We start from the raw sequence: 44,182 nt of genomic DNA on the forward strand, positions 1-44,182 counted from the left end.
GAACAAGCCGCAATCCACGCTATTGATGATCGCCCATATCGGCGACGAGATCCGCTCCCGCGGCCACGCATATCGTTGCGACATGGTGCTGTTGCAGCGCGAGACCGCATCGGTCACGGTGTCGAACGCATTGGGGCTGGCGCCGGGCGCTTCGGTGTTTCATGTGGTCTGCGTGCATCGCGAGAACGGCCTGCCGGTGCAGCTCGAAGATCGCTATGTGAATCCGGCCGTCGCGCCGGATTTTCTGCAGCACGATTTTTCGGCGCTGAAGCCGTCCGAGTATCTACTGACGGCCGTGCCGATGCACGATCTCGAACACGTCGTGGACGCGGCGCTGCCGACGCCCGCCGAAGCCGAGCTGCTCGAAATTCACGCCGAGGAACCTTGCTTGACGCTGACGCGCCGCACTTGGACGAGCGGCGTCGCGGTGACGTTCGCGCGTTTCGTGCATCCGGGTTCGCGCTACCGGCTCGGCTGCCGCTTTTCGCCGAATACGTCGCAGCGCCAGGGCTAAAGCGCGCTTCTTGAACCGCCTTACACGGTCCCCGCCAGGTGAAACCGCGACGCCGGATGCCATAGCCGCACCGAGGTCGCGACGTTTTCGCCGACCCACGTGCGCCGCCACAGCAGCAGACACGGCTCGCCGATATCCATCATCAGATGACGCCGCACATAGGCGTCGGGCTTTTGCGCATAGATGCGAAACTCGGCGCGCTGCACGGGCGCGAGCCGCACCATGTAGTGATTCGGCGTTTCGACCGAGAAATCCTGTTGCAGATATTCGGGGAACACGTTCGGATTGACGAAGCGGTCCTCGTACTGGATCGGCTCGCCCTCCTCGCTGTGCACGATGCACGAATGAAACGCGGGACCGCTCGCGAGACCGAGCGCTTCGAGCGCATCGGCGTCGTCGCTCGGTTCGAGCGTCAGCACGCGCGCCGAATGACGATGACCGCGCGCGGCGATTTCATCGGCGATATTGCGGATCTCCAGCACCGTCGATTCATATCGCTGCGGCGCGACGAAGGTGCCCGAGCCTTGCACGCGCGTGAGCACGCGCTCGGCGGTCAGCTCGCGCAGCGCGCGCGACACCGTCATGCGCGCGACGCCGAACTCCTTGACCAGCTCCGTTTCGGAAGGAATCAGTCCGCCCGGCTTCCATGCGCCTTCGCTAATGCGCTTGAGCACGTAGCGTTTGATCTGCTCGTAGGCGGGCATCGCCTTGACCGGCGTGTCACGGTTGCGATCGGCGCCGTCCTGGTTCTGCTCGGCCTGTGCGGCGGGCGCGATGCGCGCCTGTGTAGTTGTTTTCACTCCAAACCTCATCGGTGATTCGCCGGTGTTACATCAGGTACACCGTGGCCGGTTCTCCGGCGGCCGGGAGCCATCTTACCCGCTTCGACGGCGGCGAGACCACCTGGACGCGCTACCAGATAAACGGCACGAAACGGTAACGCACACGTTCCATGTACGCCGTGTAGCCGTCGAGTTGCTCGGCTAGCAGCCGCTCCTCGCGCACCGCGCGCCAGCCCATGCCGTACGCCATCACGGGCAGCGCCACGAGCCCCCACCACGAGCCGAGCATCAAGGGCGTGCCGACGAAGAACACCAGCGCGGCCGCGTACATCGGATGACGGACGTACGCGTAAGGCCCGGTGTCGGCGACCTTGTGCCCGCGGCTCGCCTGAACCTTGACCACCGGCGCGGCGTAGCTGTTCGCGCGAAACACGAAGCGGCACATGAAGATGCACAGGAACACGCATAGCGCGCCGAAGCCCATCAGCCACAACGGCAGCGGCCCGGACCAGCGAAACCGCATCGCGTCGAAGCCCATCAGGACCAGCCAGCCGCACCACGCGGCTCCAATCGCGACCATGAACACACGATCCCAACGGCTCTGCTGCGCCTGCACGAACGGCGCGAGCCGCTCCGCGAGCAGCGCGGGATCATGACGCGCGAGCCACAAGCCGACCCACAGGCTCAACACCACCAGCTCCAGCAGATACCACCACGCGGCCGTCCACGCGAGCGTGCCGGCCGCGCCGAACAGCAGCACGCCCATGAACGCCAGCCAGGCCAGCGATTGCAGGATCAGACGTGCGACCATCGCGACTCCCTCATGGGCTGGTGTTATGCGGACGCATCACGCGTGCGCACGCGCTCGAACACGTCGGCGATATCGATGTCCTCCAGGTTCAAGCCGAAGCGCTCGCGCAGGCAGTCGGCGAGTTCGGCGGCACTCGCGAGGCGCCGTTCGCTGACGATCTGCCCTTGCGCGTCGCGCTCGTTCAACTGATCGTTGAATAGCGCGAGGCGCAGTTCGGGTAGCACGCGGCACGCCAGCAGGTTATTCACGAACTTCGAATCGGGCGACGTCGACGTGTACCAGTTCGAGATTTCATAGTCGACCCACTCCACTGCGCGCAGATCGACGTGATAGACGCGCGACCAGCTCTCGTCCGGCGCCAGCACCTCGAGATAGACGGTGTCGTGCCCCGCGTTGGCGAGACGGAACGTGCCGAGCGGAATCGGTTGTGCAAGGCCGGCGGTCAGGCGCAGCGGCGCGGTCAGCGTGACGCCGCCGAAGCCGACGTCGGCGATCCATTCGTCGCCGTCGATATCGACACGCAGCACCATGTGCGTACGCGGCGAGATCGTGCCGGGCTCGCGGCCCCAGATGACGCGCGCAAGCATCGGCGTGACCTTGAAGCCGAGTTGCATCAGCACGTTCGCGAACAGAATGTTCTGCTCGAAGCAGTAGCCACCGCGCTTTTGGGTCACGAGCTTGCGTTCGATCGCTTCGAGCTCGAGCCTGACCGGCTGGCGAGTCAGCGGGTTCAGGTTCTCGAACGGGATCGCGGCGGGATGGAGCAGGTGAATCGCCCGGAGCACTTCGAGCGTGGCGGCGCGCGGGCCCTGATAGCCGATGCGGGCGAAGTAGTTTTCCAGATTGACGGAGTGGGACATCGGCGGAATTCCAGTTGAGTAGCGGGTTCGACGCGATCATAGCGCTTTCGCGTTGAATCAATCGCGCGAGGCGAAGCGAAACGCGCCTACATGCCCTTCAACGCCGACGTCGCGATCGACGGCACCGTAATACCGTGGCTCGACGCGAACTGCACGGCCGAGCTCAGCGTCGACATCAGCGACTGCAACTGCCCCGGCGCCGACTGCGCGATATACGAAGCGCTTTGCGCGGTCTGCGGATTGAGGCCCGATTGCAGCAGCGACGACGGACTCATCTGACCAAGGCTGCCAAGCCCCGACTGCAAGCTCGAATACTGGCTCACTCCCTTGCCGAGCGACGACAGCCCCTGGGTGAACGCTTCCTTGTTGACCGGCGTCGCCGACGCGCCGCCACTTGCATGATTTGCGAACGCATCGGTGAGCTTCTGCGACAGCGACTGCTGTGTGCTGCCGACCTGCGTCAACTGACTGAGCGACGGCGTGCCACCGCTGAGCAGCCCCGCCGCCTGCTGCGCCTGGCCGGCCGCACTCGTCATGCCCATCGCCGACGCGAGGCTCGACTGCCCGCTCAGCACCTGCTGGTTCGCGCCAACATAGCTCTGCAGCAGCTGCGACACGCCGCCCGACGACGCCCCGGCACCGGCCGAGCTGTCACCGCCCCCGCCGATACCGAACTGCTTCAGATTCAACTGCGCGTGCGCGGCGCCGCCCAACAACAGACCGCCACTCGCCAGCAACGAAACCAGAAGAATGCGCTTGCTCATTTCGACCTCCTCACTTTGACTTTCGGGGTTACTCGTGCACTTCGACACCTCACCCTGTCGCGCGTTCGGTCTGACCACATCAATACTGTTTCATTACGCTTGTGTTACTACAGCATTACACCTTCATGCGCTTTACGAGCAGTCCGTAAATCCCGGGTTTACATGCCAGTAATATTGATGCGAATCGTTCTCATTTGTGTTGACTCTCGCAAATGGCCTGCGTACGATCTCGCCATCAGCTGCTTCCGCATCGGACGAAACAACACCAATAAGGATTTCGATGAAGTTCGCCCAACTCAATGGACTGCGCGCCAACGCGCGTCCCTTTTGCGACGCTTCGGCACGTACCGGCGCAATTCATCGTACGCGTTTGCCTTCGATGCGGCGCGTCGCACTGTGCACGGCCTTCGCGTGGGCCTCGTTGAGCGGCCACGCGGCGCTGGCCGAAGCCAATCCCGATGCGAACCCGCAAGCGCCCGAAGCCGACCTGAACATTCAGGCGACGCAGACCAGCCAGTGGACCGGTTTCTGGAATCGTCAGCAGATGCTCGGCGACATGGGCGGCCTGCGTCCGTGGCTCGGCAAGTACGGCATGACCTTCACGCTGACCGAAACCAGCGAAGTGCTGGCCAATCTGCGCGGCGGTCTCGCGCGCGGCGCCGACTACGACGGCCTGACCACCGCCACCTTGCAGATGGATACGCAAAAGGCGTTCGGCCTGCCGGGCGGCCTCTTCAACGTCAGCGCGCTGCAGATTCACGGCTCGAACCTGAGCGCGAACAAGCTCGGCACGTTGAACACAGCGAGCGGCATCGAGGCCGACAACGCGACGCGTCTGTGGGAGCTCTGGTATCAGCAGTCGTTCCTCAACAAACGCGTCGACGTGAAGATCGGTCAGCAGAGTCTCGACCAGGAATTCATCACGAGCACGTATGCGGCGCTGTTCCTCAACACCATGTTCGGCTGGCCCGCGCTGCCCTCGTACGACCTGCCGTCGGGCGGTCCCGCCTATCCGCTCGCGGGTCTGGGTGTGCGCGTGCGCGGCCAGATCAGCCCTTCGTTGACCGCGCTGGCCGGTGTGTATTCGGGCGACCCGCTCGGCAACAACCCGAACAACATGAGCGGCACGAACTTCAACCTGCATAACGGCGCGTTGTGGATCGGCGAGCTGCAGTACGCGATCAACCAGCCGTCCGACGGCGAAATGGTCGGCACCGGCGGCGGCGGTCTGCCGGGCACCTACAAGCTCGGCGTCTGGTACAACACCAACAAATTCGCCGATCAGCGTTTCGACAACATGGGACTGTCGCTCGCCAATCCTGCGTCGACCGGCATCGCCGCGCATCACAGCGGCAACTACAGCTTCTATGCGGTCGCCGACCAGATGGCGTGGCGCCCCGACCCCGACGAACCGCGCAGTCTCGGCGTGTTCGCGCGCGTGATGGGCGCGCCGGGCGATCGCAATCTCGTGCAAGTCGCGGCCAATCTCGGCGTCGTGCTGAAGGCGCCGTTCAAGGGCCGTGACAACGACAGCGCCGGCCTCGCGCTGACCTACATCAAGGTCGGCAGTCACGTGAACGGACTCGACGAGGACTTCCTGGCATTCAACGGCAGCCCGTACGGCGTGCGCACCAGCGAAACCACGCTCGAGGCGACGTACCAGTACCAGATCAATCCGTGGTGGCAAGTGCAGGCCGACGCGCAATACACGTTCAACGCCGGTGCGGGCCAGAACCCGAACGACCCGACGCAGCCGCTGCGCAATACGTTCGTCGTCGGCGTGCGGACCAATATCAACTTCTGATGCCGCCCGCCGCGCGCTTTCATCCACACAAGCACATGCCACCGCACGCAACCGGACCAGCACTTTCCATGCTTTCGACCGTCACCGCCACTCCCGCTTTGTGCGCCCGCACGGAGGCCCAATCGTGAACCCAGTCACGCGCAAGTTTGCGCCGCGCGCCGCGCGCGCCCTACTCGCCGCGATGGCCGGCGCTGTCGCCCTCACGATGGCTGCGCCCGCGCAGGCCGAGCCGCAAGGCTTCCTTGAAACGATCAAGCATCACACGACGCTGATCAACACCGTCCCCGACAACGGCGACCAGAACCCGTACGCGATCGTGGTCGCGCCGGTCAGCACGGGCACCGTGATGCAAGGCGACGTGCTGGTCGGCAACTTCAACAACTCGACGAACCTGCAGGGCACCGGCAGCACGATCATCGACTATCACCCGGACACCAGACAGATGACGGTGTTCGCGACCGTGCCGCGCGATCTGAAGGAATGTCCGGGCGGCATCGGCCTCTCGACCGCGATGACGATGCTGAAGTCAGGCTGGGTGATCGTCGGCAGCACGCCGAGCAACGACGGTACGACCGGCACCAAAGGCGCCGGCTGCCTGATCGTGATCGACCCGCAAGGCAAGATCGCCTCGACGATCTCGACGCCGAACATCAACGACCCATGGGGCAACATGGCGGTCGTCGATCACGGCGCGAGCGCGACGCTGTTCGTCAGCAACGCGGGCTTCGGCGTCGGCGGCGCGCAAGGCAATCCGCCCGTGTTCAAGCAGGCCACCGTGCTGCGCATCGACCTCGACGTACCGCAAGGCAAGCCGCCCGTCGTGAAGAAGGAAACCGTGATCGGCAGCGGCTTCGGCGCGCAGGCCGACAAGGGCGTGTTCCTCGTCGGGCCGACCGGGCTCGCGCTGTCGGCCGATCAGAAACTGCTGTACGTGTCCGACGCAATCGGCAACCGCATCACCGAGATCGACGATCCGCTCACGCGCGACACCAGCGCGGGCGTCGGCCGCCAGCTGAGCGCCGACGGCCTGCTGCATCGTCCGCTCGCGATGGCCACCGCGCCCAACGGCCACCTGCTCGTGACCAACGCGCTGAACGGCCAGGTCGTCGAAATCGACCCGGCGACCGGCAAGCAGCTATACGCACGCTGGATCGATACCGACAAGGCGCAATCGCCCCCCGGCAACGGCGACCTGTTCGGTATCGCGATGACGCCCGAAGGCGACGGTTTCTACTACGTCGAAGACGACGTGAACACGCTGGTGCTCGCGAAGTAAGCGGCACCCACGCAGGCTGCAGGAAGGTGAAGTGACCATGACAAACGATCAACCCCCACGGCCGTCACGACGCGGCTTTCTCAAAGCGGGTGGCGCGGCGGTCGCCGCCGGTGCATCGCTGGGCGCCGGCCTCGCGAGCTCGCCGAACGCGCTCGCGACGGCGCCCGCGCATAGCGCGCGGAACGCCGATCCGCAGCTCGCGGTCGAGCCGTTCTACGGTCCGCATCAAGGCGGCATCGTCACGCCGCAGCAGAGCCACACCTACGTCGCCGCGCTCGATCTGAGCACCGACAAGCGCGACGACGTGATCGCACTGCTATGCACATGGACCGAAGCAGCCGCGCGCCTGACGCAAGGCGGCACGGCCTTCGCGATGCCCGCCGGCGACGACCAGCCCGCCCCCGATTCCGGCGACGTGCTCGGCCTCGGCCCGAACGGTCTGACCATCACGTTCGGCTTCGGCCCCGGCCTCTTCACGAAGGACGGCAAGGACCGCTATGGGCTCGCGTCGCGCCGCCCCGCCGCGCTCGTCGATCTGCCGCGCTTCAACGGCGATCAGTTGATCAAGGAGAAGACCGGCGGCGACCTGTTCATCCAGGCATGCGCGAACGACGCGCAGGTCGCGTTTCACGCGGTGCGCCAATTGTCGCGCCGGGCCTACGGCGTCGCAGCGATGCGCTGGGGCCAGGCCGGTTTCCTGTCCGGTCCGCGCGGCCAGACGCCGCGCAATCTGATGGGCTTCAAGGACGGCACCAACAATCCGTCGACCGCGAAACCCGAGCTGATGAACCAGTTCGTGTGGGCCCGCGCCACCAACGACGCGCCGTGGATGGAAGGCGGCACCTACACGGTCGTGCGCCGCATCCGCATCACGCTCGAACACTGGGACAACACCGAGCTCGGCTTCCAGGAACAGGTGTTCGGCCGCCACAAGTACAGCGGCGCGCCGATCGGCAGCAAGAACGAGTTCGACGCGGTGGACCTGAAAGCCGAGGACAAGGACGGCGATCCGGTGATCCCGGAGAACTCGCACGTGCGTCTGTCGAATCAGGCGAGCAACAACGGCGCGCAGATTCTGCGGCGCTCGTATTCGTACAACGAAGGCACGAACTTCTATATCGAGCGCTGGCCGCCGTGGCGTCAGGAAACCGAGTACGACGCGGGGCTGATTTTCATTGCGCATCAGAGCGACCCGCGCACCGGCTTCATCCCGATCAACGACCGTCTCGCGAAGTTCGACATGATGAACCAGTTCACGACCCACGTGGGCAGCGCGATCTTCGTCGTGCCGCCCGGGGCGAAGCAGGGTTCGTATGTCGGCGCGGGGCTGTTCGAAGCGTGATGAAGCACATGAAGCACGCCGGGCGCGCAGCGCCTCTCTCACTAAACACAATCTGAACGGACTTCTGCAACATGGCTCATTCCTGGTTTGCCTCCCGCCTGCGCGCACTCGGCAGCGTGGCCGCGCTGTCGCTCACCGCACTCGCGACGATGCCGTCGGCGGCCCATGCGGCATCGATCACGCTGTACAACGCGCAGCACGAGCAGGTCGTCAATCTGCTCGCGAAGGACTTCGAAAAGCAGTCGGGCATCTCGGTGAAAATCCGCAACGGCGAAGGCCCGGCGCTCGCCGCGCAGATCGTCGCGGAAGGCGCGGCCTCGCCCGCCGACGTGTACTTCACCGAGAACTCGCCGGAGCTGATGCTGCTGGAGGAAAAGGGTCTGCTCGCGAACGTCGACGCAGCGACGCTCGGCGCGGTGCCGGCGCGCTTCAATTCGCCGAGCGGCGTATGGGTCGCCGTGACCGCGCGCGAGAGCGTGCTCGCATACAACACGGCGAAGCTGCAACCGTCGCAACTGCCGCAATCGGTGTTCGACCTCGCGAAGCCTGAATGGAAAGGCAAGGTCGGCATCGCGCCGAGCGACGCCGACTTCCTGCCGCTCGTGAGCGCGGTGCTGGCACTGAAGGGCGAAGAGCAGACGCTCGCATGGCTGAAGGGCCTGAAAGCCAACTCGCAGATCTTCGACGACGACGAAGGCCTGGTCGCCGCGGTCAATCGCGGCGCGGTCGCGACTGGTCTGATCAACAACTACTACTGGTCGCGTCTGCATGCGGAAATCGGCGATGCGAAAACCCGCAGCGCGATCTACCACTTCAGCCACGGCGACGCCGGCGCGCTCGTCAACGTCTCGGGCGCGGGCGTGCTGAAGTCCGCGCACAACCCGGACGGCGCACAGAAGTTTCTCGCGTACCTGGTCAGCGAACGCGCGCAGCAGTTGATGGCCAATAGCCACGTGATGTTCGAGTACCCGCTGCATGCGGGTGTCGCGCCTGACCCGGTCCTCAAACCGTTTGCCGAACTGACTCCGCCCACGCTGACGATCCAGCAGCTCGGCGACGATAGCCAGGCGGGCAAACTGCTGCGTCGGGCAGGCCTGCTGTAAATGAGCGAAGCCCTGTCAGCCGGTCCACCGGCTGTACCCCCTGGCCCGGCGCGTGCACGCACGCGCGCGCCGCGCGGCCTGCTTGCGGCGGCGGCACTCAGCGCTTTGCTGGTGCTGCTGCCGATTGCGTTTACGTTCTGGCGCGCGGCGAGCTTCGGCATCGGCGACGCGCTCGATCTGATCTGGCGGCCGCTCGTCGGCGAGCTGCTCGTCAATACGGTGTTGATCGCCGTCACCACTACTCTCGTTTGCGCGGTGATCGGCACGGCCGCCGCATGGTTCGTCGAGCGCACGCATCTGCCGGGGCGGCGCGCGTGGGCCGTGCTGTGCGCCGCGCCGCTCGCGATGCCGGCTTTCATTTCGAGCTACGCGTGGGTGTCGTTGAGCGAGGACTTGCAGGATTTCAACGGCGCGCTGCTCGTCTTGACCTGCGCGTATTTTCCGCTCGTCTATCTGCCGGTCGCCGCCGCGCTGCGCGGCATGGACCCGGCACTCGAGGAAAGCGCCCGCGCGCTCGGCTGCAACCGCTGGACCAGCTTCGTGCGCGTCGTGCTGCCGCAACTGCGGCCGGCGCTGCTCGGCGGCATGCTGCTGGTCGCGCTCGGCGTGCTGTCGGAGTTCGGCGCGTTCACGCTGCTGCGTTTTCATACCTTCACCACGCAGATCTACGCGGAATTCCGCACCAGCTTCGACGCCGGCGGCGCATCGCTGCTCGCGTGTCTGCTGATCGTGATCTGCCTCGTCGTGCTTGCATTCGAGTTTCGCGTGCGCGGCGCGGCGCGCTACGAGCGCGTCGATCGCGGCACGCGCCGCGCGGTGTTGCGCTACGAGCTCGGTGGGTGGCGCTGGCTCGTCGTCGCAGGCTTTGCGCTGCTGACGCTCGCGACGCTCGGCGTGCCGCTCGGCATGATCGGCTTCTGGCTCACGCAGCCGGGCGCGGCCGCGGTGACGCCCGCCGATGTCTCGCCCGAATTGCTGTGGAACGCGACGATGTCTTCGCTCGGTTTCGGCCTCGCCGCCGCCGTGCTGACCACGTTGCTCGTGGTGCCGCTCGCATTTCTGCTGGTGCGTTACCCGACCCGTTTCGCGACGCTGTTCGAGCGCACCGTTTTTCTCGCGCAAGGCGTGCCGGGGCTCGTGATTGCGCTCGCGATCGTGTCGCTCGCGGTGCATGCGCTGCGGCCGCTTTATCAAAGCGCTACGCTGCTGATCGTCGCCTATGCGATTCTGTTCATGCCGGTCGCGCTGGTCAGCGTGCGCGCGGCGTTCGTGCAGGCGCAGCCGCGCCTCGAGGAAACCGCGCGCGCGCTCGGCCTGAACTGGACGCAGACGCTCGTGCGCGTCGTGCTCCCGCTCGCGGGCCCCGGGCTCGGCGCGGCCGCCGCGATGGTGTTCATCTCGGTCGTCACCGAGCTGAACGCGACGCTACTGCTGTCGCCGCTCGACACACAAACGCTCGCGACCCAGGTGTGGGCCGATACGTCGACGATGGCGTTCGCCGCCGCCGCGCCGTATGCGGCGCTGCTGACCGGCATCTCGCTGTGCGCGTCGGGGCTGCTGTTCGCGCTGCTCGGCCGCTCGGCGCTGCTCGGCGAGCGCGGCTGACCCGACACGCGTCGGCTTTTTCATCGCTGCTTTTTGTTCGACCTTCTTCGGGATTCCATGAGCGAACTTCGTATCCGCGGACTGCAGAAATCGTTCGACGGTCATCCCGTGCTGCACGGCATCGATCTTTCGGTCGAGCCCGGCACGCTGCTCGCGTTGCTGGGGCCCTCGGGCAGCGGCAAGACCACGCTGCTGCGGCTCTTGTGCGGCTTCGAGCGCGCGGACGGCGGCAGTGTCGAGATCGACGGCCGACGTGTCGTCGGCGACAACCTGCACGTGCCGTCGGAACAACGCCGCATCGGCTATGTGCCGCAGGAAGGCGCGCTGTTTCCGCATCTGTCGGTCGCGGACAACATCGTGTTCGGCCTGTCGCGCACGCAGCGTCGCGCGCGCCATCGGGTGGCCGAGTTGCTGGAGCTGGTGGGCCTGCCCGCGCATTTCGGCGAACGCGCGCCGCAGCAGTTGTCGGGCGGTCAGCAGCAGCGTGTTGCGCTCGCCCGCGCACTCGCACCCGCGCCGACGCTGGTCATGCTCGACGAGCCGTTCTCGTCGCTCGACGCCGCGTTGCGCGTCGAGACGCGCCTGGCGGTCGCGAATGCGCTGGCCGCGGCTGGCGCGACTGCCGTGCTGGTCACGCACGATCAGTCCGAGGCGTTGTCGCTCGGGCATGAGGTCGCGGTGCTGTGGAACGGAAGGCTGATCCAGACCGCGACGCCCGAAGCGCTGTACCGCCGTCCGGTGACGCGCGAGCTTGCGTCGTTCATCGGCGAGGCGGTGTTGTTGCCGGGCGTCGCGCATCAGGATCGCGCGAGCTGCGAGCTCGGCGAACTAGCACTGGCCGCGCCCGTCGGCAACGGCGCGGTCGACGTGATGCTGCGTCCCGAGCAGATCCGTCTGCTGCGCGCCGACGAAACCGCGCGCACGGGTGCCGCGCACGATGCGCTTGTCACCGATGTGATCTTCCAGGGGCAGGACGCGAGCGTCGCGCTGCAATTGCAGTCCGCCACGCGGACGATGGTGCGCGCACGCGTGCCCGGTTATCTGTGCCCGCGTCCGGGCGAGCGCGTGCGGCTAGCGGTCGAGGGTGAAGTGACCGCCTATACGCGGGCTTGAAGGGCGACCAGGGTTGGCAAGCTCGGCTACCGCAACGACAGATCCTGCACCATCTGCTGCGCCAGATAATCGCAGGTCGGCCGATCCGATTTCGCGCTGCGTGCGACGACAATTTCGAGCGGCGCGATTTTCGGCAGGCCTTGCGCGTCGCCGAGAATCGCGAGCCGCGGCGGCACGCTGCAACGCGTCAGCGCGATCACCGACAAACCGGCATCGACGGTCGCGACGAGTCCCATCAGGCTCGCGCTGCTGAACGCCGCGCGATAGCGGATGCGCGCGCCATCCAGCGCGGCGAGCGTATGCTGACGCGCGACGCAGCCAGGCTCGTACAACCCCACCGGCAACGGCGACGCCTTCAACACCGGCGTATCGACCGACGCCCCGACCCACACCATCGGCTCGCTGCGCACGAATTCGCCGCGCAGCTTGCGGTCGCGCGTGACGAATGCGAGGTCGATCTTGTTGTCGGCGAGCATCGGCGCAAGCGCCGTGCTCTGCGCGCAGACGATCTCGATCTCGACGCGCGGGTACAGCGTCGCGAAACGCCGCAACACCGGCGACAGCAGCGACGACACATAGTCGTCCGGCGCGCCGAGCACTACGCGCCCGGTCACCTCGGGCCGCACGATCGCCGACCACGCCTCCTCCTGCAACGCAAGCGCCCGCCGCGCGTATTCGAGCAGCGTGTTGCCGGGCCGTGTCAGTGACAGGTTGCGCGTGTTGCGGGCGAACAGCGTCGTGCCGAGCATCGTTTCGAGCCGCTTGATCTGCATGCTGACCGCCGCCTGCGAGCGATGCACGCTCGCCGCCGCCTTCGTGAAGCTGCCCGCCTCCACGACCGCGACGAAGCTGCGCAACAGATCGACGTCGAATTCAGGGTTCACGATTTATCAACCGGGCTTATGGAATTGCTCAATTTAATTCGTTTGTGATAAGCCCGCAAGCAGCGCAATACTCGCAGGCATGATCTAACGGAGTCGTTGCGCATGTCCCTCACCTCACGTCAACAAGGCGCGATCACGCTGGCGAGCGGCGGGCTGCTGATGGGCACGATCGGCGTTTTCGTCGAGGAGGCGCGGCTCGATGCGCTGACGCTCGTGTTCTTCCGCTGCCTGTTCGGCTTTCTGTCGCTCGCCGCCTATTGCGCGTGGAAGGGCTTTTTCACGCGCGCGCAGTTCACGCGCCGCACGCTCGCGCTCGCGCTGATTTCCGGCGTGCTGATGGTTACGCAATGGGTCGGCTTTTTCGACGCGATTCATCGCACCAGCATCGCGGTCGCGACCGTCGTGTTTCATGTGCAGCCGTTCTGGGTCGTGCTGATCGGTGCGGCGCTCTTTAACGAACGGCTCGGCGCGGACCGGCTCGGCTGGATCGCGACGGCGTTCGTCGGGCTCGTGCTCGCGTCGGGCGTCATCGCGGCCGGCAATCTGCAGGGCCACACCAGCTACCTGATCGGCTTGAGCGAAGCGCTGCTCGGCTCGCTGCTGTACGCGAGCGTCACGCTGATCGCGAAAAGCCTCGGCGACATGCGCCCGCATCTGCTGACGCTCATGCAATGCGCGGTCGGCGTGATCTGCCTGCCGCTGATCGCGCCGTTCATCGCGCCTTTGACGCTCACACATATCGGGCCGATGCAGTGGTTCTGGCTGATTGGCATGGGCGCGCTGCACACGGGATTGTCGTACGTGCTGATTTACGGCGCGCTGCCGAAGCTCAGCACGCCGGTGATCGCGGTGCTGCTGTTCGTTTATCCGCTGACCGCGATCGTCGTGGATGCGCTCGTGTATGGCCGGGCGCTGTCGCTGGCGCAACTGGCCGGCATGGCGCTGATCGTCGCCGCGAGTCTCGGCGTCAATCTCGGCTGGCCGTTGCTCACGCTGCTGCATCCGGCCGGGCGGGCGCGCAGTCACGCGCGCAGTCACGCGAAATAACGCGCGCCGCCCGCCTGGTGCTCACTGCGGCAGCGTCTCGCCCTTCGTCTCCGGCGCGAACGAAATCACGAACAGGCCGAGCACGAAGGCCAGCGCGGTCAACGCGACCGGCACACCGAGCGTCTGCATATGCAGCACCGCCGCGCCGAGCAGAAAGTTGACGCCCGCGCCGACGAAGCGTCCAAACGACGTGCAGAACGCAAACGCGGTCGCGCGTACGCGGGTTTCGAACTGCTCGGGCAGCCACAGGCTGAACAACGCGAAGTTGCCGCCGAAAAAGCCCAGCACGAACAGCCACGCGATGAACGGCGCGAGCCCGTTCGGCAGATAGAACGCCCAGCCGAAGCTCGCCGCGATCGACACCGCCATCCCCGCGAAGTACACCGCCAACGTCATCTTGCGGCCGATGCGCTCGGCCATCGGCGGCAGCGCGAGACAGCCGAGGATCGTGCCGATCGATAGCAAGCCAGTCGCGAGCGACGCCGTGCGAATCGAATCGCCCTTCGACATGCCGGCGCGCGCCGCGAGCTGGATCACCGCCGACGGCTCGTAGACCGCACCCGCCCACAGTCCGATGATCGCGATGGTGAGCAGAATGCACGCGACCCATGTGCGACGCCGGTAAGCCGGCCCCATGATCTCGCGCAGCGGCTTCACGCGCACTGTCTTGGCGTCGGCCTTCTGCCACTTCTCCGGCTCCTTCACGCGCAGCAGAATCAGAATCGCGACGACGACCGGCACCGCGCCTGTCAGGAACATCGCGCGCCAGCCGAAATGCACGCCGATCGTGTAATTGAGCGCGGCCGCGAGAAAGAAGCCCGCGTAGTAGCCGGTCTGCAGATAACCGGCGCCCATCTTGCGGCGATCCTCGGGCCACGCCTCGGCCACGTAGGTGCCCGCAAGCGCCCATTCCCCACCGATGCCGACGCCCGCGATGAAGCGATAAATACCGAGCTGCCACACATTGGTCGAGGTCGCGGCAAGCCCGGTGAAAATTGCGAACGTGAAGATCGTCGCGGCGAGCACCTTGGTGCGGCCGAAGCGATCGGCGAGCGGTCCCCAAATGAACGACAGCCCCCAACCGACCAGGAACAGCGCAAACAGGATCGATCCCGCAAGGCCGACATTCGACGGCGTGGCCGCGAAGCCCGAACGCGGCAGCAATTCGGTTAGCGCTGGCGTGAGCACCAGCGCGTAAATGAACGAGTCCATGCCGTCGAGCGTCCAGCCGGCCCACGCGCCCCAAAACCCTGCGATCTGCGAACGATTGAGCGGTGTGCGCTGACGCGCGACCGCTCGTCGGTCGGTCACTGTATTCATCTTGCTCCTCCAGCCTACGATGGTTGAACGTAACGAAAAACGACGGGCGCGCTTGGGGTTGGATCGACGACGTTGATTGATCGGCGATGTCCTCGTACAACTGATTCAGAGGACGGCGCGGGGAAATTGCCGGGATTGTGGGTGAAGACCCGTCCGGGTTTGCCCGCGCTGAAATACGCGTCTTTTTATATATAATATTTGATACTATGACCGACGCAACTGAAGGTTTTCCCCTGGACGCGCCCGTGCCCGGCTCGTTTCTTCCGGCCGCGGCACCCCGCGAAAGCACCTCGCACATGATTGCGGAGGCGCTGCGCGCGGCGATCGTCGACGGCACGCTCGCGCCCGGCGCACCATTGCGCCAGGACGCGATCGCCCGGCATTTCTCCGTCAGCGCGATTCCCGTGCGCGAGGCGCTGCGCCAGCTGGAAAGCGAGGGCTGGGCGCGCGCGGCGGTCCATAAAGGCGCGACCGTCGCGCCGCTGTCCGCCAACGAAGCGCGCGAGATCTACGAGATCCGCTCGGCGCTCGAAAGTCTCGCGCTCGGCCTCGCGATTCCGAATCACACCGCGGCGACGCTGCGCGAAGCCGCGCAGTTGTGCAGCGCCGCCGAGCGCGAAGAGGACCCGTCGCTATACGTGAAGCGCAATGCCGCGTTCCATATGTGTCTCTACGCGCCCGCCGGCCGGCCGCAGTTGCAGGACATGATCGGCTTGCTGCACCGGCGCGGCGAACGCTATCTGCGGTTGAAGTTCGGCTTGCCGTCGTACAAGGGCGAGTCCGACAGTGAGCACGCCGCGCTACTCGAAGCCATCGAGCGCCGCGATATCCCGACCGCGCAGTCGCTGGTGGTCGCGCATCTGCTCGGCACCGGCGAGCTTCTGCATCGTTTCCTGACCGAGCGCGCGCGCGAAGAAGCGCTGGCGCATCAACCGAAGCCGCGCGGCCGACGCCCGCGCGTCCACACCGGGAGCTGACTGAACCGATGAATGAGCCGATGACCGAGCCGATGAACCACCCCGCCGAAGCCGCCGCATCGCGGTCCACTGCCCGCTCGTGGACGACCCGACGCGACGAGAAGAACCGCCGCCTCGCGGCCATCGCGCCGTGGCTCGAAGACGGCGTGCTGCCCACGCACCGCATAATCGATGCGCTCGAAACGCTGATCCAGCCCGGCGAGCGCGTCGCGCTCGAAGGCGACAACCAGAAACAGGCCGACTTCCTGTCGCGCTCGCTCGCGAAGGTCGATCCGCAAAAGCTGCACGACGTGCATCTGCTGATTTCGAGCATCAGTCGTCCTGAACACTTGACGCTGTTCGAGCGCGGCATCGCGCACAAGGTCGATTTCTCGTTCGCGGGGCCGCAGAGTCTGCGCGTCGCGCAACTGCTCGAAGACGGCCAGCTGGAAATCGGCGCGATTTATACGTATGTCGAGCTGTACGCGCGCATGTTCGTCGACCTGACGCCGCACGTCGCGCTGCTGTGCGCGGACAAGGCCGACCGTCACGGCAATCTGTACACCGGCCCGAACACCGAGGATACGCCGACCATCGCCGAAGCCGCCGCGTTCCGTCACGGCATCGTGATCGTGCAGGTCAACGAGATCGTCGATGAGTTGCCGCGCGTCGACATTCCGGGTTCGTGGGTCGACGTGGTCGTGCAGGCGGACCGGCCGTTCGCGGTCGAGCCGCTGTTCACGCGCGATCCCCGTCATATCGGCGACTTGCAGGTGCTGACCGCGATGATGGTGATACGCGGGATCTACGAGCCGTATGGCGTCACGTCGCTCAATCACGGCATCGGCTTCGATACCGCCGCGATCGAACTGCTGCTGCCCACCTACGGCGAAGCGCTCGGCCTCAAAGGCAAGATCTGCCGCAACTGGACGCTCAACCCGCACCCTACGATGATCCCCGCGATCGAATCGGGCTGGGTCGACAGCATCCATTGCTTCGGCAGCGAGGTCGGTATGGAGGCGTATATCGAGGCGCGCCCCGATGTGTTCTTCACCGGCAACGACGGCAGCCTGCGCTCGAACCGCGTGCTGTGTCAGTTGGCCGGCCAATACGGCGTCGATCTGTTCATCGGTTCGACGCTGCAGATCGACGCGGACGCGAATTCGTCGACGGTCACGCGCGGACGGCTCGCCGGTTTCGGCGGAGCGCCGAACATGGGCCACGATCCGCGCGGCCGGCGTCATGCGAGCGAGGCGTGGCTGAAGCTGTTGAAGGGCGACGGCGCGGTGTCGCGCGGTCAGAAGCTCGTCGTGCAACTCGCGGAAACGTACAAGAAAGGCGGCGAGCCGACCTTCGTCGATGAACTCGACGCGATCGCCGTCGGCGCGAAAAACGGCATGCCGATCGCGCCGGTGATGATCTACGGCGACGACGTGAGCCATGTGGTCACCGAGGAAGGCATCGCGCATCTGCACAAGGCCGAAGGCATCGACGAGCGGCGCGCGGCGATCGCGGCGGTGGCCGGTGTCACGCCGATCGGCCTGCGCGCGAAGCCCGAGAAAACCGCCGAGTTGCGCCGGCGCGGCATCGTCGCGTATCCGGAAGATCTCAGCATCCGGCGCGGCGAAGCGAAGCGTTCGCTGCTCGCGGCGCGCAGCATCGACGATCTGGTCACGTGGTCGGGCGGACTGTACGCGCCGCCCGCGCGCTTCAGGAGCTGGTGACGATGGCGTCCGCTGCTGCTGTTCTCGAACGGTTGGACGCGCTATTTGCTCCAGTCCTGCGCAATGATGCGCGCGACACTTCACCGATCGCGCCGTTTTCCGACGCGCAACTCGCGCGCGACGCGATCACCGCGCTGATCGACGAGGCCGAGCTCACGCCGAAGCCCGCGCTCGTCGACCAGCGCGGCAGCGGCGCGCATCGCGACCTCGATCTGACGATCATGCGGCGCTCCGCGCACGCGCTCGAACCGACGTTCGCGGCGCTCGCGCGCACCGCGCGCCGTCGCGGCGAACCGTCGGCGCTGCTGCGCGCCGAACTCGCGCAGATCGGCCGCGCGGGCGAACAGGACATGATGCAGGCGACCGGCGGTTGCAACGCGCATCGCGGCGCGATCTGGATCATCGGCTTGCTCGTTGCGGGCGTCGCGCTCGAAACGTCTTCGAGCGCCTCGATGCGTACGCACGGACCTGGCGCGCCGAACCCTCTGGATACCTCGCGCGTGTGCACTTTGGCCGCGCAGATCGCCTGCTTCCCGGACCGCTTCGCCGCTTCGTCCGATAGCCACGGCGAACGCGCGCGTCGACGCTATCAGGTCGGCGGCGCGCGGCGCGAAGCGCAGGACGGCTTCCCGCACGCGCTCGACGTCGGCCTGCCCGCATTGCACGCGGCGCGCGCACGCGGCATCGACGAAAACACCGCGCGCATCGACGCCTTGCTCGCGATCATGAGCACGCTCGACGACACCTGCCTGCTGCATCGCGCGGGCCTCGCCGGCTTGCATGCGGGGCAGCGCGGCGCACGACGCGTGCTCGACGCGGGCGGCAGTTCGACAGCCGCGGGCCGCGTCGCGCTCGACGCGCTCGAACGCGAACTGCTGGCGCTGAACGCATCGCCTGGCGGCGCGGCCGATCTGCTCGCCGCCACCCTCTTTCTCGACATGCTGGCGCATCGCGACGCCAGCCGGAGCTGAGCCTCATGGAACATCTGACCTTCGACTATCCGGCGCGACGCGCCGTCACGACCCGCGCGCACGTCGGCGTAGTCGGCTCGGGCGATCTGGAAGTGCTGCTGTCGCCCGCCGCCGATGCAGGCGGCTCGGCGCTTGCTGCGCACGTGGTCGTGCGCACCAGCGTCGACGGCTACAGCCACATCTGGAAGAGCGTGCTCGACCGCTTCTTCACGCGCTACGACGGCGCTGCGAACATCGAGATCAACGACTTCGGCGCGACGCCGGGCGTGGTCGCGCTGCGGCTCGCGGAAGCGGTCGAAGCGGCCGAGGAAGGAGACAGCGTATGAGCACGCGCACCAGCATTCACCGCGCACCGCTGCTGCACGAGAGCTTCATCGAACTGCCCGCCCGCGAGCGCGCCCGTTCGCTGCTCGACGCGGGCAGCTTCCGCGAACTGCTCGGACCGTTCGACCGCATCGCGTCGCCGTGGCTGCCCATGCAGGGCATCGTCTGCCAGGCCGACGACGGCTGTGTGATCGCGCGCGGCACGATCGACGGCGAACCGGCTGTGGTCGCGGCGATCGAAGCGGCGTTCCAGGGCGGCAGCATCGGCGAAGTGTCGGGCAGCAAGATCGCCGCGGCGCTCGAGATGGCGCGGCGCGACTGCGAGCGCGGCAAGCTCGTGCGCCCGGTCGTGCTGTTCGAGACCGGCGGCGTGCGGTTGCAGGAAGCGAACCTCGGGCTCGCGGTGATCGCCGAGATTCAGGCGGCGATCGTCGCGCTGCGCCGGCACGTGCCGGTGGTCGGCGTGATCGCGGGGATGGTCGGCTGTTTTGGCGGCATGTCGCTCGCGGCCGCGCTGTGCTCGTATCTGATCGTGACCAGGCAGGGACGGCTCGGCATGAACGGACCCGAAGTGATCGAGCAGGAAGCCGGGATCGAGGAACTCGATGCGAGCGATCGCCGCCGCGTGTGGCAACTGATCGGCGGCGAGCAGCGCGTCGCGAGCGCGCTCGCCGATACCCTGGTTGATGACGATGCCGACGCGGTGCGCGCCGCGGTGCTCGCCGCGTTCGCGCAGGGCGTGCCGGCCGCGCATCGCAGCGAGCGGGTCGACACGTTCCTGCGACGGCTCGGGCGGATCGATCCGGCGAGCGTCACGCCCGAGACAATGCGTGATGTGGACAACCCGCAAGCGGGCGATGCATCGAACAAGGAGCAGGCATGAGCGACACGACACTCACGCGCGGCGCGCGCTGGTTCAACGCACTGGCCGGCGAATCTTTGAGCGCCGCGCCCGTCTGGAGCAGCGATGCGCAGCTCGGCGGCGACACCGCGCGCTTTATCGCGGTCGTGCCCGATGCCGCGAACCGCTTTCCACGCGCGACCAGCAACGTGGTCGGACTTGAACAGGGCTGGCAACTCGCGCGCGCGGTGCGCGAAGTCATGGAGGCGGATCGAGGCGCCAGCACACGCCGCCCGATCGTCGCGATCGTCGATGTGAAAAGCCAGGCGTATGGCTATCGCGAGGAAATGCTCGGCATCCACCTCGCCTGCGCGGCCGCGGTCGACGCCTACGCGAGCGCACGCGACGCCGGCCATCCGGTGATCGCGCTGATCGTCGGTCCGGCGATGTCCGGCGCGTTCCTCGCGCACGGGTATCAGGCGAACCGCATCGTCGCGCTCGACGTGCCCGGCACGATGGTCCACGCGATGGGCAAGGAAGCAGCCGCGCGCGTCACGCGCCGCACGGTCGAAGAACTCGACGAACTCGGCGAGACGATCGTGCCGATGTCGTATTCGATGGCCTCGTTCGCGAAGCTGGGGCTGCTCGATCGGCTGATCGACGGCGTCGACGCGGATGCGCCCGACGCGGCGCAGATCGAGCGCGTGCGCACCGTGCTGGTCGAACAGATTGGCAGCGCGCGCAACGGGGATCGGACGCTCGCGCGTCGGCTGGAATCGGTGGCGGCGCGGCAGACTCGCGCCGCGTCGATCGAGGTGCAGCGGCGTCTTGCCGAACAGTGGGACGCCGTGTGATGCGCGTGTGTGCGGCTGCTCCCTTTCCGACCGCTTGCGCCACGTCGTGCGATGCGCGCTGGCGGCCGCATGATCTGCTGCGCTTGCGACGACTCGATGCGCTCGATGACGAACCCGCGTGGGTCTGCGCTGCGTTCGAACGCGCACCGTACGCGGTCGTGCGACGCGCGCTCGCCGCCGAAGATTTCGTTGCGATCGGCGTGCGCGGCGCAGAGCGAGCGCAGCGTTACGGCACGTGGGCGCATGCGGACGATATCGTCGGCGTCGTAGCGCCGGAGTCCCTGGCGCAGGCGCGACCCGGTCCCGAACGTGATGCATTGCCTTCCTTCGTTGCGCTGAATTCGTTGCAACGTGACCGGAGCGGTCCGCTTTCTGGATTCGCTTGGGGTCCTTCTGGTAGCGCGGGATTCGAACTGGCGACGCATGCTTCCACCGTGAACGAAGCCAGCGATCTCGATCTGTTGATCCGCGTGCCCGAACCGCTGGCGTTGAAGGTCGCGAGTGCTTTGCTCGAGCAACTTCAAACGCTCTCGGCTCGTATCGGTGTGCGCATCGATGCACAACTCGAAACGCCCGCGGGCGGCGTCGCGCTCGCGGAGTGGGCTGCGGGCAAGGCGCGCGTGCTGGCCCGCCACGCGAGCGGTCCCCGCTTGATCGCCAATCCGTGGGCCGAGGTCGCTCAGGATGGCGCTACCTGATGTTCGCGCTTATCTTCCCCGGTCAGGGTGCGCAAAGCGAAGGCTTTCTGAATCGACTGCCGCGGCATCGCGCGGTACAGGACACGTTCGCTGAAGCATCGGACACGCTCGGCGTCGACGTGCTGACGCTCGACTCGCCCGACGCTCTGGACTCGACCGTCGCCGTGCAACTGGGCCTCACGATCGCGGGCGTCGCGATCACGCGCGCGCTCGCCGCTGAAGGTTTGGTGGCGGAAATCAGCGCGGGGCTGTCGGTCGGCGCATATTCGGCAGCGGTCAGTAGCGGCGCCGTCCCGTTTCGCGATGCCTTGATGATGGTGCGGCGGCGCGCCGAATTGATGGAAACCGCTTACCCGTCGGGCTATGGTCTGGCGGCCGTATCCGGCTTGAACGAGCAGCAGGTGGAAACGCTCGTCGCGCAGCAGGCGCAAGAGCAGCGGCAACCCGTTTATATCGGCAACGTCAATGCGCCGCGCCAGATCGTGATGGCCGGCGCGAACGATGCACTCGACCTGTTCATCGAACGGGCACTTGCGGCCGGCGCGCGCAAGGCCACCCGGCTCGCGGTCAGCGTGCCCTCGCATTGCGAGTTGCTCGCGCACGCGAGCGACGAACTGCTGGCGTACTCGCGCGAGTTGCGTTTCGAAACACCGCGCGGCATCTATATCGGCAATCGCGGTGGACGGCCGTTGTATACGGCCGACGCGATCCGCGAAGATCTTGCGACGAACATGCGCTACACCGTGCGCTGGTTCGATGCGCTCACCGTGATGCAGGAAATGGGCGCGCATGTGCTGGTCGAGGCGCCGCCGGGGCAGGTGTTGACGGATATCGTGAGGGAGTATTTTTCGGAGACTAGCGCGCTGGCTGCCAGTGCATGGCCGTTCGACAGACTGGTCGGGACGGTGCGCAGGCGCCTCGAGCGCGGAGCATAAGCGTTTCATATAAATCTTCCGGTTGACCCTGAATGTGTCGGCCGCTGAACAACGCGAGATTCGCCCAGGTGTCTGCCCTAACGCAACGCTGCCACGCCCGAATCGATTTCTCCGCCCGGATATTTCATTTGCATACCTTGCAGAGCCCACTTCGAGCCGGCGGGACGGGTCTCGACCGCATCACCGGGAGCCGAGGGCGCAAAACCATCACAATAAGGCGCGAAACGTGGAGATTCCTGGCCAAATGCGGGGGGACCAACTGCTATCCTTGAAAGAAGTCGACCCGTTCTCGAGCGCACTCCCATGCGCGCGCACTCGGAAAGAGGGATCCATGAGTTGTCCCGCACTATCGCGACATTTTTTGCCCCGTCGTTCCATTGCCGGGCCGCCTGCGACATATGTCGCGTGCACCGCCCTCGAGCGATTGTCCGGCTGCACAGAGCCTTACACAAAACCTGAACCGCAACGCAGTTGAAGCAGCAGGTTCAAATTCAGACTGATCAACTTCCCGCGAATTTATCGGTCTGATGTCACACGTGTAGCAACAGCCGGCATTCTGGAAACGATTTGCGCAGAACTCCGCCTTCGCACCGATATGAGGGAGATATGCATAGACCCATCGACACCGAAACGATTCCGAGCAATGAATTGCAGCAGGTCAAGACGACTTATGCCAAGCTTTGCGAGGACTACCTTGCGCATCGCGCCGATGGTGAATACCGGGACTATGTGCAATCGGTCATTGCCAACGACGCCAGTCTCGATCGTCATGTGCGCGCGTTCGAAATTTATGCCCCGTATATCAAGCGTGGAATGAAAGTGCTCGACTGGGGATGCCGTCACGCCCCAGATTCGTGCATGCTTCGTACGCTCTTCCGGGACATCGAGATTTATGGCTGCGACCTATGCAATGATGGGCAATTCGCGGAATTCCATCAGTACGCCGGGTTATCTTTCGCTGCGCTCGATCATGAATTTCTGCTGCCGTACGAAGACAATCAATTCGATGTGGTGATTGGAAGCGGTGTTCTCGAGCACGTGGCTCGCGAACAAAAAAGCATCGACGAGCTATGGCGCGTGCTGAAAGACAATGGTTTGCTGATAATCACATTTCTACCTAACCGCTTATCGGCAACTGAAAACGCCTGCAGAGTGATGAAGAAGTACACGGGCCATAATCGTCTATACAGTCTCAGCGACGCGAAGCGCCTGTTTCTCAGGTCGGGATTCGTGCTAGAAGAATGCGGCTATCACCAGGTCTTTCCGACTTTCGCAAAAGGCATCAAGGGCGGCGGAGCGCTCAATGCACTGGCCAATATCGGCATGAAGCTGAACCGGCCTTTCGAGCGGATACCGATCGTCAATGCGGTCTCGGCAAATCTGTATTTCATCCTCCGCCGCGTTCATGAGATGTAGCGGTAGGCCGCCGAGCCGACCTACCCCGCCGGATCATTGCGCAACGCCGCGCCGCCCTCCTGTTGCGAAGTCACGAATCCTCGCAGTGCGGGGGTGAGTCGGAAAACGAGCTTCTCGAGTTCCACCACGAGGAAGAACAGGACGCCACCAACAAAGAGCCACCCCCACGCCGACAACGGCAAAGCCTCGGTGTGGAAAACGGCCTGGAACGGGAACGTGTAGGTGAACAGAAGCTGCAACACCACGACCCCGGCGATCCCGTACCACAGATGACGATTGCCCATGTGCGCGCGCACGGTCAGTGACGAATCGAGCAGATACCGGATGTTGAGCAGATAGAACACCTGGCCCAGCGTAATCGCGTTGACCGCGGCCGTGCGCGCCAAATCATCCGACGCCCCGTGCGACTTCATCCAGAAGAAGGTCGATAGCGTATAGAGCACGAGCGCCGCGCCGACGAACAGGATGCGCCAGATGCCGAAACGCGTGACGATCGGGCGGTCGATTGCGCGCGGCGAGCGGCGCATCACGTCGGCCTCGTGCGGCTCGAAAGAAATGGTCAGGCCGAGCGCGACCGAAGTCACCATGTTGACCCACAGGATCTGCGGCGCCGTGATCGGCAGCGTGAAGGCGAACAGGATCGCCACCGCGATCACCGCGCCTTGCGCGATATTGGTCGGCAGCATGAACAGCATCGCCTTCTCGATGTTGTTGTAGACCGTGCGCCCCTCCTTCACAGCCGCGGAAATCGACGCGAAATTGTCGTCGGCGAGGATCATTCCAGCCGCCTCTTTCGTCACCTCGGTGCCCTTGATCCCCATCGCGACGCCGATGTCGGCCTTCTTCAGCGCGGGCGCATCGTTGACGCCGTCGCCCGTCATCGCGACGATCTGCCGATTCGCCTGGATCGCCTTGACGAGCCGCAGCTTGTGCTCGGGACTCGCGCGCGCGAACACGTCGACGCTGCGCACGCATTCCTGCAGCGCCGCGTCGTTCATCGCCTCGATCTCGGCGCCGGACACGGCCGTCTTGCCGTCGCCGATGCCCAGCATTCTTGCGATTGCCGCCGCCGTGATCTTGTGGTCGCCCGTGATCATCGTCACGCGGATGCCCCCGCCGTGGCATTCGCGCACGGCCTCGATCGCCTCTTTGCGCGGCGGGTCCATCAGGCCCACGAGGCCGAGCAATACGAGATTACGCGGCAGGTCCTGCGGCCCGAGTGTCCCTGTGCGCAGACCCGGCTCAGGCAGCCACGCCAGCCCGAGCACGCGCTCGCCTTGCGCGGCGAGCCGATCGCCCTCTCTTGCGAAATGCTCGCGATCGAGCGGGACCGGGCCTTGCGCCGTCTGCTGCCGGTCGCAATGATCGATGATGACCTCTGGCGCGCCCTTGACCAGCAGCATCTCGCCGTCGACCGAGCGGTTCAGCGTCGCCATGAACTTGTGCTCGGACTCGAACGGAATCACGTTGATCCTCGGCGCGGCCGCGGTCTCGGCGGGACGGTCCATGCCCAGCTTGGAAGCGAACGGATAGAGCGCGCCCTCGGTCGGGTCACCCTCTACTTTCCATTTCCCTTCTTCCTCGAAGAGCTCGGCGTCGTTGCACAACAGCGACACACGGCCCATCAGCTTCAGCACGTCCGGCGCGGCGCCGAGCGGCTTGCCATCGGCGCTGACCTCTCCTTCGCTGGCGTAGCCGTCGCCGGTAACGGAATAGCCGGCTTCCGCCGTCACGGCGGATGTCACCATCATCTCCATCAGGGTCAGCGTGCCCGTCTTGTCCGAGCAGATGCGCGAGACGGCGCCCAGCGTTTCGACCGCCGGCAGGCGGCGAATGATGGCGTTGCGCTGCGCCATCCGCTGCACGCCGATGGCGAGCGTGATGGTGATCAGCGCCGGCAGGCCTTCCGGGATCACCGACACCGCAATCCCCACGATGGCCTGGAACAGCTCGACGAACGTCATGTGTCCGAGCCAATGCCCATAGGAGAACAGCAGCACGCTGACAACGGCGATAACCGCCGTGATGACATAGCCGAATTTCTTGATCTGGCGCAGCAGCGGCGTCTCGAGCGCGCTGACTTCGGCGAGCATCTGGTTGATCCGGCCGAGCTCCGTCTGGCTGCCGGTCGTCACCACGACACCGGTTGCCCGGCCCGACAGGACCATCGTGCCGCAGAACGCCATGTTCTCGCGGTCGCCGACCGTCGCTTTGGCGGGCACCGGCGCGGTGCTCTTCTCGGCCGGGAGGGATTCGCCCGTGAGAGCCGCTTCTTCCGTGTGCAGATTCCTCGCGTCGACGAGACGCATGTCCGCCGGGATTTTGTCACCCGATTCCAGTAGCACGATGTCGCCAGGAACGAGTTCATCGGCGGGGATCAAGCGAACCGCTCCACCACGCATCACGCGCGCCTCGGCGGACAGCATGTTGCGAATCGAATCGAGCGCCTTCTCGGCGCGTCCTTCCTGAATGAAGCCGAGCAGCGAGTTGAGAATCACGACGGCAAGAATGACCGTGCCATCGAGCCAAAGGCCCATCATGAACTTGATGAAACCGGCCACGAGCAGCACGTAGATCAGAATGTTGTGGAACTGCATCAGGAAGCGTGCGACCGGCCCTCTCTTCTTGCCCTGCGGCAGGCGGTTCGGCCCATAGGTGGCGAGCCGCCCGGCCGCTTCCGCGGCATCGAGGCCCTGCGCGGGGTCGACGTTGAACTGCCGTTCGATGTCACCGGCCGGCATCGCATGCCACGGCGTCGCACTCTCAACTGAGCTCATCCTCGTGTCTCCCGGTTCCAGTGATTTCGGGTCAGGGGGCCGCTCTCAATGATCCGGATCGTCCCCGGGTTGATCGGGTCACGTCTCGTCCACCGCTTCAGCGTCGAGCTCCTCCCTCGCGGCGGCGAGATCCTTCATCTGCTCTGGCGTCGCTTTCGGATATGCGAGGTCGAGCTTCTCGACGGCCTCGACGATCGCCGCCGCGACGATGAGGCGCGTGAAAGGCTTGTTGTCGGCAGGCACGACGTACCACGGAGCCGCTTCGGAGGCCGTCGCGCGGATCGCCTCTTCATAGGCGTGCATATAGTGGTTCCAGTAGCGACGCTCGCGAACGTCGGATGCGGAAAACTTCCAGTTCTTGTCGGGATTGTCGAGGCGTTCCATGAACCGCTTCTTCTGCTCCCCATACGACAGGTTCAGATAGAACTTGACTATGACCACGCCCTGGCGCGTCAGATACTCTTCGAAGCGCGCGATGTCGGCGAGCCGTTCGTCCCATATGTTGTTGCCGACCCGTACCGGCGGAATCTTCTGCGCACGGAGCAGGTGCTGATGCACGCGCACCACCAGCGCCTCTTCATAGTACGAGCGGTTGAAAATACCGATGTGCCCGCGCTTAGGCACTTTCCTCGAATAGCGCCAAAGGAAGTCGTGCGAGAGTTCCTCATCCGACGGCTGCTTGAACGAGATGACATCGCACCCTTGCGGATTGACGCGCGACATCACGTGCTTGATCGTCCCATCCTTTCCCGCGGCGTCCATGGCCTGGAATACCAGCAGCACGGCCCAGGAATCCTGCGCGTAGAGGATCTCCTGCTCCATCGCGAGCCATTTCGATCCGCGCTGGAGCAGTTGCTGCGCCTCTCCCTTATGCATTTTGAGTCCCAGCGTCTCGCCGGGATCGAAATTCTTCAGGAAGAAATCTTTGCCGCTCGTGACGCGGAACGGATCGGTGTATGCCCGCAGCGCGTTGAGTATTTCCGTGCGAACCATCGCTTGTTTCCCCACGACATCTGCAATCAGTTGCCTCGCAACCGCGGTCGTACTGGTCACAACTCTTTCAGATAATAGGTCACACAAACGGAAACGTGCTCATCGGCAACGTCGCTGCGCACCGGCGTAGCGACGGAAACGGCGAGCTGACGACGACGCCAGCGCCGTCGGCGGCTGCCTCGAGCGCGGTCATCGCGGGTGAGAAATGGTGGCCGGGCGATTCGTCGGGGACCGGCATCCTCGCGAATTCGGCACACTTGTGCCAATACGACAGACCGGCATGGACGATGCCGCGATCGCCGTGCACCGAAGGCAGCGACGCGACCGAATCGAGTCGTTAGCGACTGATGGAAAAGCGGCGCCCCGAAGAACGGGGCGCCGCCGTATGACGCGCTGGAAGACCGCGCCCTAGCCCGGCGCGCGCCCCAACACCTGCGAATCCGACGACGCCGCCGTCGTCGACGGCTCGTCATGCCCGTGCCCATGCCCGGTGGTCGTGACCGCATTGGTGCCGCCGGGCCGACGCACGGACTTCGCATGCCGCTCGATCAAGCGTTGCAGCAAACAGAACGCGCACAGCAGCGCGCCGATCACGATCCGCGTCCACCACGAACTGAGCGTGCCGTCGAACGTAATCAGCGTCTGGATCGTGCCGAGAATGCCGACGCCAAACAGCGAGCCGACCACATAACCGACGCCACCGGTCAGCAGTGTGCCGCCGATCACCGTCGCTGCAATCGCATCCAGCTCCATGCCCTGCCCTTGCAGCCCATAACCCGACAGCACATAGAACGTGAACACGGCGCCGCCGAGCGCCGAACAGAAGCCGCTCAGCGCATACACGCCGACCCGCGTGCGCGCGACCGGCAGCCCCATCAGCAGCGCCGAGCGCGGATTGCCGCCGACCGCATATACGTTGCGTCCGAAGCGCGTGAAATGGGCGACATAGATCGCGGCCGCCAGCGCCACGAGCGCGATCAGCACGTTCGCCGATACCGAACCGACGCCAACATTGAGACGGAACGCGGAGATCGCCTTGAACGTCGGATCGGTGATCGTGATCGACTGCGTCGTGATCAGAAAGCACAGGCCACGCGCGAAGAACATCCCCGCCAGCGTCACGATGAACGCCTGCAGGCGGAAATAGTGAATCAGCGCGCCCTGCACCGCGCCGAACACCGTGCCCATCAACAGCACGATCGGAATGATCAGCCACACCGACACGTGCATGTGCTCGGACAGCACGGCTGCGACGATCGTCGTCAGCGCGACGATCGAGCCCACCGACAGATCAATGCCGCCCGACACGATCACGAACGTCATGCCGATCGCGACGATCAGCAGGAACGCGTTATCGACGAGCAGATCGAGCAGCACCTGCCATGAGAAGAAGCCGGTGTACATCACCGAACCAAAGCCGAATAGCGCGCAGAACAGCAGGACCGTCACCGCGATCGGCAGTGTGCGCGGATCGATCACGCGGGCGAGTGCTTCGAGAAAGCGCGTCATCGTGCCACCCCGCGCGATTTGATGAGCGACGCGCCGAACGACACCGCGAGCGCGCGCGCCGCAGGCGACTGGATCACGCTGACCGCGAGCACGACGGCCGCCTTGACGACGAGCGTCGCTTCCGGCGGCACGCCGATCGAATAGGTCGTGTACGTGAGCGTCTGGATGATCAGCGCACCGAGCACCGTGCCCGCGAAGCTGAAGCGGCCGCCGAGCAGCGACGTGCCGCCGAGCGTCACGGCAAGAATCGCGTCGAGTTCGAGCAGCAGGCCAGCGTTGTTGCCGTCCGCGCTGCGCACGTTCGAGCTGATCAGGATGCCGGCCAGCGCCGCGGTCAAGCCCGAGAAGCTATACACCGCGAACACGATCGCCTTCGAGCGCAAGCCGACGAGTCGGGTCGCGACCGGGTTCACGCCGATCGCCCGAATGAACAGGCCAAGCGCCGTGCCCTCCACCAAAGCGGCGGTCGCCAGCACCGCTACGGTCGCGATCCATACCGAGCACGGCACGCCGAGCCAGTAGCCGCCGCCGACGAACAGATAGCCGGGCGCACCGATCGGGATGATCTGCCCGGCGGTCAGCAGTTGCGCGATGCCGCGGCCGGCGACCATCAGAATCAGCGTCGCGATGATCGGCTGCATGCCGACGAACGCGACGAGCAGCCCGTTCCACATGCCGCTCAAGATGCCGACGACGAGCGCGGCCACGAGCGCCTGCACGATCAGCGCACCGCTCGGCACGGCCTGAGTCGCGAGTATCGTCGCGGCCGCGGCGCCCGCGATCGCGACCACCGCGCCGACCGAGATGTCGATGCCGCGCGTCGCGATCACGAGCGTCATGCCGATCGCGACCAGCACCAGCGGCGCCGCGCGATTCAGAATGTCGATCGGCGCGCCGAACAGGTGACCGTCGAGCGTGCGCAGCGCGAGAAAATGCGGATTGACCAGCAGGTTCAGTCCGCACAGCAACACCAGCGTCACGCATGGCCACAGCAGCGGCCGCTCGACGCCGTCGCGCGCGAACCAGTTCGATAGCTTCATTCGCCGCTCCCTGCGATGAGTCGGTAGATGTTGTCCTCGTTCGATGCCTTGCCGGCCACCTCGGCGATCTTGCGGCGATCGCGCAGCACTGCGACGCGATGGCTGACGCGCAGCACCTCGCTGATCTCCGACGAGATGAACAGGATGGACAGGCCGTTCGCGCACAGCGCGAGCAGCCGGTCCATGATGTCGAACTTCGCGGCGACGTCGATGCCGCGGGTCGGCTCGTCGAGGATCAGCAGTTTCGGATCGGTTGCCAGCCAGCGCGCGAGCAGCGCCTTCTGCTGGTTGCCGCCGGACAGGAGCGCGATCGGCTGCTCGGCGTCGGACGCCTTGATGCCGAGCCGCTCGATCCACGTATCGGCGAGTTCGCGCGCGCGTTGCCGGCTGATCTTGCGCCACCAGCCGCGCCGCGCCTGCAACGCGAGCATGATGTTTTCACGAATCGACAGCTCGGCGACGATGCCCTCCTTCTTGCGGTCTTCCGCGCAATAGCCGATGCCGTGGCGCACCGCGTCGTGCGGCGTGCGCAACCGCACGGGACGCCCTTCGACGAGGATCGTGCCGCTGTCCGCGCGATCCGCGCCGAACAGCAGACGTGCGGTTTCGGTGCGCCCCGAGCCGAGCAGTCCCGCGAGGCCGAGTATCTTGCCGGCGTGCACTTCGAGATCGATCGGCTGTAGCGTGCCGCGACGGCCGACGCCGCGCAGTTCGATGAACGGCTGCTTGGCCGTTGCTTGCTCCGGGTGATCGTGCGCGATCTCCTGCAGATCGTCGGCGGCCTGACCTTCGTGTGCCGCTTCGCGCAGACGCGCGCTCATGCGCTCGTGGCCGACCATCTTCGCGACCAGTTGATCCGCGGACAGATCGCGTGCCAGATATTCACCTTCGCGCTCGCCGTTGCGCATCACCGTGATGCGATCGGAGATCGCGTAGGTCTGCTCGATGAAATGCGTGACGAACAGGATCGCGATGCCCGATTGCTTGAGATGGCGAAGGATTTTGAAAAGCTGCGCGACTTCGCTGTCGTCGAGGCTCGAAGTCGGCTCGTCGAGAATCAGCACGCGCGCATCGACGGACAACGCTCGCGCGATCGCGACCATCTGCTGCACGGCGATCGGATAGGCGTCGAGCGAGCGCGTGACGTCGAGCGACACGTCGAGGCGCGCGAGCGCTTCCTGCGCGCGCCGCTTGATGTCGGGCCAGTCGATCGCGCCGAAGCGACGCGGCTGCCGGCCCGCGAAGATGTTCTCCGCGACCGACAGATTCGGACACAGGTTCACCTCCTGGTACAGCGTGCGCACGCCGGCCGCCTCGGCTTCCTGCGGCGACGCGAACGCGACCACCTTGCCGCCCAGGCGGATCGTGCCGGCATCGGGTGCGAGCACGCCGGTGAGCACGTTGATCAACGTGGATTTGCCGGCGCCGTTCTGGCCCATCAGCGTATGGACCTCGCCGGGAAACAGGCGGAAGTCCACGTGTTGCAGCGCCTTCACGCCCGGAAATGTCTTGCTGACGCCGGAGGTCGCCAGGATCGGTTCGCGCGCGCTCGTGTCATTCTGTTGGCTTCGCGCACCCGGCGACGTGCCGCGCTGCGGCCGGTCCGGCTGAGTCGGTTCGGTAGCGGATTGGGTCATGGACCTCGCTCGATCGGCTATGCATGGTTCGGCAGGCCCCAGCGGCATGCTCCCGCGGACGCAGGCTCCTGAAAAGAGACCGCCCGCTGCAGAAGGAAGCAGCCCGGGCGGTCAGGCACCACTGGAGAAACCTGTTCGATGCGTCCGTACTGCACATCTCCTTCGCGCCGTGGGCCGCGTCGGCCCGGGCGCCTGAACACCGCACACGCCGCGGCACTCGCGCGAGCGATGCCGCGGCGACGTTGCGCGCCGCGTCAGTACTTACGCGACGGCAAAGTTTGCGCAGCGACGCTCATCGGGAAGACAGTCTCCTGAGTCAGGATGCGCTTCGGCAGCGGCTTGCCAGCCACCACGTCTTTCACCGCCGTCATCAGCTGCGGTCCGAGCAGCGGGCTGCACTCGACGTCGACGTTGATCTTGCCGGCGGCCATCGCCTGGAAGCCGCCCTTGGTTGCGTCGAACGAAACCACCACGACGTCCTTGCCCGGATGCATGCCGGCTTCTTCCATCGCCTGGATCGCGCCGAGCGCCATGTCGTCGTTATGAGCATAGACAACGTTGATCTTGTTGCCGTAGGTCTTGATGAACGCTTCCATCACCTGCTTGCCGCCGGCAAGCGTGAAGTCGCCGCTTTGCGACGCGATGATCTTGAACTTCGGATCGCTCTTGATCACTTCGATCAGACCCGAGTGGCGGTCATTCGCCGGCGCGGAGCCGACCGTGCCTTGCAGCTCGGCGATGTTGATCGGACCTTTATCGTTCTTGTAGTTCTCCTCGAGCCACTTGCCGCCGCGTCGTCCTTCTTCGAGGAAGTCCGAGCCGATCATCGTCACGTACAGCGACGGATCCTTTACGTCGATGTTGCGGTCGGTCAGGATCACCGGAATCTTCGCGGCCTTGGCTTCGAGCAGCACCGGTTCCCAGCCCGATTCGACAACCGGCGAGAACGCGATTACGTCGACCTTCTGCGCGATATACGAGCGGATCGCCTTGATCTGGTTTTCCTGCTTCTGCTGCCCGTCGGAGAATTTGAGGTTGATACCGGCTTCCGTCGCTGCCGACTTTACCGATTCGGTATTCGCGGTGCGCCATGCACTTTCCGCACCGACTTGCGCAAAACCGAGCGTTATTTTCTTGTCTTCGGCATGCGCGCCTGGCGTGGCCAGCGTTAGCACTCCGAGACTCGCGGAAAGCGCGAGCGCGCCCAGAGCGCGACACGCGGCACGTCGTGTATTCGCCATGACAGTCTCCAATCGTTGTTGTGTAGACGACCCAGCGGTCAGCCCGGCCCTCGTGGCCCTCACGGCGCATGGATCGTGATGTAGCGTACTGTGCGACGCGTTAACCGTCCAATCATATGATTCGCGCCCTCGATATCAATTTTGGTATAGCGCGCCGATCAGAGCATTGCCGCTCGCTGATTCAGGTCTGCGTGACTCTCGGGGTGACCCAGCGAAACGTCAGATTGATGCGCTCGCCGCTCACGCGCGGCTCCTTCGGCACCCGATGACGCCACTGCGCCTGGGTGTCGCCCTTCATCACGAGCAGGCTGCCGCCCTTCAGCGAGAACGATTGCACGACGCCACTGCGGTTGTGTTGCAGATCGAACCTGCGCGCGACGCCGAGACTTACCGACGCGATCACCGGTTGCTTGCCGAGTTCGGGCTCGCGGTCCGCATGCCACCCCATGCTGTCGGCGCCGCTGCGGTAGCGATTTAGCAGCACGCTGTTAAAACGCGCGCCACTGGTCGCCTCTGCGGCGGCCTTCAGTTCAGCGACGGCGGGCGTCCACGCTTGCGGCACGTTGCGGATGCCCGAGTACACATACACCGCGTCCGGCTCGCCCTGCCAGGCGGTCAGACGCGGCAGTGCAACACGGCCGCCAGGCGTGCCCATGATGTCCTGGCGCCATTGCACTTCGTCGATCAGGCGGGCGAGCAGGCGTTCGGCGTCGGCCGGTGCGAGCCAGTCGGGATACCAGTCGACGTCGGGGGTCGGCAGGTCGTTGAAAAGATCGGTGTTCATCGGAATGCCGGGATGCAAGCGGACGAGTAAGTACCTTGGCTATTATGGCGACGACGGCTCACGCGCTGATTCACCCGCCTTGCTGTTTCATTCGACGCGGCTCTGCGCGTTCCCTCTATTCTTTCGCACGGGTCGCTTCCATGACACTTTCCGATCAGGCGCTCGCGCAGCTCTTTCGCGACGCGCGCACGCACAACGGCTGGCAGAACAAACCGATCGACGACGCCGTGCTGCGCGAGTTGATGGAGCTCGTCCTGCTCGGCCCGACCTCGGCCAATTCGAGTCCAGGCCGCTTCGTGTTCGTCAGGACGCCGGAGGGCAAGGAGAAACTGCGCCCGGCGTTGTCGGCCGGCAATCTCGAGAAAACGATGGCCGCGCCCGTCACGGTGATCGTCGCCATGGACATGGCTTTCTACGAGCAGCTGCCGAAACTGTTTCCGCATGCCGATGCGCGCAGCTGGTTCGTCGGCAACGAGCGGTTGATCGCGAACACGGCGTTTCGCAATTCGACGCTGCAAGGCGGCTATCTGATTCTCGCCGCGCGTGCGCTCGGTCTCGACACCGGGCCGATGTCGGGCTTCGATCAGGCCAAGGTCGACGACGCGTTCTTTGCGGGCACGACGGTGAAGTCGAACTTCCTGATCAATCTTGGCTATGGCGATCCGTCCAGGCTGTTTCCTCGCAGCCCGCGTTTTTCGTTCGACGAAGCGGCGCGGATAGTGTGACGGTGCGATGATGATGGATGGCGCGGCGGGTGTCGCGCCTCGCGTTGAATCGAATCTCGTCAGGTTAGCAGCGCGATATAAAACACCACGGTGCCGATCAACGCGCCGACGAAGCAGAAGCCCTCATCGGCTTCGTCGCCATTCGAGCGCAGCCACGCGCCGACCGCGCCGAACAGGCCCGCGATGCCGAGCGCGACACACACCATCACGACGTCGAACAGCGCGCTTTTGCCGAGTTCGGAGAAATCGATGCCGCGCACGCCGATGTAAAGCGCAATCGCCATCAGCGAAATGCCGACGAGCGGCAGCATCACATGGCTACCCTCGTATCCGACATGATGCGCATGATGAGCATGATGCACGTCGTCCGCGTGATGCCACAGGTGGCCCGGTTTGAGCAGCTTCATGGTGTGCCTCCCCCCCGCCGGTCTTCTCCGGCGACAGAACCAGTCATGGCCGAAGCGCGCTGCGCTGCCCCGGCAACAAGCTGGTTGGTTTCAAGCATACTCCACGCATGAATACCATTCAAAGCCCATTTAATTCGTTTGCGTAGGCATTAAATACGTCGCGCGTGCCCTTGTAAGTATGTGCTGAGCACGGAATGCGCGTGCCCCCGGCGAAGCGCTGTCGTGGCGCGTCCCGGCGCCTTCCGGCGGGCGTCTCGTGCGGTGCGGGAGCATGAATATTGCGGCCACGGCAAGGGACCCAACATGTCGGTAGAATGATTTGCCGCGTTCGCTAACCGTCGCGCACGCAAGCACTGCCCGCCAACGGATCGCCGCCGCGCTGTCCCTGTCATGCCGGCCCCTTTGGCCCCCTTCCCGTCCTGATCATCTTTATGCGACGTTCATCGTTTCTTGTCCGCATCATCCTGATTGGCATCCTGCTGCATATCTACGTTGGTTTGCGCCTGATTCCCGACATGCCGATCGACTCGGCCGGCCGCGGACTGTGCGTGCTGTGGCTCCTGCTGTCGATCTACCTGATCCCGGTCGGCATGATGGCGCGCGGCTTCAAGCGCCAGCCGCTCGGCGACCGGCTCGCGTGGGTTGGCCTGCTCGCGATGGGCTTCTTCTCGTCGCTGCTGGTACTGACGTTCGCGCGCGATCTGATGCTGGCGTCGCTGCTGACGATCGACGCGATCTGGCCGAACACCCTCACGATCGCGCATTGGCGCACCGGCTCGGCCGCGGCGGTGCCGCTGCTCGCGCTGCTGTCGACGCTGATCGGCCTCGTCAACGCGCGCCGTCGCGCGCATGTCGTCACGATCGAAGTACCGATCGACGATCTGCCCGCCGAGCTCGACGGCTTCACGATCGTGCAGATCAGCGATATCCACGTCGGCCCGACGATCAAGGGCCGCTATGTCGACGCGATCGTCGACGCGGTGAACCGGCTCGAGCCGGATCTGATCGCGGTGACGGGCGATGTCGTCGACGGCAGCGTGCCGCAGTTGAGCCGGCATACGCAGCCGCTGTCGCGGCTCGCCGCGCGGCACGGCGCGTTTCTCGTGACCGGCAATCACGAGTACTACTCCGGCGCGAACTCGTGGATCGCTGAATTCCGCCGGCTCGGCTTGCGGGTGCTGCTGAACGAACACGTGATCGTCGATCATGACGGCGCGCGCGCCGTGATCGCCGGCGTCACCGATTACTCGGCGGGTCATCACGACCCCGCGCATCGCAGCGACCCGGTCGCGGCGCTCGCCGGCGCGCCGGGGGACGTGCTGATCAGGGTGCTGCTCGCGCATCAGCCGCGCTCGGCCGAAGCGGCCGCGGCGGCCGGCTTCACGCTGCAGTTGTCGGGTCATACGCACGGTGGTCAGTTCTTTCCGTGGAATTTCTTCGTGCGGCTGCAGCAGCCGTTTACGGCGGGCCTCGCGCGTCTGGACGGACTATGGGTTTATACGAGTCGCGGCACGGGCTATTGGGGTCCGCCCAAACGACTCGGCGCGCCTTCGGAGATCACACGGTTGAGACTCGTACCGGGCGAACCCGATTGAACTCAACATTCGCAGTCCGGAGCAATTAATTGCAGTCTTTCAGCATTAGGGCTATGGCAACACTAAATGCACACTCCGTACCGCTCGCGGCTTGACTGATCTTTGCGCAGCCCCCTAAAATTCGCGCAATTCTTCTAACCGGAATCACGATCTTGGACAGTAGCAGTTGTACGAGCCGAGTATCGATTTGCCCGCTCGCCTGAGTCGCAGGATTTCCGCGTCAGTCTTTTCTGTCGCCGTCCTGCCCTCAGGCTCGATGGCGCACGTCGCTCTCATTTCATTGTCATTCGCGTACTGTCGGTAAAGCACGGCGTGGCTCGATGCCATGCCGATACCGCACGCTCCGGCCGCTGCACTTGTGTGCGCGTACTTCGTCCCGCCGCATGCATTTGCCGTGCACGAGGTAGACGATCTGGTGTTCTCACGCGTAGGCTTCACACTGCGACAGCGCGCACGCCAACCTTTCTGAACGATGACACTCGAATTCTTCCTGCGGCTTCTGACCGCTTTTGCTTGCGGCGTCGCAATCGGCCTCGAACGACAGATGCGCCAGCGCACCGCCGGCCTGCGCACGATCACGCTCGTGGCGAGCGGCGCGTGCCTGTTCGTCACGCTCGGCGTGCTGACCGGCAACGGCGTCAGCGGCATTACGCAGATTGCGGCCTATGTGGTGTCCGGCGTCGGCTTTCTAGGCGGCGGCGTCATCATGCGCGACAAGGGTTCGATCCAGGGGATCAACACCGCGGCGACGCTGTGGTGCTCGGCGGCCGTCGGCGTATTGAGCGGCGCGGGACATTACGGACCGGCGTTCGCCGGCACCGCGGTCGTGCTGCTGGCCAACACCGTACTGCGCGAAGTGAGCCGGATGATCAACCAGACACCGGTTTCAAACGCCGACCTCGTGCGCGAGTACGTGCTGACGATCGTCTGCCGCGAAGCCGACGAGATCCACATTCGCACCGCGATTTCCAACTCGATGTACTCGGCGCCGCTGTCGTTCCAGAGCCTGACCAGCGAGGATGTCGAGGACGAGCCGGCGCGCATTCGCGTGACGGCGACGCTGACGATGCATCCGAAGGATCAATCGAAGCTCGAACAGATGGCCAGCCGCCTGAGCATGGAAAAGAGCGTCTCCAGCGTCAGTTGGACCGCGCGGGAAGCGGAACCGACACCGGAGTGAAGCGCTGTGCACAAGTCTCCTCTGTTCGCGCGCATCGTCTACACTTAGCTTGCAGCAGATTCAGATAGTGTTAATTCCGCGTCCCGAACGTGGACCGTCCCATAACCTTCGACTAAGCTCTGTCACCGTGATTTGTTCACACTCAACCAGGGAGTCTCGAATATGGAACACGGCATCATTGCATGGCTCATCATCGGCGCGATTGCTGGCTGGCTCGCGGGCGTATTGGTCAAGGGTGGCGGCTTCGGCCTGATCGTCGACATCATCGTCGGGATCATCGGGGCGTTCATCGGCGGTTGGCTCGCGGGCGTGCTGCATATCTCGATCGGCAGCGGCTGGATTGCCTCGATCATCACCGCGGTGATCGGCGCGGTCATTCTGCTGTTTATTATCCGGCTCGTGCGACGAGGCTCCTGAGCACAGCATTCGATTTCATCAAGCGCCAGCGGGCTCGTGCCACTGGCGCTTTTTTTATTGCCTGTTTCTGCTGCTTTTATCGCGGCGATTGTGGGCGCTGCGGCCGTTGCGGATCAGGCCGGCAGCATCGAGCCGGTATCGCGCAGCCGCGTATGCCATGCAAACGCCTGATCGAGGCAATGCGGCGTCTGCCCTCCCCAACGCAACGCATCGCGGTAGTAGTCGCGCAACAGTTCGCGATACCGCGGGTGTACGCAATGCTCGATGATCAGCGTCGCACGTTCGCGCGGTGCGAGGCCGCGCAGGTCGGCGAGACCTTGCTCGGTGACGACGACGTCGACGTCGTGTTCGTTGTGGTCGCAATGCGGCACCATCGGCACGATGCTCGAGATGCGGTCGTCCTTCGCGGTCGACTTGGTCGCGAACACCGCGCACGACGCATTGCGCGCAAAGTCGCCCGAGCCGCCGATGCCGTTCATCATGTGCGTGCCGCCGACATGCGTCGAATTGACGTTACCGTAGATATCGAATTCGAGCGCGGTATTGAGCGCGATCAGACCGAGCCGCCGAATCACCTCGGGATGGTTGCTGACTTCCTGCGGACGCAGCACGAGCCGGTCGCGATAGCGCTCGATATCGCCGAACACCTGCGCCTGCCGTGCGGCCGACAACGTGATCGACGCGCCGGACGCGAACGCGACCTTGCCGGCATCCATCAGATCGAACGTCGAATCCTGCAAGACTTCTGAATAGATTTCGAACACATCGAAAGGCGAATCGACGAAGCCCGCCAGCACCGCGTTGGCGATCGTACCGATGCCAGCCTGCAACGGCGGCAACTGCTTCGGCATGCGGCCACGCGTGACTTCGTGCTGGAAAAATTCGATCAAGTGGCCGGCGATCAACGCGGTTTCGCGATCCGCGGGCAGCACGGTGGACGGGCTGTCGGCCATGTCAGTGATCACGATCGCCGCGATTTTCTCCGGCGGAATCTCGATAGCGGGTGTGCCGACGCGATCCTGCGCGCGCACGATCGGCAGCGGCTCGCGATGCGGCCGGCGCCCCGGAATCCAGATGTCGTGCAGGCCTTCGAGCTCGAGTGGCTGCGCAAGATTGATCTCGACGATGACCTTGTCCGCGAGAATCGCGAAGCTCGCCGAATTGCCGACTGAAGTTGTCGGCACGATACCGCCGCTTTCCGTGATCGCGGCGGCCTCGATGATCGCGACATCGAGCTTGCCGAGCTGGTTCGCGCGCAGCATCTCGACGGTCTCGGACAGATGCTGATCGACGAACATCACTTCGCCGCGATTGATTGCGTCGCGCAGCGTCTTGTCCACCTGAAACGGCAAACGGCGCGCGAGCACGTGCGCTTCGGTCAGCATGCGGTCGACGTCATGACCGAGCGAGGCGCCCGTCATCAGCGTGATGCGCAGCGGCTCGCCCAACTGGCGCGCACGCTCGGCAAGCGCGACCGGCACCGCTTTCGCGTCGCCCGCGCGCGTGAAACCGCTTGCGCCAACGCGCATGCCGTCGTGAATCAGAAGCGCCGCGTCGGCGGCCGTGGTGATTTTTCCGCGCAGGGCGGTGCAGCGAATTCGGTCTTCGTACATGAAAGGGAGTCTCTCCATAGTCGCCAGCTCCGTCTACTGGTGCGCACGTCTGCGGTGTGCTTCGCTCAATAGGCGGTAGCCGCACCCGCTGCGGCGTCTCGATCGGACGGCGTCACGAGCAGGTGGTGTGTCGCGTTACAGGTCCGCGACAGGTGTTGCGCGTGAAGCAGCCGGACTCAGCTGCCGAAGAAGATGTTGCAGAAGCTCATCGGGCCAACGCATTCGTCGGCTTTCGCTTTCGGCGCTTGCGCATGCTTGCGCGCGGCACTCTTATCGGCGCGCTGGCTATCCGCTTGCGCAACCGGCTGGTCCGGCGCGGCCGGCGCCGTCTGTGCATAGGCGGCAGCAGCGGTAGACAAAGAACAGGCGATCAGGACCAACTTCAAGACTTTCATCTCATTCTCCAGTGCTTACAACTACTGCGACGCCTACTGCGAGGCAGTGACGGCACTATATGACCGGCATCGACGCTGATTAACGGGGCCGCCCGGAAGAGATCTTTCCATATGGCAGAAGAATTTACGAAGCATTGCTCAGCGACGATTGAACGGCGCGTCTTTGTCGAGCAACGCGCTACGAATGAAGTGCAGACAGCTCAGGATGCGCTGCAGATCGTGACGCCGGTCGCGCTCGGCATGCACGGTCCGCAGCATGTCTTGCGCGAGCCAGGTGGCCGAGCGCACGGTGACGAGTGCGCGTTCGAGCGAGCCCGGACCGGGGCGTTCGAAGAGCCGGGCGAGATCGTCGCAGGTGTGTTCGATCACGCTGCGCCAGCGCGGCTGAAGGATGTCGGCATAATCGGCGCGCGCGGCTTCGTTGCGCAGATCGATGACGGCGTGACCCACTTCGATCGTCGCGAGCATCCAGCGAAGTGCGTCGCGCCGTCGTCGCGAACGACGTGTCAGCAGCACGCGCAGTTGTGAAGTCAGATCGTGCGTGCCCGCCTGGAAACGTCGGTTCAGTCCCGGCAGAGCCTCCTTGCATGCCGATACCGTTTGCGCCCGCAGGTCGCCCATGATCCGGTCGATCAGCCAGCGCATATCGGCGGGAAAGACCACCGCGAATGCAACAGCCGCGAGCAGCATCGACGCGGTCAGCGCAATGCCGTTGTTGATCAGCAGATCAGGCACGTAGCTGACGACGTTATCCGGTCCGGCCAGCAGACAGAAGAACACCGAAAAGCCGATGCCAAACCCCGCTGCGCCGCGACGTGTCGCGATGAATGCGCCGAGTGCGAGCACCGGCGCGAGTGCCGCGCAAAGCAGCGGGAAACCATCGATGTTGGGATACACGTAGCATATGAACACGTAGCCGGTCAGCGTCGCGAGCACCGCGCCGATCGCCATCTGCATGGCCATCCTGGTAGCGCTCGGCGCGGTGGACGTCAACGCACAGACCAGCGTTGCGCCGATCACGGCAAGGCCGCCGCTCGGCCAGTTGGTCACGATCCAGAACGCGCCGGCAATCCCGATGACGACAGCCGAGCGCAGAAACGTGAACAATACGGCGAAGTGGTTTGTGTGGCTGATCGGTCTGCTCGTGCAGTCGCTCTTTTTTGGGCTCGATCCGCGTCGCAGGCTTTGCTGCCGGCTTTCTGATTTGCGCCACAAGCTTGCATAGGTTTGCGAATAATTCATCCATTCGCCCACGAATCGATACAGCAATTCGGCTGCCGTGTCGAAGTCCGCAAGCGATTCCGCGGACGCGGCTTCGAGTGGCCGCCTCGTTTCGCGTACCCGGCGTGGCAGGTTTGCTCGAAAGAGGCGCAGATCGGCTGCTGCGTGCGAGGCTTCGACGTCTGCTTCAACTGGTGCTTGTGCTTCGAACAAGGCTCCCAGTTCGTCGAGGTATGGACCGATGGCCGCGAGTATCGACACTGCTCCGCTCGCGCGCAACCGTTTGAGCAACTGATTCAGCGCATGCAGACGCGCGCATGCATCCATGAATTCGCTATTCAGGCGCGCCAGATGCGCACTGCGCGAGCGCATCGCCGGGTCTTCGAATCCGACGAACGTACGCGTTGCTTCGAAGCCAGCGATTTCGTCGACGAAATCCGCGAACCGCCGTTCGAACTGATGGCGCTCGAGCCCGCGCGCGAGCACATCGACAGCACAGGCAGTAAAATCCGCGTACCTGATCTGAAGGTTACGTCGCAGCGCCAGGCTTGAGCGTTGCGGCAGCAGCAATGCGCTGACCGCGCTCGAACACACGATGCCAACCGCCACTTCCGCCGCGCGCGCGAGTGCTGCGAGGAACAGTCCCTCGGGCGTCGTCACGTTCGGAATGCCGATCAGCGCGGCGGTGTAACCCGCGAGCACGAAACCGTACCATCTGAAATGCCGATACCGGACCGCCGCAGCAATACAGGCGCTCACCCACGCGATCATGCCGAGCATGTACAGTTCCGGCTGCTGGGCGAACAGCCCGACGAGCACGAGCGCGGCCGCGGTCCCTACCGCCGTTCCGAGAATCCGGTAGAAGCTCTTCGCGAGCACCATGCCGCTGAACGGTTGCATCAACACAAAGACCGTCGTCATCGCAATGCGCGGCTGCTGCAAATCGAGCAGCATCGCGATGCCCAGCGCCAGCAGCCCGGCGGTTACCGTCTTCAGCAGATGAAGCCAGGTCAGACCGTCGCTGCTGGCCCAGTCACGCAAGACCCGATTGAGTTTGGCTCGACCGAGTCGTCGCCGCATGACACCGCGCGGACCGAAGAAATCCGACGACGGTTCGATCGCATGATCGGGTTTCATCTGAAAACAGTGCACCCCACGTGGTCGCTGAGAGAGCCTCCGGGCAGAATCGCTGACACCGACAGGCGAGGCGCCGATTGTAGGAGTCACCGTTGCACGCATTAAGACGACGAGTGCAGAACATCTGTTCCAAAACAGACAACAATAGTGCCCCGGGACTGACGGAAAATATGATCCTGGTCATGAAACAGAAGGTTTGATGGACACGCTACAAAATATGCGAGTGTTCGTGCGCGTGGTTGAAGCCGGCAGCTTCACCGCGGCCGCGCAATCGCTCAATTCAACGACCGGCGCGATGTCTCGCGCGGTCTCGGAACTTGAAGCACACCTGCGCACGCGCCTGCTAAATCGATCGACTCGTCGGCTTGCGTTGACCACCGCCGGCGAGCGCTATCTGAAGCGATCGCAGCAGATTCTCGCGGATGTCGATATCGCGGAAGAAGAAGCCAGTTGCGCACACGAGCGACCAACCGGCGCGCTGCGCATGCATAGCTTTGCGAGCATCGGCCAGCACTACGTCCTGCCGGCTATTTCGCGTTATCGCGAGCTTTATCCTGATGTGACTGTCGAGTTGACGCTGTCACAGCGCATGCCCGATCTGTTCGAGGGCAGCGCCGATGTGGCCGTGATCGGCGCGTCGATGCTGCCGAATTCGGACCTCATATCGTTTCCGCTGGGGACGACGTTCAGCATTCTGTGCGCATCGCCGGCTTACGTGCGCGCGCACGGCGCGCCGCAAGAACCGGCTGACCTTGCGCATCACGAGTGTCTGATCCTTCATACGCCGGCGTTCCCGCCACATGAATGGACGCTCGACGGCCCGAACGGCAGTGAGTTGATGGAAGTCGACGGACCCGTGCATGTGAACATCGCGGAATCACTGATCGTGGCGATCCGCGAAGGCATGGGCATCGGCATGGTGCCGCTCTACGCGGCCATTTCCGGGTTGCGCGATGGTACGCTGGTTCGCGTGTTGCCAGAATATACGCTGCAGAAGACGACTGTTTATGCGCTCTATCCGTCGCGCAAATTCATCGATGCAAAGACGCGCACGTGGGTCGAATTCTTGCGCTCGCATCTGCCCAAAGTGATTGCGCGCGACGAAGCGTTGCTTGCCGAGGTGGCGCAAATGGGATGCGTAGATGACTCAGTGCAGATGGGCGGAGTTGTCGTCCCTTTCACTCAGGACATGCGGACACCGGTAGGTCTATGAACTCGCTGCAGCACGCCTGAACTCGCGCGGCGAGCGGATTTCAGGGCTTTATGCGGGTGGCGCTCATTGAAGTGTTCAATACACGAGAGCGCCGTTGGCGCGTCAGGCTTGGCCATATGCGCGACGTAGTTGCCGTCGAAAACTGGCTACTTTCGCCAGTGGCTGGCAACGCCGTCCGGCCACGCGTATTGTTTGCCCTCGGTCGAGCATCTTGCTTTTGATTTCGACGCGTAAACGCAAAAACCCCACCGCTGGGCGGTGGGGTTTCTGGCTTTTGGGGGAGCCTGACGATTACCTACTTTCACACGGGCAATCCGCACTATCATCGGCGTGGAGTCGTTTCACGGTCCTGTT

39 protein-coding genes and 1 pseudogene (1 of these 40 cut by a window edge) are annotated in these 44,182 nt (G+C 64.7%); 22 read left to right on the forward strand and 18 right to left on the reverse strand.

Annotation, left to right across the window (positions count from 1 at the left end; genetic code table 11):
• On the forward strand, nt 1–514 hold the 3' portion of the coding sequence (gene hutC / locus AB4Y34_RS26710; protein ID WP_176382770.1) for a histidine utilization repressor. 299 nt of this gene lie to the left of the window's left edge; the window shows 514 of its 813 coding nt (coding positions 300–813); the start codon falls outside the window, past its left edge; its stop codon occupies nt 512–514.
• 20 nt (nt 515–534) lie between these two features.
• On the opposite strand, the gene hutC (AB4Y34_RS26715) is transcribed toward hutC (AB4Y34_RS26710), so the two are convergent.
• The 4 genes from hutC (AB4Y34_RS26715) to AB4Y34_RS26730 form a co-directional block, all read right to left on the reverse strand.
• On the reverse strand, nt 535–1,314 hold the full coding sequence (gene hutC / locus AB4Y34_RS26715; RefSeq protein ID WP_176382768.1) for a histidine utilization repressor: 780 nt from the start codon (nt 1,312–1,314) through the stop codon (nt 535–537).
• Between the two features lie 112 nt (nt 1,315–1,426).
• The gene (locus AB4Y34_RS26720; RefSeq protein ID WP_368717713.1) at nt 1,427–2,107 is read right to left on the reverse strand and encodes an isoprenylcysteine carboxylmethyltransferase family protein; all 681 of its coding nucleotides are present in this window, start codon (nt 2,105–2,107) and stop codon (nt 1,427–1,429) included.
• Between the two features lie 23 nt (nt 2,108–2,130).
• Nucleotides 2,131–2,967, reverse strand: coding sequence for an arylamine N-acetyltransferase (locus AB4Y34_RS26725; RefSeq protein ID WP_368717714.1), 837 nt, complete (start codon nt 2,965–2,967; stop codon nt 2,131–2,133).
• Nucleotides 2,968–3,053: 86 nt separating this feature from the next.
• Nucleotides 3,054–3,731 carry a hypothetical protein gene (locus AB4Y34_RS26730; RefSeq protein ID WP_368598633.1) on the reverse strand — a complete coding sequence of 226 codons (678 nt, stop codon included), beginning with the start codon at nt 3,729–3,731 and terminating at the stop codon, nt 3,054–3,056.
• A gap of 280 nt (nt 3,732–4,011) precedes the next feature.
• On the opposite strand from AB4Y34_RS26730, the gene AB4Y34_RS26735 reads away from it, so the two are divergent.
• The 6 genes from AB4Y34_RS26735 (at nt 4,012) to AB4Y34_RS26760 (ending at nt 11,974) form a co-directional block, all read left to right on the forward strand.
• Nucleotides 4,012–5,535: a carbohydrate porin gene (locus AB4Y34_RS26735; protein ID WP_368717715.1), complete on the forward strand. Its 1,524-nt coding sequence runs from the start codon at nt 4,012–4,014 to the stop codon at nt 5,533–5,535.
• A gap of 181 nt (nt 5,536–5,716) precedes the next feature.
• Complete coding sequence (locus AB4Y34_RS26740; RefSeq protein WP_176382841.1) at nt 5,717–6,811, forward strand: hypothetical protein; 1,095 nt, start codon at nt 5,717–5,719, stop codon at nt 6,809–6,811.
• Between the two features lie 37 nt (nt 6,812–6,848).
• Nucleotides 6,849–8,153, forward strand: coding sequence for an iron uptake transporter deferrochelatase/peroxidase subunit (efeB, locus tag AB4Y34_RS26745; protein WP_368717716.1), 1,305 nt, complete (start codon nt 6,849–6,851; stop codon nt 8,151–8,153).
• Between the two features lie 71 nt (nt 8,154–8,224).
• On the forward strand, nt 8,225–9,256 hold the full coding sequence (locus AB4Y34_RS26750) for an iron ABC transporter substrate-binding protein (RefSeq protein ID WP_368717717.1): 1,032 nt from the start codon (nt 8,225–8,227) through the stop codon (nt 9,254–9,256).
• The gene (locus AB4Y34_RS26755) at nt 9,257–10,861 is read left to right on the forward strand and encodes an ABC transporter permease (RefSeq protein WP_368717718.1); all 1,605 of its coding nucleotides are present in this window, start codon (nt 9,257–9,259) and stop codon (nt 10,859–10,861) included.
• A gap of 57 nt (nt 10,862–10,918) precedes the next feature.
• Entirely contained in the window at nt 10,919–11,974 is a 1,056-nt protein-coding gene (locus AB4Y34_RS26760) for an ABC transporter ATP-binding protein (RefSeq protein WP_176382753.1), read from the forward strand.
• A gap of 26 nt (nt 11,975–12,000) precedes the next feature.
• Here the strand turns inward: AB4Y34_RS26760 and AB4Y34_RS26765 are convergent, their stop codons facing one another.
• Entirely contained in the window at nt 12,001–12,858 is an 858-nt protein-coding gene (locus AB4Y34_RS26765) for a LysR family transcriptional regulator (protein ID WP_176368242.1), read from the reverse strand.
• A gap of 102 nt (nt 12,859–12,960) precedes the next feature.
• Here AB4Y34_RS26765 and AB4Y34_RS26770 point away from each other — a divergent pair, with 102 nt between their 5' ends.
• Nucleotides 12,961–13,905, forward strand: coding sequence for a DMT family transporter (locus AB4Y34_RS26770; RefSeq protein WP_368717719.1), 945 nt, complete (start codon nt 12,961–12,963; stop codon nt 13,903–13,905).
• 21 nt (nt 13,906–13,926) lie between these two features.
• On the opposite strand, the gene AB4Y34_RS26775 is transcribed toward AB4Y34_RS26770, so the two are convergent.
• A complete protein-coding gene (locus AB4Y34_RS26775) occupies nt 13,927–15,225 on the reverse strand; it encodes an MFS transporter (RefSeq protein ID WP_368717720.1) in 1,299 nt (432 codons plus the stop codon).
• A 206-nt stretch (nt 15,226–15,431) separates the two neighbouring features.
• Between AB4Y34_RS26775 and AB4Y34_RS26780 the strand changes: the two genes are divergently transcribed.
• From AB4Y34_RS26780 to AB4Y34_RS26820, 9 genes are all read left to right on the forward strand, one after another.
• Nucleotides 15,432–16,202 carry a GntR family transcriptional regulator gene (locus AB4Y34_RS26780; RefSeq protein ID WP_368717721.1) on the forward strand — a complete coding sequence of 257 codons (771 nt, stop codon included), beginning with the start codon at nt 15,432–15,434 and terminating at the stop codon, nt 16,200–16,202.
• A 32-nt stretch (nt 16,203–16,234) separates the two neighbouring features.
• Nucleotides 16,235–17,905: a malonate decarboxylase subunit alpha gene (gene mdcA, locus AB4Y34_RS26785; protein WP_176382839.1), complete on the forward strand. Its 1,671-nt coding sequence runs from the start codon at nt 16,235–16,237 to the stop codon at nt 17,903–17,905.
• Between the two features lie 2 nt (nt 17,906–17,907).
• A complete protein-coding gene (locus AB4Y34_RS26790; RefSeq protein ID WP_368717722.1) occupies nt 17,908–18,876 on the forward strand; it encodes a triphosphoribosyl-dephospho-CoA synthase in 969 nt (322 codons plus the stop codon).
• A 5-nt stretch (nt 18,877–18,881) separates the two neighbouring features.
• The gene (locus AB4Y34_RS26795; RefSeq protein WP_176382746.1) at nt 18,882–19,202 is read left to right on the forward strand and encodes a malonate decarboxylase subunit delta; all 321 of its coding nucleotides are present in this window, start codon (nt 18,882–18,884) and stop codon (nt 19,200–19,202) included.
• On the forward strand, nt 19,199–20,083 hold the full coding sequence (locus AB4Y34_RS26800) for a biotin-independent malonate decarboxylase subunit beta (protein WP_368717723.1): 885 nt from the start codon (nt 19,199–19,201) through the stop codon (nt 20,081–20,083). The genes AB4Y34_RS26795 and AB4Y34_RS26800 overlap by 4 nt, the downstream gene beginning before the upstream one ends.
• Nucleotides 20,080–20,895, forward strand: coding sequence for a biotin-independent malonate decarboxylase subunit gamma (gene mdcE / locus AB4Y34_RS26805; protein ID WP_368717724.1), 816 nt, complete (start codon nt 20,080–20,082; stop codon nt 20,893–20,895). Before AB4Y34_RS26800 ends, mdcE begins: the two co-directional genes overlap by 4 nt.
• On the forward strand, nt 20,895–21,593 hold the full coding sequence (locus tag AB4Y34_RS26810) for a malonate decarboxylase holo-ACP synthase (protein WP_368717736.1): 699 nt from the start codon (nt 20,895–20,897) through the stop codon (nt 21,591–21,593). The genes mdcE and AB4Y34_RS26810 overlap by 1 nt, the downstream gene beginning before the upstream one ends.
• The gene (gene mdcH, locus AB4Y34_RS26815; protein ID WP_368717725.1) at nt 21,593–22,528 is read left to right on the forward strand and encodes a malonate decarboxylase subunit epsilon; all 936 of its coding nucleotides are present in this window, start codon (nt 21,593–21,595) and stop codon (nt 22,526–22,528) included. The genes AB4Y34_RS26810 and mdcH overlap by 1 nt, the downstream gene beginning before the upstream one ends.
• A gap of 606 nt (nt 22,529–23,134) precedes the next feature.
• The gene (locus AB4Y34_RS26820) at nt 23,135–23,944 is read left to right on the forward strand and encodes a bifunctional 2-polyprenyl-6-hydroxyphenol methylase/3-demethylubiquinol 3-O-methyltransferase UbiG (RefSeq protein ID WP_176382742.1); all 810 of its coding nucleotides are present in this window, start codon (nt 23,135–23,137) and stop codon (nt 23,942–23,944) included.
• Nucleotides 23,945–23,964: 20 nt separating this feature from the next.
• On the opposite strand, the gene AB4Y34_RS26825 is transcribed toward AB4Y34_RS26820, so the two are convergent.
• The 7 genes from AB4Y34_RS26825 to AB4Y34_RS26855 all read right to left on the reverse strand — a co-directional run bounded on the left by AB4Y34_RS26825 (nt 23,965) and on the right by AB4Y34_RS26855 (nt 33,925).
• Entirely contained in the window at nt 23,965–26,721 is a 2,757-nt protein-coding gene (locus AB4Y34_RS26825; protein ID WP_368717726.1) for an HAD-IC family P-type ATPase, read from the reverse strand.
• 78 nt (nt 26,722–26,799) lie between these two features.
• Nucleotides 26,800–27,714, reverse strand: a complete 915-nt coding sequence (locus AB4Y34_RS26830; protein WP_368717727.1) for a polyphosphate kinase 2 family protein — start codon at nt 27,712–27,714, stop codon at nt 26,800–26,802.
• A 408-nt stretch (nt 27,715–28,122) separates the two neighbouring features.
• Nucleotides 28,123–29,223 (reverse strand): galactofuranose ABC transporter, permease protein YjfF, encoded by a 1,101-nt coding sequence (gene yjfF / locus AB4Y34_RS26835; RefSeq protein WP_176105662.1) that lies wholly within the window; start codon nt 29,221–29,223, stop codon nt 28,123–28,125.
• A complete protein-coding gene (locus tag AB4Y34_RS26840; RefSeq protein ID WP_368717728.1) occupies nt 29,220–30,263 on the reverse strand; it encodes an ABC transporter permease in 1,044 nt (347 codons plus the stop codon). The genes yjfF and AB4Y34_RS26840 overlap by 4 nt, the downstream gene beginning before the upstream one ends.
• Complete coding sequence (locus AB4Y34_RS26845) at nt 30,260–31,900, reverse strand: sugar ABC transporter ATP-binding protein (protein ID WP_368717729.1); 1,641 nt, start codon at nt 31,898–31,900, stop codon at nt 30,260–30,262. Before AB4Y34_RS26845 ends, AB4Y34_RS26840 begins: the two co-directional genes overlap by 4 nt.
• Before the next feature lie 254 nt (nt 31,901–32,154).
• Nucleotides 32,155–33,141 (reverse strand): ABC transporter substrate-binding protein, encoded by a 987-nt coding sequence (locus AB4Y34_RS26850; RefSeq protein ID WP_176105659.1) that lies wholly within the window; start codon nt 33,139–33,141, stop codon nt 32,155–32,157.
• Nucleotides 33,142–33,322: 181 nt separating this feature from the next.
• The gene (locus AB4Y34_RS26855; RefSeq protein WP_368717730.1) at nt 33,323–33,925 is read right to left on the reverse strand and encodes an alpha-ketoglutarate-dependent dioxygenase AlkB; all 603 of its coding nucleotides are present in this window, start codon (nt 33,923–33,925) and stop codon (nt 33,323–33,325) included.
• Nucleotides 33,926–34,065: 140 nt separating this feature from the next.
• Here AB4Y34_RS26855 and AB4Y34_RS26860 point away from each other — a divergent pair, with 140 nt between their 5' ends.
• Nucleotides 34,066–34,650 carry a malonic semialdehyde reductase gene (locus tag AB4Y34_RS26860; protein ID WP_368717731.1) on the forward strand — a complete coding sequence of 195 codons (585 nt, stop codon included), beginning with the start codon at nt 34,066–34,068 and terminating at the stop codon, nt 34,648–34,650.
• 59 nt (nt 34,651–34,709) lie between these two features.
• Here the strand turns inward: AB4Y34_RS26860 and AB4Y34_RS26865 are convergent, their stop codons facing one another.
• Nucleotides 34,710–35,057, reverse strand: a complete 348-nt coding sequence (locus AB4Y34_RS26865; RefSeq protein WP_176382735.1) for a hypothetical protein — start codon at nt 35,055–35,057, stop codon at nt 34,710–34,712.
• Nucleotides 35,058–35,488: 431 nt separating this feature from the next.
• Between AB4Y34_RS26865 and AB4Y34_RS26870 the strand changes: the two genes are divergently transcribed.
• The 3 genes from AB4Y34_RS26870 (at nt 35,489) to AB4Y34_RS26880 (ending at nt 38,249) form a co-directional block, all read left to right on the forward strand.
• A complete protein-coding gene (locus AB4Y34_RS26870) occupies nt 35,489–36,652 on the forward strand; it encodes a metallophosphoesterase (protein ID WP_368717732.1) in 1,164 nt (387 codons plus the stop codon).
• A gap of 472 nt (nt 36,653–37,124) precedes the next feature.
• Entirely contained in the window at nt 37,125–37,832 is a 708-nt protein-coding gene (locus tag AB4Y34_RS26875; RefSeq protein ID WP_176105654.1) for an MgtC/SapB family protein, read from the forward strand.
• Nucleotides 37,833–37,994: 162 nt separating this feature from the next.
• Nucleotides 37,995–38,249: a GlsB/YeaQ/YmgE family stress response membrane protein gene (locus AB4Y34_RS26880; RefSeq protein WP_176105653.1), complete on the forward strand. Its 255-nt coding sequence runs from the start codon at nt 37,995–37,997 to the stop codon at nt 38,247–38,249.
• A gap of 113 nt (nt 38,250–38,362) precedes the next feature.
• Here the strand turns inward: AB4Y34_RS26880 and AB4Y34_RS26885 are convergent, their stop codons facing one another.
• The 3 genes from AB4Y34_RS26885 to AB4Y34_RS26895 all read right to left on the reverse strand — a co-directional run bounded on the left by AB4Y34_RS26885 (nt 38,363) and on the right by AB4Y34_RS26895 (nt 42,615).
• Entirely contained in the window at nt 38,363–39,862 is a 1,500-nt protein-coding gene (locus tag AB4Y34_RS26885) for an acetyl-CoA hydrolase/transferase family protein (protein WP_176382836.1), read from the reverse strand.
• Between the two features lie 176 nt (nt 39,863–40,038).
• Complete coding sequence (locus AB4Y34_RS26890; RefSeq protein ID WP_368717733.1) at nt 40,039–40,257, reverse strand: hypothetical protein; 219 nt, start codon at nt 40,255–40,257, stop codon at nt 40,039–40,041.
• 138 nt (nt 40,258–40,395) lie between these two features.
• Nucleotides 40,396–42,615, reverse strand: a complete 2,220-nt coding sequence (locus tag AB4Y34_RS26895) for an FUSC family protein (RefSeq protein WP_368717734.1) — start codon at nt 42,613–42,615, stop codon at nt 40,396–40,398.
• A gap of 199 nt (nt 42,616–42,814) precedes the next feature.
• Here AB4Y34_RS26895 and AB4Y34_RS26900 point away from each other — a divergent pair, with 199 nt between their 5' ends.
• Nucleotides 42,815–43,828: a LysR family transcriptional regulator gene (locus AB4Y34_RS26900; RefSeq protein ID WP_368717735.1), complete on the forward strand. Its 1,014-nt coding sequence runs from the start codon at nt 42,815–42,817 to the stop codon at nt 43,826–43,828.
• On the opposite strand, the pseudogene AB4Y34_RS26905 reads toward AB4Y34_RS26900, so the two are convergent.
• A pseudogene (locus AB4Y34_RS26905) lies at nt 43,823–43,959 on the reverse strand (IS3 family transposase); the annotation flags it as partial. The gene AB4Y34_RS26900 and the pseudogene AB4Y34_RS26905 overlap by 6 nt on opposite strands.
• Nucleotides 43,960–44,182: the final 223 nt, after the last annotated feature.

Origin of the sequence: Paraburkholderia sp. BR10954 (genome assembly GCF_040965775.1) — a bacterium.
GTDB lineage: Bacteria > Pseudomonadota > Gammaproteobacteria > Burkholderiales > Burkholderiaceae > Paraburkholderia > Paraburkholderia youngii.

What these genes read in the sequence shown, in the direction of transcription:
- AB4Y34_RS26750 (WP_368717717.1), top strand. Translation starts at nt 8,225, where the DNA reads ATGGCTCATTCCTGGTTTGCCTCCCGCCTGCGCGCACTCGGCAGCGTG.
- AB4Y34_RS26890 (WP_368717733.1), bottom strand. Translation starts at nt 40,257, where the DNA reads ATGAAAGTCTTGAAGTTGGTCCTGATCGCCTGTTCTTTGTCTACCGCT.
- AB4Y34_RS26740 (WP_176382841.1), top strand. Translation starts at nt 5,717, where the DNA reads ATGGCCGGCGCTGTCGCCCTCACGATGGCTGCGCCCGCGCAGGCCGAG.
- AB4Y34_RS26900 (WP_368717735.1), top strand. Translation starts at nt 42,815, where the DNA reads ATGGACACGCTACAAAATATGCGAGTGTTCGTGCGCGTGGTTGAAGCC.
- AB4Y34_RS26855 (WP_368717730.1), bottom strand. Translation starts at nt 33,925, where the DNA reads ATGAACACCGATCTTTTCAACGACCTGCCGACCCCCGACGTCGACTGG.
- AB4Y34_RS26770 (WP_368717719.1), top strand. Translation starts at nt 12,961, where the DNA reads ATGTCCCTCACCTCACGTCAACAAGGCGCGATCACGCTGGCGAGCGGC.
- AB4Y34_RS26755 (WP_368717718.1), top strand. Translation starts at nt 9,257, where the DNA reads ATGAGCGAAGCCCTGTCAGCCGGTCCACCGGCTGTACCCCCTGGCCCG.
- AB4Y34_RS26860 (WP_368717731.1), top strand. Translation starts at nt 34,066, where the DNA reads ATGACACTTTCCGATCAGGCGCTCGCGCAGCTCTTTCGCGACGCGCGC.
- AB4Y34_RS26735 (WP_368717715.1), top strand. Translation starts at nt 4,012, where the DNA reads ATGAAGTTCGCCCAACTCAATGGACTGCGCGCCAACGCGCGTCCCTTT.
- mdcA (WP_176382839.1), top strand. Translation starts at nt 16,235, where the DNA reads ATGAACCACCCCGCCGAAGCCGCCGCATCGCGGTCCACTGCCCGCTCG.
- AB4Y34_RS26720 (WP_368717713.1), bottom strand. Translation starts at nt 2,107, where the DNA reads ATGGTCGCACGTCTGATCCTGCAATCGCTGGCCTGGCTGGCGTTCATG.
- AB4Y34_RS26820 (WP_176382742.1), top strand. Translation starts at nt 23,135, where the DNA reads ATGCATAGACCCATCGACACCGAAACGATTCCGAGCAATGAATTGCAG.
- AB4Y34_RS26845 (WP_368717729.1), bottom strand. Translation starts at nt 31,900, where the DNA reads ATGACCCAATCCGCTACCGAACCGACTCAGCCGGACCGGCCGCAGCGC.
- AB4Y34_RS26780 (WP_368717721.1), top strand. Translation starts at nt 15,432, where the DNA reads ATGACCGACGCAACTGAAGGTTTTCCCCTGGACGCGCCCGTGCCCGGC.
- AB4Y34_RS26725 (WP_368717714.1), bottom strand. Translation starts at nt 2,967, where the DNA reads ATGTCCCACTCCGTCAATCTGGAAAACTACTTCGCCCGCATCGGCTAT.
- AB4Y34_RS26760 (WP_176382753.1), top strand. Translation starts at nt 10,919, where the DNA reads ATGAGCGAACTTCGTATCCGCGGACTGCAGAAATCGTTCGACGGTCAT.
- AB4Y34_RS26730 (WP_368598633.1), bottom strand. Translation starts at nt 3,731, where the DNA reads ATGAGCAAGCGCATTCTTCTGGTTTCGTTGCTGGCGAGTGGCGGTCTG.
- AB4Y34_RS26775 (WP_368717720.1), bottom strand. Translation starts at nt 15,225, where the DNA reads ATGAATACAGTGACCGACCGACGAGCGGTCGCGCGTCAGCGCACACCG.
- AB4Y34_RS26885 (WP_176382836.1), bottom strand. Translation starts at nt 39,862, where the DNA reads ATGTACGAAGACCGAATTCGCTGCACCGCCCTGCGCGGAAAAATCACC.
- AB4Y34_RS26875 (WP_176105654.1), top strand. Translation starts at nt 37,125, where the DNA reads ATGACACTCGAATTCTTCCTGCGGCTTCTGACCGCTTTTGCTTGCGGC.
- mdcH (WP_368717725.1), top strand. Translation starts at nt 21,593, where the DNA reads ATGTTCGCGCTTATCTTCCCCGGTCAGGGTGCGCAAAGCGAAGGCTTT.
- AB4Y34_RS26895 (WP_368717734.1), bottom strand. Translation starts at nt 42,615, where the DNA reads ATGAAACCCGATCATGCGATCGAACCGTCGTCGGATTTCTTCGGTCCG.
- AB4Y34_RS26870 (WP_368717732.1), top strand. Translation starts at nt 35,489, where the DNA reads ATGCGACGTTCATCGTTTCTTGTCCGCATCATCCTGATTGGCATCCTG.
- AB4Y34_RS26800 (WP_368717723.1), top strand. Translation starts at nt 19,199, where the DNA reads ATGAGCACGCGCACCAGCATTCACCGCGCACCGCTGCTGCACGAGAGC.
- AB4Y34_RS26880 (WP_176105653.1), top strand. Translation starts at nt 37,995, where the DNA reads ATGGAACACGGCATCATTGCATGGCTCATCATCGGCGCGATTGCTGGC.
- AB4Y34_RS26840 (WP_368717728.1), bottom strand. Translation starts at nt 30,263, where the DNA reads ATGAAGCTATCGAACTGGTTCGCGCGCGACGGCGTCGAGCGGCCGCTG.
- AB4Y34_RS26810 (WP_368717736.1), top strand. Translation starts at nt 20,895, where the DNA reads ATGCGCGTGTGTGCGGCTGCTCCCTTTCCGACCGCTTGCGCCACGTCG.
- AB4Y34_RS26790 (WP_368717722.1), top strand. Translation starts at nt 17,908, where the DNA reads ATGGCGTCCGCTGCTGCTGTTCTCGAACGGTTGGACGCGCTATTTGCT.
- AB4Y34_RS26850 (WP_176105659.1), bottom strand. Translation starts at nt 33,141, where the DNA reads ATGGCGAATACACGACGTGCCGCGTGTCGCGCTCTGGGCGCGCTCGCG.
- AB4Y34_RS26865 (WP_176382735.1), bottom strand. Translation starts at nt 35,057, where the DNA reads ATGAAGCTGCTCAAACCGGGCCACCTGTGGCATCACGCGGACGACGTG.
- AB4Y34_RS26795 (WP_176382746.1), top strand. Translation starts at nt 18,882, where the DNA reads ATGGAACATCTGACCTTCGACTATCCGGCGCGACGCGCCGTCACGACC.
- yjfF (WP_176105662.1), bottom strand. Translation starts at nt 29,223, where the DNA reads ATGACGCGCTTTCTCGAAGCACTCGCCCGCGTGATCGATCCGCGCACA.
- efeB (WP_368717716.1), top strand. Translation starts at nt 6,849, where the DNA reads ATGACAAACGATCAACCCCCACGGCCGTCACGACGCGGCTTTCTCAAA.
- AB4Y34_RS26825 (WP_368717726.1), bottom strand. Translation starts at nt 26,721, where the DNA reads ATGAGCTCAGTTGAGAGTGCGACGCCGTGGCATGCGATGCCGGCCGGT.
- mdcE (WP_368717724.1), top strand. Translation starts at nt 20,080, where the DNA reads ATGAGCGACACGACACTCACGCGCGGCGCGCGCTGGTTCAACGCACTG.
- AB4Y34_RS26830 (WP_368717727.1), bottom strand. Translation starts at nt 27,714, where the DNA reads ATGGTTCGCACGGAAATACTCAACGCGCTGCGGGCATACACCGATCCG.